The organism is Streptomyces sp. NBC_00425 (assembly GCF_036030735.1).
Classification (GTDB): Bacteria; Actinomycetota; Actinomycetes; order Streptomycetales; family Streptomycetaceae; genus Streptomyces.
This window is the reverse complement of the sequence record NZ_CP107928.1, coordinates 6745994-6801544: the sequence shown is the minus strand read 5'-3', so window position 1 is coordinate 6801544 and position 55551 is coordinate 6745994. Positions and strand designations below refer to the sequence as shown.

The 55551-nt window shown below is 70.6% G+C and carries 53 protein-coding genes and 1 tRNA gene (2 of these 54 only partly in view); 25 read left to right on the top strand and 29 right to left on the bottom strand.

All coding sequences use genetic code 11. From position 1 onward, the window contains the following. Nucleotides 1-716: the 3' portion of a serine hydrolase domain-containing protein gene (locus tag OHS82_RS29775; RefSeq protein ID WP_328434926.1), read on the top strand. The gene continues 172 nt to the left of window position 1, outside the view; 716 of the gene's 888 nt are visible here — the last part of the coding sequence; its start codon lies off the left edge, out of view; the stop codon is at nucleotides 714-716. A gap of 72 nt (nucleotides 717-788) precedes the next feature. Next, on the top strand, nucleotides 789-1142 hold the full coding sequence (locus OHS82_RS29770; protein ID WP_057583064.1) for a hypothetical protein: 354 nt from the start codon (nucleotides 789-791) through the stop codon (nucleotides 1140-1142). Nucleotides 1143-1216: 74 nt separating this feature from the next. On the opposite strand, the gene OHS82_RS29765 is transcribed toward OHS82_RS29770, so the two are convergent. Further along, nucleotides 1217-1291 (bottom strand) — tRNA-Val (locus tag OHS82_RS29765). Nucleotides 1292-1449: 158 nt separating this feature from the next. Here OHS82_RS29765 and OHS82_RS29760 point away from each other — a divergent pair. From OHS82_RS29760 to OHS82_RS29750, 3 genes are all read left to right on the top strand, one after another. Continuing rightward, a complete protein-coding gene (locus OHS82_RS29760) occupies nucleotides 1450-2223 on the top strand; it encodes a DUF4097 family beta strand repeat-containing protein (protein WP_057583061.1) in 774 nt (257 codons plus the stop codon). A gap of 74 nt (nucleotides 2224-2297) precedes the next feature. Further along, complete coding sequence (locus OHS82_RS29755) at nucleotides 2298-3680, top strand: hypothetical protein (RefSeq protein WP_328434925.1); 1383 nt, start codon at nucleotides 2298-2300, stop codon at nucleotides 3678-3680. Between the two features lie 109 nt (nucleotides 3681-3789). Next, entirely contained in the window at nucleotides 3790-4341 is a 552-nt protein-coding gene (locus OHS82_RS29750; RefSeq protein ID WP_057583057.1) for a DUF4383 domain-containing protein, read from the top strand. Here the strand turns inward: OHS82_RS29750 and OHS82_RS29745 are convergent. From OHS82_RS29745 to OHS82_RS29735, 3 genes are all read right to left on the bottom strand, one after another. Then, nucleotides 4329-5486, bottom strand: a complete 1158-nt coding sequence (locus tag OHS82_RS29745) for an amidase domain-containing protein (protein WP_328434924.1) — start codon at nucleotides 5484-5486, stop codon at nucleotides 4329-4331. The genes OHS82_RS29750 and OHS82_RS29745 overlap by 13 nt on opposite strands. Nucleotides 5487-5624: 138 nt before the next feature. Next, a complete protein-coding gene (locus tag OHS82_RS29740) occupies nucleotides 5625-6911 on the bottom strand; it encodes a hypothetical protein (protein ID WP_057583053.1) in 1287 nt (428 codons plus the stop codon). Between the two features lie 48 nt (nucleotides 6912-6959). Next, nucleotides 6960-9137, bottom strand: a complete 2178-nt coding sequence (locus tag OHS82_RS29735) for a transglycosylase domain-containing protein (protein WP_079041557.1) — start codon at nucleotides 9135-9137, stop codon at nucleotides 6960-6962. A 285-nt stretch (nucleotides 9138-9422) separates the two neighbouring features. Here OHS82_RS29735 and OHS82_RS29730 point away from each other — a divergent pair, with 285 nt between their 5' ends. Beyond that, nucleotides 9423-9641: an FmdB family zinc ribbon protein gene (locus OHS82_RS29730; RefSeq protein WP_079041556.1), complete on the top strand. Its 219-nt coding sequence runs from the start codon at nucleotides 9423-9425 to the stop codon at nucleotides 9639-9641. A gap of 51 nt (nucleotides 9642-9692) precedes the next feature. On the opposite strand, the gene OHS82_RS29725 is transcribed toward OHS82_RS29730, so the two are convergent. From OHS82_RS29725 to OHS82_RS29715, 3 genes are read right to left on the bottom strand one after another with little or no spacing between them, the layout of a single operon-like run. Next, a complete protein-coding gene (locus tag OHS82_RS29725; protein ID WP_057583051.1) occupies nucleotides 9693-10511 on the bottom strand; it encodes a hypothetical protein in 819 nt (272 codons plus the stop codon). Beyond that, nucleotides 10511-13030: a phosphoribosyltransferase gene (locus tag OHS82_RS29720; protein ID WP_328434923.1), complete on the bottom strand. Its 2520-nt coding sequence runs from the start codon at nucleotides 13028-13030 to the stop codon at nucleotides 10511-10513. The genes OHS82_RS29725 and OHS82_RS29720 overlap by 1 nt, the downstream gene beginning before the upstream one ends. A gap of 24 nt (nucleotides 13031-13054) precedes the next feature. Then, nucleotides 13055-14221, bottom strand: coding sequence for an HpcH/HpaI aldolase/citrate lyase family protein (locus tag OHS82_RS29715; protein WP_057583047.1), 1167 nt, complete (start codon nucleotides 14219-14221; stop codon nucleotides 13055-13057). Between the two features lie 175 nt (nucleotides 14222-14396). Between OHS82_RS29715 and OHS82_RS29710 the strand changes: the two genes are divergently transcribed. Beyond that, nucleotides 14397-15143 carry a TerD family protein gene (locus OHS82_RS29710; protein WP_328434922.1) on the top strand — a complete coding sequence of 249 codons (747 nt, stop codon included), beginning with the start codon at nucleotides 14397-14399 and terminating at the stop codon, nucleotides 15141-15143. 93 nt (nucleotides 15144-15236) lie between these two features. On the opposite strand, the gene OHS82_RS29705 is transcribed toward OHS82_RS29710, so the two are convergent. From OHS82_RS29705 to OHS82_RS29680, 6 genes are all read right to left on the bottom strand, one after another. Continuing rightward, the gene (locus tag OHS82_RS29705; RefSeq protein ID WP_057583043.1) at nucleotides 15237-15974 is read right to left on the bottom strand and encodes a TerD family protein; all 738 of its coding nucleotides are present in this window, start codon (nucleotides 15972-15974) and stop codon (nucleotides 15237-15239) included. Between the two features lie 101 nt (nucleotides 15975-16075). Then, complete coding sequence (locus tag OHS82_RS29700) at nucleotides 16076-17224, bottom strand: DUF475 domain-containing protein (RefSeq protein ID WP_057583041.1); 1149 nt, start codon at nucleotides 17222-17224, stop codon at nucleotides 16076-16078. 181 nt (nucleotides 17225-17405) lie between these two features. After that, nucleotides 17406-17981, bottom strand: coding sequence for a TerD family protein (locus OHS82_RS29695; protein WP_057583039.1), 576 nt, complete (start codon nucleotides 17979-17981; stop codon nucleotides 17406-17408). A gap of 143 nt (nucleotides 17982-18124) precedes the next feature. Beyond that, nucleotides 18125-18700, bottom strand: a complete 576-nt coding sequence (locus tag OHS82_RS29690) for a TerD family protein (RefSeq protein ID WP_057583419.1) — start codon at nucleotides 18698-18700, stop codon at nucleotides 18125-18127. 113 nt (nucleotides 18701-18813) lie between these two features. Continuing rightward, nucleotides 18814-19272 (bottom strand): peroxiredoxin, encoded by a 459-nt coding sequence (locus OHS82_RS29685; protein ID WP_057583037.1) that lies wholly within the window; start codon nucleotides 19270-19272, stop codon nucleotides 18814-18816. Between the two features lie 113 nt (nucleotides 19273-19385). Further along, nucleotides 19386-19823, bottom strand: coding sequence for a DUF3052 domain-containing protein (locus tag OHS82_RS29680; protein ID WP_057583034.1), 438 nt, complete (start codon nucleotides 19821-19823; stop codon nucleotides 19386-19388). Between the two features lie 450 nt (nucleotides 19824-20273). Between OHS82_RS29680 and aceE the strand changes: the two genes are divergently transcribed. Beyond that, nucleotides 20274-23021 (top strand): pyruvate dehydrogenase (acetyl-transferring), homodimeric type, encoded by a 2748-nt coding sequence (aceE, locus tag OHS82_RS29675; RefSeq protein WP_328434921.1) that lies wholly within the window; start codon nucleotides 20274-20276, stop codon nucleotides 23019-23021. A gap of 152 nt (nucleotides 23022-23173) precedes the next feature. Then, complete coding sequence (locus tag OHS82_RS29670; RefSeq protein WP_328434920.1) at nucleotides 23174-23959, top strand: potassium channel family protein; 786 nt, start codon at nucleotides 23174-23176, stop codon at nucleotides 23957-23959. Between the two features lie 150 nt (nucleotides 23960-24109). On the opposite strand, the gene OHS82_RS29665 is transcribed toward OHS82_RS29670, so the two are convergent. After that, nucleotides 24110-24451: a hypothetical protein gene (locus OHS82_RS29665; protein WP_057583029.1), complete on the bottom strand. Its 342-nt coding sequence runs from the start codon at nucleotides 24449-24451 to the stop codon at nucleotides 24110-24112. A 233-nt stretch (nucleotides 24452-24684) separates the two neighbouring features. Continuing rightward, nucleotides 24685-26304, bottom strand: a complete 1620-nt coding sequence (locus OHS82_RS29660; RefSeq protein ID WP_057583027.1) for an MFS transporter — start codon at nucleotides 26302-26304, stop codon at nucleotides 24685-24687. Nucleotides 26305-26370: 66 nt separating this feature from the next. Between OHS82_RS29660 and OHS82_RS29655 the strand changes: the two genes are divergently transcribed. From OHS82_RS29655 to OHS82_RS29645, 3 genes are all read left to right on the top strand, one after another. Beyond that, nucleotides 26371-27000 carry a TetR family transcriptional regulator gene (locus OHS82_RS29655; protein ID WP_057583025.1) on the top strand — a complete coding sequence of 210 codons (630 nt, stop codon included), beginning with the start codon at nucleotides 26371-26373 and terminating at the stop codon, nucleotides 26998-27000. Nucleotides 27001-27115: 115 nt separating this feature from the next. Further along, nucleotides 27116-28333 carry an alpha/beta hydrolase gene (locus OHS82_RS29650; protein WP_057583023.1) on the top strand — a complete coding sequence of 406 codons (1218 nt, stop codon included), beginning with the start codon at nucleotides 27116-27118 and terminating at the stop codon, nucleotides 28331-28333. Nucleotides 28334-28391: 58 nt separating this feature from the next. Beyond that, the gene (locus OHS82_RS29645; RefSeq protein ID WP_057583021.1) at nucleotides 28392-29243 is read left to right on the top strand and encodes a DUF4429 domain-containing protein; all 852 of its coding nucleotides are present in this window, start codon (nucleotides 28392-28394) and stop codon (nucleotides 29241-29243) included. On the opposite strand, the gene OHS82_RS29640 is transcribed toward OHS82_RS29645, so the two are convergent. Both OHS82_RS29640 and OHS82_RS29635 read right to left on the bottom strand, forming a co-directional pair. Next, nucleotides 29244-30260, bottom strand: coding sequence for an aldo/keto reductase (locus OHS82_RS29640; RefSeq protein ID WP_328434919.1), 1017 nt, complete (start codon nucleotides 30258-30260; stop codon nucleotides 29244-29246). Next, a complete protein-coding gene (locus tag OHS82_RS29635) occupies nucleotides 30257-30745 on the bottom strand; it encodes a MerR family transcriptional regulator (protein WP_057583016.1) in 489 nt (162 codons plus the stop codon). Before OHS82_RS29635 ends, OHS82_RS29640 begins: the two co-directional genes overlap by 4 nt. Before the next feature lie 96 nt (nucleotides 30746-30841). Between OHS82_RS29635 and OHS82_RS29630 the strand changes: the two genes are divergently transcribed. Together OHS82_RS29630 and OHS82_RS29625 are read left to right on the top strand one after the other, a co-directional pair. Beyond that, nucleotides 30842-31348, top strand: a complete 507-nt coding sequence (locus OHS82_RS29630; RefSeq protein ID WP_328434918.1) for a GNAT family N-acetyltransferase — start codon at nucleotides 30842-30844, stop codon at nucleotides 31346-31348. A 33-nt stretch (nucleotides 31349-31381) separates the two neighbouring features. Next, nucleotides 31382-32197, top strand: coding sequence for a serine hydrolase domain-containing protein (locus OHS82_RS29625; RefSeq protein ID WP_057583012.1), 816 nt, complete (start codon nucleotides 31382-31384; stop codon nucleotides 32195-32197). On the opposite strand, the gene OHS82_RS29620 is transcribed toward OHS82_RS29625, so the two are convergent. Further along, nucleotides 32169-32861: a pirin family protein gene (locus OHS82_RS29620; RefSeq protein WP_107105346.1), complete on the bottom strand. Its 693-nt coding sequence runs from the start codon at nucleotides 32859-32861 to the stop codon at nucleotides 32169-32171. The genes OHS82_RS29625 and OHS82_RS29620 overlap by 29 nt on opposite strands. 190 nt (nucleotides 32862-33051) lie before the next feature. Between OHS82_RS29620 and OHS82_RS29615 the strand changes: the two genes are divergently transcribed. From OHS82_RS29615 to OHS82_RS29595, 5 genes are all read left to right on the top strand, one after another. After that, a complete protein-coding gene (locus tag OHS82_RS29615; protein ID WP_057583007.1) occupies nucleotides 33052-34257 on the top strand; it encodes a PucR family transcriptional regulator in 1206 nt (401 codons plus the stop codon). Nucleotides 34258-34346: 89 nt separating this feature from the next. After that, entirely contained in the window at nucleotides 34347-35264 is a 918-nt protein-coding gene (locus OHS82_RS29610; protein WP_057583005.1) for an ACP S-malonyltransferase, read from the top strand. Between the two features lie 9 nt (nucleotides 35265-35273). Continuing rightward, complete coding sequence (locus OHS82_RS29605; RefSeq protein ID WP_057583003.1) at nucleotides 35274-36305, top strand: ketoacyl-ACP synthase III; 1032 nt, start codon at nucleotides 35274-35276, stop codon at nucleotides 36303-36305. Between the two features lie 81 nt (nucleotides 36306-36386). Further along, complete coding sequence (locus tag OHS82_RS29600) at nucleotides 36387-36635, top strand: acyl carrier protein (RefSeq protein ID WP_057583001.1); 249 nt, start codon at nucleotides 36387-36389, stop codon at nucleotides 36633-36635. Between the two features lie 102 nt (nucleotides 36636-36737). Then, nucleotides 36738-38018 (top strand): beta-ketoacyl-[acyl-carrier-protein] synthase family protein, encoded by a 1281-nt coding sequence (locus OHS82_RS29595; RefSeq protein WP_057582999.1) that lies wholly within the window; start codon nucleotides 36738-36740, stop codon nucleotides 38016-38018. Nucleotides 38019-38144: 126 nt separating this feature from the next. On the opposite strand, the gene OHS82_RS29590 is transcribed toward OHS82_RS29595, so the two are convergent. Then, nucleotides 38145-38639, bottom strand: a complete 495-nt coding sequence (locus tag OHS82_RS29590; protein WP_057582997.1) for a DUF3145 domain-containing protein — start codon at nucleotides 38637-38639, stop codon at nucleotides 38145-38147. Between the two features lie 280 nt (nucleotides 38640-38919). On the opposite strand from OHS82_RS29590, the gene OHS82_RS29585 reads away from it, so the two are divergent. After that, nucleotides 38920-39810, top strand: a complete 891-nt coding sequence (locus OHS82_RS29585; protein WP_328434917.1) for an SGNH/GDSL hydrolase family protein — start codon at nucleotides 38920-38922, stop codon at nucleotides 39808-39810. 104 nt (nucleotides 39811-39914) lie between these two features. Beyond that, nucleotides 39915-40892 carry an aldose epimerase family protein gene (locus OHS82_RS29580; RefSeq protein WP_057582992.1) on the top strand — a complete coding sequence of 326 codons (978 nt, stop codon included), beginning with the start codon at nucleotides 39915-39917 and terminating at the stop codon, nucleotides 40890-40892. Nucleotides 40893-41167: 275 nt separating this feature from the next. Here OHS82_RS29580 and OHS82_RS29575 read toward each other — a convergent pair whose 3' ends face one another. Next, entirely contained in the window at nucleotides 41168-42013 is an 846-nt protein-coding gene (locus OHS82_RS29575; RefSeq protein ID WP_057582990.1) for an EI24 domain-containing protein, read from the bottom strand. A 254-nt stretch (nucleotides 42014-42267) separates the two neighbouring features. Between OHS82_RS29575 and OHS82_RS29570 the strand changes: the two genes are divergently transcribed. Then, entirely contained in the window at nucleotides 42268-43443 is a 1176-nt protein-coding gene (locus tag OHS82_RS29570) for a serine hydrolase domain-containing protein (RefSeq protein WP_057582988.1), read from the top strand. Between the two features lie 175 nt (nucleotides 43444-43618). On the opposite strand, the gene OHS82_RS29565 is transcribed toward OHS82_RS29570, so the two are convergent. Next, the gene (locus OHS82_RS29565; protein ID WP_057582986.1) at nucleotides 43619-44638 is read right to left on the bottom strand and encodes an NADP-dependent oxidoreductase; all 1020 of its coding nucleotides are present in this window, start codon (nucleotides 44636-44638) and stop codon (nucleotides 43619-43621) included. A gap of 123 nt (nucleotides 44639-44761) precedes the next feature. On the opposite strand from OHS82_RS29565, the gene OHS82_RS29560 reads away from it, so the two are divergent. Further along, the gene (locus OHS82_RS29560; RefSeq protein ID WP_057582984.1) at nucleotides 44762-45235 is read left to right on the top strand and encodes a MarR family winged helix-turn-helix transcriptional regulator; all 474 of its coding nucleotides are present in this window, start codon (nucleotides 44762-44764) and stop codon (nucleotides 45233-45235) included. Here OHS82_RS29560 and OHS82_RS29555 read toward each other — a convergent pair. Both OHS82_RS29555 and OHS82_RS29550 read right to left on the bottom strand, forming a co-directional pair. Beyond that, nucleotides 45232-46053 carry a GntR family transcriptional regulator gene (locus OHS82_RS29555; RefSeq protein ID WP_057582982.1) on the bottom strand — a complete coding sequence of 274 codons (822 nt, stop codon included), beginning with the start codon at nucleotides 46051-46053 and terminating at the stop codon, nucleotides 45232-45234. The genes OHS82_RS29560 and OHS82_RS29555 overlap by 4 nt on opposite strands. Beyond that, a complete protein-coding gene (locus OHS82_RS29550) occupies nucleotides 46050-46592 on the bottom strand; it encodes a GntR family transcriptional regulator (protein WP_057582980.1) in 543 nt (180 codons plus the stop codon). The genes OHS82_RS29555 and OHS82_RS29550 overlap by 4 nt, the downstream gene beginning before the upstream one ends. 186 nt (nucleotides 46593-46778) lie before the next feature. On the opposite strand from OHS82_RS29550, the gene OHS82_RS29545 reads away from it, so the two are divergent. Continuing rightward, nucleotides 46779-47195 (top strand): ATP-binding protein, encoded by a 417-nt coding sequence (locus tag OHS82_RS29545; protein ID WP_370444210.1) that lies wholly within the window; start codon nucleotides 46779-46781, stop codon nucleotides 47193-47195. A 135-nt stretch (nucleotides 47196-47330) separates the two neighbouring features. Here OHS82_RS29545 and yjfF read toward each other — a convergent pair whose 3' ends face one another. The 6 genes from yjfF to OHS82_RS29515 all read right to left on the bottom strand — a co-directional run bounded on the left by yjfF (nucleotide 47331) and on the right by OHS82_RS29515 (nucleotide 54670). Continuing rightward, nucleotides 47331-48353 carry a galactofuranose ABC transporter, permease protein YjfF gene (gene yjfF, locus OHS82_RS29540; protein WP_057582976.1) on the bottom strand — a complete coding sequence of 341 codons (1023 nt, stop codon included), beginning with the start codon at nucleotides 48351-48353 and terminating at the stop codon, nucleotides 47331-47333. After that, the gene (locus tag OHS82_RS29535) at nucleotides 48353-49474 is read right to left on the bottom strand and encodes an ABC transporter permease (RefSeq protein ID WP_057582974.1); all 1122 of its coding nucleotides are present in this window, start codon (nucleotides 49472-49474) and stop codon (nucleotides 48353-48355) included. The genes yjfF and OHS82_RS29535 overlap by 1 nt, the downstream gene beginning before the upstream one ends. Next, a complete protein-coding gene (locus OHS82_RS29530; protein ID WP_057582972.1) occupies nucleotides 49471-51003 on the bottom strand; it encodes a sugar ABC transporter ATP-binding protein in 1533 nt (510 codons plus the stop codon). The genes OHS82_RS29535 and OHS82_RS29530 overlap by 4 nt, the downstream gene beginning before the upstream one ends. Before the next feature lie 94 nt (nucleotides 51004-51097). Next, nucleotides 51098-52102 (bottom strand): ABC transporter substrate-binding protein, encoded by a 1005-nt coding sequence (locus OHS82_RS29525; protein ID WP_057582970.1) that lies wholly within the window; start codon nucleotides 52100-52102, stop codon nucleotides 51098-51100. Nucleotides 52103-52235: 133 nt separating this feature from the next. Then, a complete protein-coding gene (locus OHS82_RS29520) occupies nucleotides 52236-53282 on the bottom strand; it encodes a LacI family DNA-binding transcriptional regulator (RefSeq protein ID WP_057582968.1) in 1047 nt (348 codons plus the stop codon). Nucleotides 53283-53791: 509 nt separating this feature from the next. Further along, nucleotides 53792-54670: an SCO2400 family protein gene (locus tag OHS82_RS29515; protein WP_328434916.1), complete on the bottom strand. Its 879-nt coding sequence runs from the start codon at nucleotides 54668-54670 to the stop codon at nucleotides 53792-53794. A 258-nt stretch (nucleotides 54671-54928) separates the two neighbouring features. Between OHS82_RS29515 and OHS82_RS29510 the strand changes: the two genes are divergently transcribed. Continuing rightward, nucleotides 54929-55551, top strand: partial view of a mandelate racemase/muconate lactonizing enzyme family protein gene (locus OHS82_RS29510; RefSeq protein ID WP_057582961.1) — the 5' portion only. 538 nt of this gene lie beyond the right edge of the window; 623 of the gene's 1161 nt are visible here — the first part of the coding sequence; its start codon is at nucleotides 54929-54931; the stop codon falls past the right edge of the window.

Below are 55551 nucleotides of genomic sequence, written 5' to 3'. Positions count from 1 at the left end.
CCCGGATGGCCGCGGCGGGCGTCCTCGCCCTCGACGATCCGCTGGAGCGGTGGCTGCCCGCGGCCCCCGCCACCGGGATCACGCTGCTCCACCTCGCCCGGCACACCTCCGGCCTCCCCCGGCTGCCGCCGGGCCCCCTGCCGGACCGGGATCCGTACGCCGCGTTCGACCTCCCGGCGCTGCACGCGCTCCTGCCCCGGCTGGACACACTCGCCGTGGGTCCGCCGGGGAGCGGCGAGGAGTACTCCAACTTCGGCTACGCGATCCTCGGCGCGGCCCTCAGCGCCGCGGCCGGGACGACCTACGAGGAACTTGCGACGGCGTACGTGCTGCGCCCGCTGGACATCGCGGAGATGACGGCACGCCCCGCCCCCGAGCGGTGTCTGCAGGCCCCGGGGCTGTTCGGCGGGTCCCGCCGGCCCTGGACGATGGACGGCGCGATCCTGCCGGCGGGAGGCCTGTGGGCGACTCCCCGCGCCGTGGCCGACCTGGTCGTCCGGCTTCTCGTGGAGCGCCGGCTGGGCGACCCGGCGCCGTCCTGGATACGGACGGGCTCGCTGGTCTGGCACAACGGGGCGACGCGTCTGGCGTCGCTGTTCGCCGGGGCCGAGGACGACGGGCGCTGGGTGGTCGTCCACCGTCTGAACGCGGAACCGGAGGAGACGGACGAGCTGGGCGTCGCGCTGCTCGGACAGGACGACCGTCGACAGGACTAATTCGAACACTCGTTCACGCAAACACCCTGAAGGAACTCGCTACTCAAAATCGAACAGGCGTACCATTGCCGCGTGGCTACGACCTATGACTTTCCCAGCGACCTGCGCGCCGGTCAGGAGGAGCTGCATCAGGTCCGGGCCGAGCTGTCGGCCCTGCTGAAGCGGCTTCCCTGGTCGGTGGAGCCCTTGGACGGCTACAGCGACACCGGCGGCTGGCGCAAGGCCGAGCGGCCCGCCTCGCCCGGCTGGACGGCGGACGAGCAGGAAGAGGTGGAGAAACTACGGCGGCGCGAGCACGAGCTCGCGGTGTTCGTGACCTGCCACCGCTTCTGGGCGGAGGTCGCCGCGGCGGACCGCGTCGAGGCCCGCATGACCCTCAAGCACACCCCCGACCCACCCCCCGACCCCGCCGCCGGACAGGCCTGAGCGGACACGACGAAGGCCCCCCGGGAAACGGAGGGCCTTCGGTGGCGACGCCCCGAGGAGCGGGGCCTCGTCCTTGGTGGGCGCGGACGGTTTCGAACCGCCGACATCCTGCTTGTAAGGCAGGCGCTCTACCCCTGAGCTACGCACCCAGGACGAGTCGACAGCCTACATGGCCGGGGCACGTGCCCCGCAAACCCGTATCGGGGGTTACCCCCACCCCTGATCCGGGAGTGTGCCGGATCGTCCGGGGGCCCGCGGCTGCCTACCGTCGTAAGCGCATCGTCAAGCAGCCCAGGGGGAGATCGCCATGGTCCGTACCACCCGTTTCGCCCGCTCGGTCCTCGTCGCCGGGGCCGTCGTGGCCCTCGCGGCAGGCGCGACCGCCTGCGGCGCCTCCGCCGCGGACGACGACCATCCCGACCACCGGACGTTCGGCATCTCGGGCGGCACCCTCACGATCGACTCCGACGACTCGGCGCTCGAGATCGTCGCGTCGCAGGACGCCGAGGCCGGCAAGGTCGACGTCACCCGCTGGTTCGAGGGCTCGGTCGTCGTCGGCGGGAAACCGAAGGTGACCTGGTCGATGAAGGACGACCGGCTGACGCTGCGGATGCACTGCTCCGGCGTGGTCGCCGACTGCGCGGCCAAGCACCGCATCGAGGTGCCCCGCGGGATCGCCGTGAAGGTCGAGGACGACGACGGCAGCGTCCGGGCGCACGGCTTCCGGGACGCGCTGAGCGTGCACGCCGAGGACGGCTCCGTGCACGTCACCGACTCCACGGGACCGCTGGACCTGCGCACGGACGACGGTTCGGTCCGCGCCGAGGTCGCCGCCCGCTCGGTGACCACGCACACCCAGGACGGCTCGGTGCGCCTCACCCTCAGCACCGTCCCGGACCGGGTGGAGTCCGTCAGCGACGACGGCTCGGTGACCATCGCGCTGCCCGCGGCCGCGTACCGGGTGACGACCGAGACGGACGACGGCGGGGTGGACGTGTCCGTGCCGCGCGACGAGTCCAGCGCCCATGTGGTGAGCGCACGCACCGCCGACGGCAAAGTCACCGTCCGGAACGCGAACTAACCGGCCCGTGTGTTCGTCCTTAACCGGTGGGAGAATGACACCGGGCAGGGCGGATCACAGCACGGGAGAGGGATGTGACGGCGACACCAGTACGGCCGTACTCGCCGTCGCCGTCGCGCGCGGAGCGTCCCGCGCTCGCCGCGCTCAGGGACTCCCTGATCCTCGTCGCCCTCCCCCTGGCAGCCGCGCTGGCGCTGCCCGCCGCGTTCGCCGGCGGCGGCACCCGGCGCTGGTTCGGCGGACGGTCGGAGGAGCAGCGCGCCGAGGCCCAGGCCGCGAAGGACGCGGCGGCCGCCGCGTTCTACGAACTGGACAGCGCCCAGCGGGATCTGCGGATCTCGATCGAGACCATCAAAGCGGTGGACGACTCGCCGGCCGCCCGACGCGCGGTCTCCGACTTCGAGGCCGTCGGCAGGCGCATCGACGAGGCCAGCCACCAGTACATCGAGGCGGTGGACGCCCACGATCTCGACCGGGACGACCTGGAGGCGTCGGCGGCCGCCCAGGCGTCCCGGCAGCTGACCCGCGCCAAGGAGGAACTGGGCCGCGTCAAGCAGGAGCTGGACCGGTTCGCCGCCGGACTGGGCCCGCTGCTCGGCAAGGCCGAGACGCAGCTGGCCCGGCTCGCGCCGGCCGTGGAGCGGGCCCGGCAGGCGCTGCTGGCCGCCTCCGGCGCGCTGGACGCGGCCCGCGGGAGCGGCCTGCGGGCGGACGATCTGGCGGCCCGCCTGGCGGCGCTCGCGCCGGAACTGACGATGCTGAACCAGGGTGCGGGCCGGCACGGGCTGCCGCAGACGCTGGAGCGCGCCGAACGGGTCGCACGGGAGGCGGAGGCGGTCCGCGCGGAGGCCGGCCGGCTGCCGGAGCGGGCCGCCGAGATCGACCACCGGCTGGTCTCGCTGCGCACCCGGGCGCAGGCGCTCACGACGCGCTCCGGACAGGTGGATCCAGTGCTCAGCGAGCTGCGCCGGCGGTTCACGGCGGCCTGCTGGCAGGACCTTCAGCACGTTCCCGACCAGGCCGGTGAGAACGTCCGGCAGGCCGAGGCGAAGCTGGCCGAGGCGCAGACCGCACGGGACGCGCAGCGCTGGCCGGACGCCACCGCGCTGCTGTCCACGGTGCGGGCGCTGCTGAACACCACGGACGAGGCGGTGTCGGCCGCCGGCGACCGGCTGAACAGGCTGAACGCGGTGCAGAAGGATCCGCAGACGGAGATCGACCGGACCCGGTTCGCGATCCGGGACGCCCAGCGGCTGGCCATGGCGGGGCGCAACACGCCCGACCCCCGGCACGCGCGTCCGCTGGACGAGTCGGTGGCCCGGCTGGAGCGGGCGATCGCCGCGCTCGAGGGCCGGCACCCCGACTACTGGCACTTCCTCACCGAGACGGAGGCCGTCCGGCGGGCGGTCGCCGGCACGGTGGCCCGGATCCGCGAGGAGCGCGGCACCGGGCACTGACATTGCCCCTGCCGCTCGACGGGCGGATATTGGATGACGAGGGCACGTGCGGACATTCCGGGCACGTGACGTCCTTCTGTCGGCATGTCTCACCTATCGGGAGGCGGAGATGGCGACGCACGCACTGCGTTCCGGCTCGAAACGGCGGATCAGGATCGACGACCATCTGCCCGTCGACCACCGGCTGAACCTGGTCTACCGGATCGGCGCCGGGCTGATGGGCCTGGGTCTGATCGTCTTCGGCGTCTTCGGGATCATCGACCGGATCGGCTTCTTGGACACCGGCGGGGACCAGGTGTGGAGCCTCAACACCAACGGCGCGCTGAGCTGGCTGTCGGTCGCGGTCGGGCTGCTGCTCGTCGCGGGCATGGTGATCGGCGGGAACGTCGCGTCCACGCTGAACATGGTCTTCGGGGTGCTGTTCATCCTCAGCGGGTTCCTGAACATGGCCCTGCTGGAGACGGACTACAACTTCCTGGCCTTCGAGATCCAGAACTGCATGCTCAGCTTTGTGATCGGCATCCTGCTGATGGTGTTCGGGATGTACGGCAGGGTGGGGTCCGCCCTGCCGCACGACAACCCGTACTGGCGGGCCCGCCACCCCGAGGGGAGTGACGGGCCGGCCGGATCAGGAGCGGTGAGCCCCGATCAGGTGCGGTAGGCGTAGTAGTACGAGTTCGGGTTCTGCATGATGATGCTCGCCAACGACTTACGCAGGGTGTTGTTCGAGTGGTACGTCAGGTACGGCATGCCGTTGCTCTTGGCCGTGACGATCATCGTGTGGTCCTTGGACCCGTCGCGGTCGAAGTCCATCTGGAGGACGTCGCCGACCTCGAGCTGGTAGACGTTGGCCAGCGGGGTGGTCCGCTTGGAGTTCTGGGCGAACCAGGACCACTCGTTGACGCCGACGAACGAGTCGGACTGGATGTCGGCGTTGCCGAACCACTTGGTGTAGTCGTACACGTAACCCGGGACGTGCTTCCAGCCGCCGGCCTTGAGGGACTGGCTGACGAAGTTGGTGCAGTCGCCGCCCGCGGTGTGGTTGTTGAAGTCCGGGTAGTCCTTGTTGTACGAGTACACGTACTTCTCGGCGTAGGCGGCCATCGCCTTGTAGTCGTACGCGGTGCCCGTCTTCGGCACGGCGGGCGGGTTCCACGTGGTCGCCGCGCGCTTGGCGTTCGGCATGGTGTCGTCCGCCGTCGTCACCTTCACCGTCGGCGTCGGCTTGGAGAGCGTGTTCACCGCGAGGCCACCCTGGTCGGTGTCCCGGATGGTGGTGAGCTGCCAGTTGCCCTGCTGGTCGGCCTTGAACGTCAGCTCGTGCCTGGCCTGGAACCCGGTGGTCTTCGGGGCGTTGCCGCGCGTCTGGGCGTAGGTCAGGGTCGTGGTCTCGGTGACCGCGGCCTTGGCCGTGCGGCCCGTCACGCGCGTGGCGTTCAGGGTGACGGTGGTGGCGGCCTTGCTGTACTTCTCGCCGGCCTTCGCCAGCGTGTCCTTGCGCCGGCCGAGCGTGGAGAGCGCGGCGTCCTCCGTGCGGGCCGTGCCGGAGCTCAGCTTGACGTCGCCCGAGAAACCGTTGGTCAGCGGCTTCGACCGGTCGCCCTGCGCGCCGGTGACCAGCGCGTCGGTACGGTCGGTGAAGACCGCGTCGGCCAGCTTCTGGAAAGTGGCCTTCGTCCTGGCGTCGACCGTGGGGTCGTCGACGACCGCGGCGCCCGCGGACCAGTTGGGCAGCAGCGCCACTCCGGCGACGACCGAGGTGGCGGCGGCCCCGAGTATCGCGACGCGGCGGCGTGTCGCCTTCAATTTCCTTGACTTCACTGATGTTTCCCCTCTTGCCCCGGCGATGGGATGCCGAGGAGGGCATCCTTGCACGGGGTGTGTGGCTGTTGTGAAGGGGGTTGCGGTTGAGGTTTGGTTACTTCACCCGCCGTCCCCCGGCGGTCACTTGACGACCGTGGACCAGTCCGGGCTCTGCGCGGGATCCAGCGTGCGCAGCCGCTCCAGCGTGGCGGGCGTCTGGACGTCCATCCAGTCGGCGAGCTCCTTGAAGGACACGCACTTGACGTCCTTCTTGGTGCACACGTTCTCGATGATCTGGTCGACGGCCTTCATGTAGATGCCGCCGTTCCACTCCTCGAAGTGGTTGCCGATGAAGAGCGGGGCCCTGCTGCCGTAGTACACGCGGTTGAAGCCCGCCATATAGGAGTCGGCGGTCTCCTGTTCCCACTGCGGGTACTCGGCCGGGTTGCCCTCGACCTCCCCCTTGGACTGGTTGTACAGGAAGTTGAAGTCCATGGACAGGCCCTGGTACTTACCGCCCTCGTACGGGAGCATCTGCAGCGGAAAGTCCCAGATGCCGTTCTTCTTCGTCGGCCAGATCTGGAAGTCGCCGGCGGAGGACGCGTCGTAACGCCAGCCGTAACTCTTCGCGGCCTTCAGCAGGTTCGCCTGACCCTCGAGACAGGGCGCCCGGCCGCCGACGACCGCCTTCTTGAAGTCGAAGGGCAGCGGGGCGATGTCCTTGTAGCCGGTGTTGGTCTTCCAGTTCTCGACGAACTCGTAGAACTGGTCGATCTCGCTCTTCCACTCCTCGACGCTCCAGTCCTTGCCGCCCTTGGCGCCGCAGAAGTGGCCGTTGAAGTGGGTGCCGATCTCGTTCCCCTCCTTCCACGCCTCGCCGAGCTGCTCCAGCGTGGTGCGGATGTGTTCGTCGGTGGGGAAGCTGATCGCCGCGGAGCCCTTGGGGTGCTGCGGCGGGGAGTACAGGTCCTTCTTGCTCTTGGGCAGCAGGTAGATGCCGGTGAGGAAGAAGGTCATGTGCGCGTTGTACTGCTCGGCCATCTTCCGGTAGTGCTCGAAGAGGCCGTCGTCGCCCATGAGCGCGCCGTCCCAGGAGAAGACCACGAACTGGGGCGGCTTCTCCCCCGGCTTGAGCGGGACCGCCTTCAGCTCACCCTTCTGCGGACCGGTGTACGAGGTGGATCCGTCCCCCAGGACATGCGTCTTGCCGTCCCACGCCGGCTCCTCGGTGGCCCCCGCCGACGCCTTCTTGCTGTCCCCCGACGACGCGGTCGGCTCGGTGTTCGCGGTGCGGTTGAGCACCAGGTAGCCGGCCACCAGGGACGCGACGACGAGCAGCGCCGCCAGCGTCAGGAACCCCGGGTGCGTGGCAGCGGGGCGGCGCGTTGTTGCCGGGGCCTTGCGGCGGCGGCCCGACGGTGACTTCATGTGCGGCTCATTCTCCGGATTCTGGGGACGCGGGCGCCTGCGCGGTGGTCAGCCGAGCGGGCTCATGGCACCTGACCAGATGCCGTACGGGACGCTCTTCTGGGTCGTGCCTGCGATGCCTTTCAGAGGAAGCGGTTCGAGGCTCTTGGTGAGGTCGATGCGGTAGACGACGACCGCCGTGGACACCGACTTGGCCGAGCCGACGAACCAGGCGGCGGTGTCGCCCTGGGTGGTGCCCGCCTTCCCGGCCACCCGGGAGGGCGTGGCGGGCGTGTCGCCGGGGTGGGCCGTGCGGAAGGAGTCGGCCAGCGCGGAGCTGACCTCCCTGGCCACGCGCGGGCTGATCGCCCGGTCGGCGGTCGGGGTGTCCAGGACGACCTTGGTGCCGTTCTTGGTGATCAGCCGCACCGAGTACGGCTCGGTGTGCTTGCCGTCCGCGGTGAAGGTGGCGTAACCGCTGGCCATACGGATCGCGCTGGGCGTGGCGCTGCCCATGGTCAGGGCCGGCACCTGCGCCCCGAAGCTGGAGGGCAGCAGCCCGGACTTCTCGGCGGTGGAGCGCACCAGGTCCAGGCCGGTGTCCATGCCGAGCTGCATGAACGGCGTGTTCACGGACAGCTCCAGCGCCCGGCGCAGGGAGATCTGCCCGTAGGACCTGCCCCCGTCGTTCCTCGCGGCCACCTGTTTGCCGCTGCGGTCCCAGTAGGGGCCTTCGGGCGTCTTCACCGGCACCTTGTCGTTGCCGTCGTACAGCGAGTCCCCGGTGACGGGCGTGGTGGCCCCGTCGCGGGTCTTGTGGACGCCGTGCTCGAGCCCGGCCGCGTAGACGAACGGCAGGAAGGCACTGCCGGCCGGGACGGTGGTGGCGTTGGACTCGTTGTAGCCCTGCGTACGGTGGTCGGGGCCGCCGTACACGGCGAGGATCCGTCCGTCGGTGGCCACCGAGGAGGCCCCGTAGTGGGCGGCCTTCGCGTTCTTCGGGTCGTCCTTGAGGGCCTTGCCGCGGGCCTTGGTGACGGCCTCGGTGAGCTGCGCCTCGCGCTTCTTGTCGAAGGTCGTGTAGATCTGGTAGCCGCCGAGGTCGAAGTCCTTGTCGGAGATGTTCCCGGCCTTCTTGGCGTACTGGGAGGCGAGTTCCACCAGGTAGTCGCTCTGCTCGCCGGTGTCGTACAGCGGGTTGGCCTTGAGCGGCTCGGGGAACTTCGTGTAGGTGGCGCGCTCGGCCTTCGACAGCTTGCCGATCTCGACCATCCGGTCCAGGGTCCACGACCAGCGATCGACGGCCCGGGCGCGGTTGGCGGGGTTGAGGGTCGGGTCGTACAGGCCGGCGCCCCTGAGGAGCGAGGCGAGGAACGCGCCCTCGCTGGCGTTGAGCTCGCTGGCGTCCTTGCCGTAGTAGGCCTGGGCGGCGCGCTGGACGCCGTAGGTGCCGCGGCCGAACCAGCTGGTGTTGAGGTAGCCCTCGAGGATGTCGTCCTTGCTCATCTGGTTGTCGAGCTTGAGGGAGATCATCGCCTCGGTGAACTTGCGGCTGATCGTCTGGTTCTGGTTCAGGTAGACGTTCTTCACGTACTGCTGGGTGATCGTGGAGCCACCCTGCGTGTCGCCCTGACCGATGGTGCGGAACAGGGCCCGGCTGAGGCCCTTGAAGGAGATGCCGGGGTCGCTGTAGAAGCTCGCGTTCTCGGCGGAGAGCACGGCCCAGCGGACGTCCTCGGGGATGTCCTTCAGCGGCATCGCCTGCCGCTGCACCCAGCCGGTGCGGGCCATCGGCGTCCCGTCGGCCCAGAAGTACACGTTGTCCTGCTGTGTGGCATAGGTGTTGAGGTTGTCCGGGATGTCGGTGGCGGCGTAGGCGACGACCAGGAACATGGTGCTCAGGCCTATGGAGGTGAGGACCCCGCCGAGCCACTGCCGCCAGGAGGGTATCCAGCGCCGCCAGTCGTCACGGCCGGGCCTCGGGTACTGCGGGCGCAGTTTGCGGACGTACGGAGTGACACGAGACACATACGGCGCCAGCACGGCGAGGAGCGGGGCGAGCCGAGGGCCCAGAGCGGCAGATATGCGGACATGCACGGGAGGCCGGGGGGCTTTGCGCCGATTCTTCGACGAACGCGTCTCGCCGTCGGCATCCCCCTGGGATATTTCCGGCTCAACCGGTATGTCCGACACGCGCAGCTGCATGGTCTCGTCCGCCTGGAAAGCGGGCGGCACCTTCAACTGCATGGTGGCATCCGGCTCTTGGGGCTCCTCCCCCTGCCCCGCCTGGGTCACGACCCGTCTCCCTCCCGCACTCCGTATTGCTCGCAGGCAGACGTACAGACTTACGAGGGCCTGACATGGTTGCCGTTGACGCGGCCGCAAACAGTGAACCCTTCGACCTCGGGGTTCAGCGCGGCGCTCTCAAATTACCAGCGCTCTTCGCAAGTTCTCCACATAAGAAAGTGACAGAAGTGAACAGAGCGAAAACTGCTGACACCTTCTCCGAGCATAGGGGCTTAGTCTGACCGCATGCCTCGCTACGAATACCGCTGCCGGACCTGCGGCGACACCTTCGAACTGAGCCGCCCGATGGCACAGTCCGCCGACCCCGCGGACTGCCCCGCCGGGCACGACGATACGGTCAAACTTCTGTCCACGGTGGCCGTCGGCGGAACGAAGTCCGCCCCCGCGCCACAAGCGGGCGGCGGGGGCGGGGGCGGTTGCTGCGGCGGGGGCTGCTGCTCCTGAACGCTGTTACCGAGGGAAACCCTTTCCGCGGGCTTCCTTCGCGGCAGTCCTTTACGCGGGCCGGGTTCCGCGGCAGTCCCTGAGGAACTCCCGCAGAATGCGCTCCCCGGCCAGCACACCACGCTCCGGCAGGGCGGTGATCTGCGGGGCCGCCCAGGCCGCGTCGGCCAGCTCGCCGTGGCCCGGACGCCAGCCGCGGTCCGCGGCCAGCAGCAGGTCGGCGTCGAGCAGCGAGTCGCCCGCCGCGAGCGTCAGCTCGGCGCCGGTACGGCGGGCCACCTCACGTACGGCCGCGCTCTTGGTGAGCGGCTTCGGCACGGCGTAGATCTTCCGGCCCTGGAGCGACACGGTCCAGCCGCGGTTCTCCGCCCAGGCCGCCAGCTCCTTCACCCACTCCTCGGGCAGCAGCTCGCGCTCCACGACGAGGTAGGCGAACAGGTCCTCGGCGACCCGCTGCTTGCGCAGCCAGAGCGGGTCCGCCGTCTTCGCCAGGTACTCCTGCACCTCCGCGAGCGGCGCGCACTCGTCGGCCAGCCGCGCGAGCACGCGTGCGTGCCAGTCGTGGTCGGTCGCCCCGTCGACGAGGAGATGGCCGCCGTTGGCGCAGACCGCGTACTTCGGCGGAGGCCCGGGGAGGTTGATGCGCTGGTACTGCTTGCGCGTCCGGGTGGTCGTCGGCATGAACAGCGCCGCGTCCCCGAGGTCGGTGAGCAGCTGCGCCGCCGTCTCGGTCATGAACGACAGCGGTCTCGCCTCGTGCACCTCCACGCACAGCAGCCGCGGCGCCCGCGCGTCCGGCATGGTCAGCGCCAGGGCGGCCGCCGAGTAGATGAGCGTACGGTCGAGGTCGCTCGCCACCAGAACCGGCATCAGACCGTCACCGCCTTGCCGTCGGCGCCGGTCGCGCCGCGGGTGAACTGCGGGTGGATCAGCCCCACGCAGGTGTAGGGCAGGTCGCCGACCTCCTCGACGGGCACCCCTCGCTGTCCGGCGAGCAGCCGTACGTGGTCCAGGTCGGCGCCCGCCCCGGCCCGCGCAAGGATCTTCCACGGCACCCGGCGCAGCAGCACCCGGGTGGTCTCGCCGACGCCCGGCTTGACCAGGTTCACGTCGTGGATGCCGTACTCCTCGCTGATCCGCTCGACCGCCGCCCAGCCTTCCCAGCTCGGCGTGCGGTCACCGGCGAGCAGCTCCTTCACCGCGCCGCCGACGGCGTCCGCGACCTCGGGGAAACGGGCGGCCACGGCGTCCAGGAAGTCCGTCGAGACGTCCACGCCGGCGAGTTCGCGGTAGAACTTCGCGCCGTGGAAGTCGTCCGGCCCGACCAGGTCGGCGCGCAGGACGGTCCGTGAGATCAGCCCCGAGACGGTCGAGTTGAGGCAGGCGGACGGGATGAGGAAGTCCTCCCGGGTGCCGTACGTCCGCACGCAGGAGCCCGGGTCGGCCAGCACCGCGATCTCCGGGTCGAAGCCGGCCGCACCGCCGCCCGCCTCGAACTCCTCGATCGCCGCGGCCAGTTCCCGGGTGATCGCGCCCTTTCCGGTCCAGCCGTCGACGAACACGACGTCCCGCGGGTCGTGGTGGGCCGCGAGCCAGCGCAGCGCGTTGGCGTCGATGCCCCGGCCGCGCACGATCGACACCGCGTAGTGCGGCAGGTCGAGACCGTGCCGGAACTGCGCCCAGCGGCGCATCAGCACGCCGACCGGGGTACCGGCGCGGGCCAGCGAGACGAGGACGGGCCGCGGGGACCGTTCGGCGATCACGGTCTCCGTGACCACGCCCACGGCCTGTGCGATCCGCGCCGCCGAGGTCTCCAGCGCCGCGTGGAAGAGCTCCTGGTAGTGCTCGCTGGGCTGGTACTCGACGGGCAGCGACTCGGCGTAGTGCGCGCCGCCGCTCTGGATGGCCTCCTCCCGCTCCTCGGTCGGCGCCTCCAGCGTCACGTCCGAGAGGTCCTGGAGCAGCCAGCCGACCTCCTCGGGCGCGTACGACGAGAAGGCGGGGCCGCGAAGGGGCTCGGGCAGCATCAAGGGTCTCTTTTCGGGCAGTGCGGCTGCGTACAGCGGCTCGGGGACGTACGAGGGGACGACCGCGAGGACGACGTGCGGGGTGTGCGCGGCGAGGCGGGACAGTAGACCGTCCGGGGCGTGCAGCGGCGGGGTGTCCGCCACCGAGTCCACGACGGCGACGACGGCGTCGAAGCCGCCGCCTGCGACGTTATAGGCATAGCGCTCGCCGGGGCCGTCGGCGGGCTCGTCGTGGGCGGGGAAAACGATCCGGCTGCGTATCGCGTAGCCGGGGTCGTCGACCGCGAGGACCGGCGAGCGGGTGGTGGTCGAGTAGCGCACCTCTGCGGGCACGGCCTCGGCCAGCTCCCGCGCCAGCCGCAGCGGGGTGTACATCAGCTCCTCGAAGCCGAGGACGAGGACGCTCCGGGCGTCGCCGGGTATCGCCTCGGCCAGGCGGGCCGTCATGGCGGGGAGGGCGGCCTCCAGCCGTTCCCGGTGTGCCGGGGTGAACCCGTGCCGGCCGCCGTCCGGCAGGCCGCGCGGCCAGTGCAGGTCCACGCGGGCGAGGTGGCCGCGGGCGCGCGTCTGCCCGGTGCGGTCGTCTGCCGGGTGCGCCTCCGAGACGGCCGACCGCTCACCGTTCGCGGCGGTCCCAGTCCCGGTCTCGTGCCGGGCGACCAGGGCCTGTCCCTTCTCCAGCACCCCCTCCGGGAGTCGGACCGTGCCCGAGGCGGTGGCGACCAGGTCCACCCGGGCGCCGATCTCGCGGGCGAAGTCGTCGAGGCGGCCCGCGTCGGCCGCCGAGCGCATGTCGACGAGGGCGACGACGACGTACCGGTCCCGCGGATAGCGCCCGTGCAGGTCCCGGATCGTGTTCAGCACCGTGTTGCCGGTGGAGAACTCATCGTCCACCAGCACCAGCGGACCGTCGCCGACCAGCAGCGTCGGGTCCTCCGGCAGGAGCAGGTGGGAGGTGGCGTGGGAGTGGGACTCCTCGAAGCCGCCCGCCGTCGCGACGCCCGGGACCGGACGCCGGGTGGAGTGCAGGTACGCGGCGACGCCGACGCCGTCGGCGACGCAGTGGCCGAGTCCGGTGGCCGTCTCCGCGTAGCCGAGGACGACCGCCTTCGCCGCCTCCTCGGGGCCGAGCAGCTCCCGCACGCGGCGGCCGAGAGCGAGGCCGTGTCCGTGGACGACCGCCGGGGACTGCGGGACGTGCTTGCCGAGGACGTGGGAGACGAGCAGATGCGCCCGCTTGGGGTTGCGGCGCAGGGCCAGCCCCAGCATCTGCGGCAGCGCGTCGTCGCCCACCAGTTCCAGTCCGAGCCGCTCGGCGACCCAGGTCCCGGACCAGACCCCGTTGTTCACTGCGTTTCTCATGCGTCCCTAGATCGTGAGGTGTGTTCAGCCGGGGATGCCGGCTGCGAGCAGGTCGACGAAGCTGACGTCCTCGTGCGCGACGCCGAAGACCTCCGCGCGCAGCATGGTGCGCTCGGCCCAGGCGCGGTGCGGCTTCACCTCGTTCATCTTGTTCGTGTACTGCGACCGCAGTACACCCCCACCGCCGCGTTCCGGCCGCAGGATGTCCGCCGCGTCGCTGTACTCCTCGTGACTGACCACGGACAGCGCGTGCACGGCCGGCACGTGCGAGGGGTGGATGCAGGTCTTGCCCAGCAGGCCGTTGGCCTGGTCGAGGGAGATCTCGCGCAGCAGACCGTCCATCGCGTGCTCGATCAGTCTCTCGCGCAGCTCCACGGCCTGCCCCTCCAGGAAGGGGCTGTGCCGCAGCATCGGCTTGAACATGCGCTCGGGGACCCTGAAGTACTCCCACACCGGCCCGGTCACCGTGAACCCGCTGCCGTCGGCCCGCCCCAGCATGTTCACCACGTCGGCGATCACGGAGGCGACGATCTGGACGTCGTAGGCCGTCATGTCGGGCGCCCGGCGCAGTCCGTACGCGGAGCAGAAGTCGGTCACGCCGAGGCGCAGAGCGAGGACCCGGCTGCGGTACTTGTCGACGGCGCGGGCGATGCCCTCCAGGGCGTCCACCCGCGACTCGCGGTACATCAGCTCCGGCGTCTCCAGCACGGGCATGCCGAACAGGCGTCGCCCGCTCGCCGCCTCCGCACCGGCCAGCGCCTCGAGGAAGGGGATGCCCCGCTCCTCGGTGAACTTCGGGAACACGAATCCGCTGAGCAGCCGCGCGGTGCCGCCGAGACGCCGGACCAGGTCGGGGATCTGCTCGGGCGTGCGCACCCGGATGAAGAGCAGGGGGAGCTCCACGCCCGACCGGTCCGCGAGGTCGGCGAACTGCCGGACGAGGTTCTCCTCGCCGGCCGCGACGTCCTCGTCGCCGATGGAGTCCTCCAGGCACAGCACCATCGACACCACGCCGCGCCCGGTCTGCTTGACGACGTCGTCCGCCAGCCGGGGCCGGGTGGCCGGGCTGTAGAGCGTGGCGCCCAGGGCCGCGGAGAGCAGCCTGGCCGGCGAGTCCGGGTCGAAGACGCACGGCTCCCGGTGGAACAGGCGCTGTCGCACCTCAGGGGCGAGGTGCCCGAAATGACGCATGAATCTCCCCCGTGGTGCAAGGTATGGCATGGATTCGGCAAGAGGTGGCCGGTAATAGTACGTAGGTATCCATGTCCCAGGTTCCCCCAGGGCATGAATTTCAGGTAACTCGGCCATGTAGGTCGCCGAGTACCCCGCGTTGTCGTGAGCAGGCCCGAGAAGGCAGGATGACCGCATGACGCACGCGATGCTGAAGGGGTCGAACGTCCCGCTGAAAGCCACCACGGTGCGCGCCGTGCTGCGCTGGACCCCCGGGCAGGGGGTCCCGGACGTCGATGCCTCCGCGCTGCTCCTCGGTCTCGACGGCCGTGTGCGCTCCGACGAGGACTTCGTCTTCTACAACCAGCCCCGGCACCCCTCCGGGAAGGTGTGGCGGCTCGGCAAGAAGCGGGTCGCCGAGGGCCTCACCGACACGATCCAGACCGATCTGTCCGGTGTCGAGTCCGGCGTCGGCCGTATTCTCCTGACCGCTTCGGCGGACGGCGTCACGTTCGACCACGTACGTTCCCTCACCATCGCGCTGTACGACGCGACGACCGACGGCGAGCCGCTGGCCACCTTCGACATCCGCCCCGAGACGGGCCAGGAGACGGCCCTGATCTGCGGCGAGCTGTACCGGCGCGGCGACGGCTGGAAGTTCCGCGCGCTGGGCGAGGGCTACTCCAACGGCCTCAAGGGGCTGGCCACCGACTTCGGCATCTCGGTCGACGAGTCCGAGGAGGCCGACGCCCCGGAGGCCGCCACGCCGGCTCCGCAGACGGCCGGCCTGTCGCAGCCGCTGCCGCCGGAGCGGCCCACGTCGGCCGTTTCCCCGCAGCCGCCCGCCTACGGCTACCCGGCCAGCCTGCCGACCTACGGCTACGGCTACCCGGACGGCTCGTTCCGGCTGCCGCCGCAGGGACCGCAGTTCGTCGGACGCTGAGGACGCCGAGGACGCCGAGGACGCCGAGGGCGCCCAGGTCGCCGAGGAGGCCGAGCGGCCGAAGGCTCCGGGTGGTCCCCCGGGGGCCGTCCCCTACCGCTCGGCCTTGGTCTTGTAGCCGCGCCCCCACTGCAGCCCCCACCCGTACAGCCGGTCCAGCTCCGCCTGGAAGCCGTAGACGAACCGCACCTCGCGTCGCACCATCAGCTCGCCCTTGACGTTCTCGATCATCACCACCGCGCAGGAGCGGGCCTGGGGGTGCCGCTCGTCGAGGCCGATCTCGATCCGCGGCCCGTTGCTCGGGTACAGCGTGACGATCGCGTGGGTGCGGTCGAAGGCCGGCGTCTGGTCGTAGATGTACACGAAGACGAGCAGCCGCTTGATCTCGTCGCGGTGGTCGAGGTTGACGTACATCGTCTCGCCGGACGCCGACCCGAACCGGTCGTCGCCGCTGAGCTTGACGTACGGCGCCGCGTTCACGTCCCCGAGCAGTCCGCCGAGCGGCTGCACGACGCCCTTCGTCCCGTCGGCCAGCTCGTACAGACAGCCGAGGTCGAGGTCGACGTTGACCATGCTCTGGCTGTGCCCGACGACCTCCGGCGGCCGCAGCGCCTTGAAGGGGTGGCGCAGCAGGCTCTCCCGCTGGGGGCCGCCGATGTCGGACGTCCGCATCCGCCAGGCCAGGTTGACGCGCAGGTTGCCGGTGGCGGCCCCCTGCTTGGTGAGGGAGACCTGGCTGTGCCGTTTGGTCAGCTCTATCGCGTTCGTGGCCGCGTTGCCCGAGTCGAAGTCGGTCGCGCGGCTGCCCAGGAGCCCGTCGAAGATGCCCATTCCCCGCCCCCACGTCCCATGATGAAAACCGGCGGGGCGGCCGTGGAGGACAGTTTCCTCACCGGCCGCCCCGCTCAGAGCGTTCCTCCCGCAGAAGGTGATCACACCCCGGACGAGACCTCAGTCTTCTCGTCCGAGCCCTGGGCTTTTCCCTCTGCCGCTGCCAGCGCCTTGTTGCGGCGCACGGAGGACCAGAACGACCAGGCGATCAGGACCACGCCGACGAGGCCGGTGATGACCTCGTTGATCTGGTACTGGATGGTGACCATGAGGATCACGGCGAGAGCGCCGATCGCGTAGTGGGCGCCGTGCTCCAGGTAGACGTAGTCGTCGAGGGTGCCCTGGCGGACCAGGTACACGGTGAGGGACCGGACGTACATGGCGCCGACGCCGAGGCCGAGGGCCATCAGGACGATGTCGTTGGTGATGGCGAAGGCGCCGATCACGCCGTCGAAGGAGAAGGACGCGTCCAGGACCTCGAGGTAGAGGAACATGAAGAACGCTGCCTGGCCGGCGAGGACGACCGGCGAACGCTTCTTGCCGGTGCGCGCGGCCTCTTCCTCCTCCTCGTGCTCCCGCTCCTCCTCTTCCTCGAGCTTGTCCTCGAAGTAGCCGGAGAGACCGCCGACGACCATGTACGTGATCAGGCCGGCGATGCCGGAGATCAGGACCGTCTCCGCCTTGTCGACGTGCGCCCCGCCGTGCTGGTGGGCGTGGGTGGCGAAGGTGAAGGACGTGATCAGCAGGACGATCAGCGCGATGCAGACCGACAGCATGTCGACCTTGCCGAGCTTGGCGAGCGGGCGCTCGATCCAGCGCAGCCACTGGATGTCCCGGTCCTCGAAGATGAAGTCCAGGAAGATCATCAGCAGGAACATGCCACCGAACGCGGCGATCGACGGGTGGGCGTCGGTGACGAGCTGCTGGTACTGGTCCTTGTCGTTGAGCGCGAGGTCGACCGCGTCGATCGGACCGATCTTGGCGCTGATGGCGACGATGACGACGGGGAAGACCAGCCGCATGCCGAAGACCGCGATCAGCACGCCGACGGTGAGGAAGATCTTCTGCCAGAAGGCACTCATCTTCTTCAGGATCCCGGCGTTGACCACCGCGTTGTCGAACGACAGCGAGATCTCCAGGATGCAGAGGATCGCCACGATGCCGAGCGCCTCCCACCCCCCGTAGAAGGCCGCTGCGACGAGGCCGAGCGCGGTGATCGCGAACGACCAGCCGAAAGTTTTCAGAAGCACTGGCTACCCAATCCTGTGTTGGGGGTCCCCCCAGACGGATCTGAGGGCGGGTTTCCCCCGCGCCGTACTCGGCTTTACGAAACGTTGACTTCCAGCTGCGAAGTCTAAGGGTCGACTGCTCCGTATGGGGCGGGCGGGCCCCGTACCGATCGGTAGCCGGCCTCCGTGCGGCATACGGGACCTAGGAGACGTTCACCCCGAAGTCGAGCGCGATGCCCCGCAGACCCGACGCGTACCCCTGTCCCACGGCCCTGAACTTCCATTCGCCCTGGTACCGGTACAGCTCGCCGAAGATCATCGCGGTCTCCGTGCCGGCGTCCTCGCTGAGGTCGTATCGGGCGAGCTCCTGGCCGTCGGCCTGGTTGACGACGCGGATGAACGCGTTGGAGACCTGACCGAAGGTCTGGCCCCGCTCATCGGCCATGTGGATGGAGACCGGGAAGACGATCTTGTCGCACTGCGGCGGCACCTTGAGGAGGTTCACGATCAGCGACTCGTCGTCGCCCTCGCCCTCGCCGGTCAGGTTGTCGCCGGTGTGCTCCACCGAGCCGTCCGGGCTCTGGAGCTGGTTGTAGAAGACGAACCACTCGTCCCCCATGACCCGCCCGCCGGTGCACAGCAGGGCGCTGGCGTCCAGGTCGAAGGCGGCTCCGGTGGTGGAGCGCGCGTCCCAGCCGAGTCCGACCATCACCTGAGTGAGGTTCGGCGCGGCCTTGGACAGGGAGACGTTGCCCCCCTTGGCGAGCGTGACGCCCATATTGCTGGTCCTCCCCTAGGTCGTGCTCAGGCAGTCTCTTCGGTTGTCCTGCACTCCCCCCAAAGGGGGACCCCCAGGCGCCGCCCGCGAACGGTGCGGCGCCTGGGGTCGGACGATCGGGTGACTCGGGTTGTGCGGGTGTCTCAGACGTTGACGCCGAAGTCCTGCGCGATGCCGCGCAGACCCGAGGCGTACCCCTGGCCGATGGCACGGAACTTCCACTCCGCGCCGTGCCGGTACAGCTCGCCGAAGACCATCGCGGTCTCCGTGCTCGCGTCCTCGCTGAGGTCGTAGCGGGCGATCTCGGCGCCGCCGGCCTGGTTCACGACGCGGATGAACGCGTTGCGGACCTGGCCGAAGGACTGCTGGCGGTTCTCCGCGTCGTAGATCGACACCGGGAAGACGATCTTGTCGACGTCGGCCGGGACCGTGGCGAGGTTGACCTTGATCGCCTCGTCGTCGCCCTCGCCCTCACCGGTGGTGTTGTCACCGGTGTGCTCGACCGAGCCGTCGGGGCTCTTCAGGTTGTTGAAGAAGACGAAGTTGGCGTCGCTGGCGACCTTGCCGGCGTTGTTCACCAGCAGCGCACTGGCGTCCAGGTCGAAGTCGGTGCCGGTCGTGGTGCGGACGTCCCACCCCAGACCGACGATGACCGCGGTCAGGCCCGGGGCCTCCTTGGTCAGCGATACGTTGCCGCCCTTGCTGAGGCTGACTCCCACGAACTCCTCCATTGGTTTCTGGGGCGGGGAGCCCCGTGATGCGTCGGATATCGGATCAACGTGTCGATCCTAGTGACGGGTTCCCGAAGCACGCAGGCCCTGGGGCCGAAGAATCACAGGGTGTCGAGCGCCTTGACGTACTCGCCGAGGTCGCGGGCGTCCGGCAGGGCGTTGACGACCGTCCAGCGCACGACGCCCTCCTTGTCGATGACGAAGGTGCCGCGCACCGCGCAGCCCTTGTCCTCGGCGAAGACGCCGTAGGCACGGGACACCTCGCCGTGCGGCCAGAAGTCGCTCAGCAGCGGGTACTCCAGGCCCTCCTGCTCGGCGAAGACGCGCAGGGTGTGGATCGAGTCGTTGGACACGGCGAGCACCTGGGTGTCGCGGTCGGCGAACTGCGGCAGGTGGTCGCGCACCTCGCACAGTTCCCCGGTGCACACACCGGTGAAGGCGAAGGGGTAGAAGAGCAGGACGACGTTCTTGTCGCCCCGGAAGTCGGAGAGCCTCACGGCCCGGCCGTGGTTGTCCTTGAGCTCGAAGTCGGGGGCCTTGTCGCCGACCTGGATCGCCATCGCCTGGATGTCCCTTCGGGTGGGGCTGTCTGGGTGAGACCCACCCTACGCAGCGGCCGCCGAAAGCCGACGGACGGGCCGAAGGCGTGAGCCCGGCCCGTCCGCACGTCACATCACTTCTTGGACTTGGCCGCCTTGGGCGTCACCAGCCGGCTGCCGCTCCAGTCCTTGCCGACGCTGACGCTCTTGCTGGCCGACAGACCCGCAGTCGTCGCGGCTTCGGAGATGTCGCTCGGCTCCACGTATCCCGTACGGCCGGTCTTCGGCGTCAGGAGGAGGATCGACCCGCCTTCCTCGATGTACGTGGTGGCGTCCACCAGCGCATCCGTCAGGTCTCCGTCATCGTCGCGGAACCAGAGCACCACGGCGTCGGCGACGTCGTCGTAGTCCTCGTCCACCAGATCGCTGCCGATGACTTCCTCGATGGACTCGCGGAGCTCCTGGTCGACGTCGTCGTCGTAGCCGATCTCCTGGACCACCTGCTCGGGCTGGAAACCCAGCCTGACGGCAGGGCTGGTCCGCTCCTCCGCGTGGTCCGCGGTCGCGCTCACGGGTTGCCTCCTGATCTTGATTCGGATGGGGTTCCCCCGGACCCGTCCAGGGCTGGGGGGAATCTCAGCCACGCGCGTGCGCGAGGCATTGGCCGTAGTCCACACGGACGGGACGGATCGCGCAAGTACCCGGCGGTTCGGACCGCCGAAACGGTGACGATCCTGGCCGTCTCGACGCAACCCCAGGCACACGATGCGGACGAATGGTGACGTACACCACACCTATCTGCCCTGTTTGCGCATTTGAGAACCATCCAAGGGTACGAGATGCGAACGGGCTGCTGTTACCTAGGGGTAGAGATGACGTTTGCGGCGCCTAGGTAGACGATGGGGCGGTGCAGGCGCCCGGGAGCCAGGCGGAGCCATCCGCGTGACGCCCGGGAGACCCCGAGCGAGACCCATAAAACCCCACCCAGCCCCACACAGCCCCTCTGACAGGTAAGGAACAGCGTGGCTTCCGGATCCGATCGCAACCCGATCATCATTGGCGGCCTTCCGAGTCAGGTTCCTGACTTCGATCCCGAGGAAACCCAGGAGTGGCTCGACTCCCTCGACGCCGCGATCGACGAGCGCGGCCGGGAGCGGGCCCGCTATCTCATGCTGCGCCTGATCGAGCGAGCGCGCGAGAAGCGCGTGGCCGTGCCCGAGATGCGCAGCACGGACTACGTCAACACCATCCCCACCAGGGCCGAGCCGTTCTTCCCGGGCAACGAGGAGATCGAGCGCAAGATCCTCAACGCGACCCGCTGGAACGCGGCCGTGATGGTGTCCAGAGCCCAGCGGCCGGGCATCGGCGTGGGCGGCCACATCGCCACCTTCGCCTCCTCGGCGTCCCTCTACGACGTCGGCTTCAACCACTTCTTCCGCGGCAAGGACGAGGGCGACGGCGGCGACCAGGTCTTCTTCCAGGGCCACGCCTCGCCGGGCATCTACGCGCGCGCGTTCCTGCTCGACCGGCTCAGCGAGGACAACCTCGACGGTTTCCGCCAGGAGAAGTCGAAGGCGCCGCACGGGCTGTCCTCGTATCCGCACCCGCGTCTGATGCCAGACTTCTGGGAGTTCCCGACGGTGTCGATGGGCCTCGGCCCGATCGGCGCGATCTACCAGGCGCGGATGAACCGCTACATGCACGCGCGCGGGATCGCCGACACGTCGAAGTCGCGCGTGTGGGCGTTCCTCGGGGACGGCGAGATGGACGAGCCGGAGTCGCTCGGCCAGCTGACGATCGCCGCACGTGAGGGCCTGGACAACCTGACCTTCGTGGTCAACTGCAACCTCCAGCGGCTCGACGGGCCGGTGCGCGGCAACGGCAAGGTCATCCAGGAGCTGGAGTCGGTCTTCCGGGGCGCCGGCTGGAACGTGATCAAGCTGATCTGGGACCGGTCGTGGGACCCGCTGCTCGCCCAGGACCGCGACGGCACCCTCGTCAACCGGATGAACACCACGCCGGACGGTCAGTTCCAGACGTACGCCACCGAGTCCGGCTCCTACATCCGGGACCACTTCTTCGGCGACGACCACCGGCTGCGCGCGATGGTCGAGGGCATGACCGACGACCAGATCCTGCACCTGGGCCGCGGCGGTCACGACCACCGGAAGATCTACGCGGCGTTCAAGGCGGCCGTGGAGCACACCGGTCAGCCGACGGTCATCCTCGCCAAGACGGTCAAGGGCTGGACGCTGGGCCCGAACTTCGAGGGCCGCAACGCCACGCACCAGATGAAGAAGCTGACGGTCGCCGACCTGAAGGGCTTCCGCGACCGGCTGCACCTGCCGATCTCCGACAAGGAGCTGGAAGGCGGCGTGCCGCCGTACTTCCACCCCGGCCGGAACTCGGAGGAGATCCAGTACATGCACGACCGCCGCAAGAGCTGCGGCGGCTACGTCCCGACCCGCGTGGTGCGCTCGAAGCCGCTCGCGCTGCCGGACGACAAGACGTACGCGAGCGTGAAGAAGGGCTCGGGTCAGCAGTCCATCGCGACGACCATGGCCTTTGTGCGGCTCCTCAAGGACCTCATGCGGGACAAGGAGCTCGGCAAGCGGTTCGTGCTGATCGCGCCGGACGAGTACCGCACCTTCGGCATGGACTCGTTCTTCCCGAGTGCGAAGATCTACAACCCGCTCGGCCAGCAGTACGAGTCGGTCGACCGCGAGCTGCTGCTGGCGTACAAGGAGTCGCCGACGGGTCAGATGCTGCACGACGGCATCTCCGAGGCGGGCTGCACGGCCTCCCTGATCGCGGCGGGATCGGCCTACGCCACACACGGCGAGCCGCTCATCCCGGTCTACGTCTTCTACTCGATGTTCGGTTTCCAGCGCACCGGCGACCAGTTCTGGCAGATGGCGGACCAGTTGGCGCGCGGTTTCGTCCTGGGGGCGACCGCCGGGCGTACGACCCTGACCGGTGAGGGACTCCAGCACGCGGACGGCCACTCGCAGCTGCTCGCCTCGACCAACCCGGGCTGCGTCGCCTACGACCCGGCCTACGGTTTCGAGATCGCGCACATCGTGCAGGACGGGCTCCGCCGGATGTACGGCAGCTCGGCCGAGCACCCGCACGGCGAGGACGTCTTCTACTACCTCACCGTCTACAACGAGCCCATCCAGCACCCCGCCGAGCCGGCGAACGTGGACGCCGAGGGCATCCTCAAGGGCATCCACCGCTTCAGCGAGGGCACCTCGGGGTCGATCCCGGCGCAGATCATCGCGTCCGGGGTGGCCGTCCCGTGGGCGGTCCAGGCGCAGAAGATCCTCGCCGAGGACTGGAACGTCAAGGCCGACGTCTGGTCCGCGACCTCATGGAACGAGCTGCGGCGCGAAGCCGTCGAGGTCGAGCGGCACAACCTGCTGCACCCCGAGGAGGAGCAGCAGGTGCCGTACGTGACGCGCAAGCTCTCCGGGGCCGAAGGGCCGTTCGTGGCCGTCTCGGACTGGATGCGGTCGGTGCCGGACCAGATCGCCCGCTGGGTGCCGGGCACCTACCAGTCGCTGGGCGCGGACGGCTTCGGCTTCGCCGACACCCGCGGGGCGGCGCGCCGCTTCTTCCACATCGACGCCGAGTCGGTGGTGGTGGCGGTGCTGACCGAGCTGGCACGGGAGGGCAAGGTCGACCGGTCGCTGCTGAAGCAGGCCATCGACCGGTACCAGCTGCTGGACGTCTCCGCGGCGGATCCGGGGGCCGCCGGGGGCGACGCGTAGCCCCCGCACGACCCGAGCACGACGTCGAGCACGACCCGAGCACGACGTGAGCACGACCTGAGCACGACGTGAGCGGACGAAGGGCGGTGGAGTCTTCGGGCTCCACCGCCCTTCGGGCTTCACCGCCCTTACCCGTTCTTTACGATGCGACCATGCACGAAGGAACGGCGCAGCCCCGGTGGGACCGGCAGGACCGGTGGGAGCAGTGGACGCAACGGCCCTTGCTGGCCCTCGCCGTGATGTACGCCGTCGCCTACGCGGTGCCGATCGTGGACACCTCGGCCGGCCGCTCGACGACGGTGGTGTGCACCGCGGTGGAGTGGACGGTGTGGGGGACGTTCGCCGCGGACTATCTGATCCGGCTGGCGCTGACGACCGGGCGACGGCGGTTCGTCCGCACGCACTGGCTGGACCTGTGCGCGGTCGTGCTGCCGCTGCTCCAGCCGTTGCGGCTGCTGCGGCTGGTCTCGACGCTGCTGCTGGTGGGCCGGCGGGCCCGGATGGCCTCGCAGATCCGGATGACGACCTATGTCGTGGGCGCGGTCGTCGGACTGCTGATGTTCGGATCGCTCGCGGTGCTGTCGGTCGAGCGCGAGTCGCCGGGCGGGAACATCCGGACACTGGGTGACGCGCTGTGGTGGTCGTTCACCACGATGACGACCGTGGGATACGGCGACCACTCGCCGACCACCGGCCTGGGGCGGATCATCGCCGTCGGACTGATGCTCTCCGGGATCGCTCTGCTGGGTGTGGTCACCGCGAACATCGCCGCGTGGTTCATCGAGCGCTTCGAGAAGGACGACGTCGAGGAACGCGCGCAGACGGAGGCTATCCTGGCGTTGACGGAGGAGGTGAGGGCGCTGCGGAGCGAGGTCGCGGCACTGCGGGACGGCGCCCGGAAGGCCCCGCCCCTGACCGCCGGCCACCCGCCCCACTAGCCCGGAGCCGAAAGCCGCCCCGTCGGCCGGGAGCCGCCCCGGAGACGGTCGCCACGGCGACCGCTCGACGGTCGCAGGGCAGGGACCGCAGGCCGGGGCGGGCCGGAGATCGGCGCGGGGCCGGGAATCGGGCCGGGCCGCAGGCCGGGGTCAGAGCAGCCCGTTGCCCGTGCCCGCAGCTCCCGCCAGCCAGACGAGGGCCAGCAGGGTGTCGATCGCGCCGAGGACGACCGCGACCAGGGCCGGTACCGGGCGGGGGCCCGCCCAGCTGCGGCCCATGGCCAGCCAGCCGCAGACGATCGCCGCGGGGCCGAGGACGATCCCCAGCGCGAAGAATCCGGCGACCGCGCAGACGAGGCCGATGATGCCGAGCGTCGCACTGTCCGGCCCTCCCCCAGTCTCGGCTTCGCTCGACCGGGGGGACCCCCATCCTGACCTGGTGCGGCCAGGCGAGCGGGGGTACCTGCGGGCGCCGTTTCCGAATCCGGCCATCGTCAACTCCCTGGATTCCGGGGATGTTTCGATGAATCGGGTAACCCGTGAAACGCGGTCCATGCCCTGCGGCCGCCGGGCGGTCGGCGCGCTGTCCCCCTCCGACAGCGCGCCACAGCCCTGGCAGGCCCTGCCATCCGGAGGGCTTGACCCACTGTGACCTGTGACGCGTGCCGAAGGCGAGAAGCCTTTAGCGCTGTCACCCTGATAGGGGAAAAGTCGCCGAAATCCCGTCAGATGTGACCGACGCCCGCGCCCGCCTCCGCGTTCTCGCCGCGCTTGGTGAGCAGCGCGACGAAGACGGCGACGACCGCCACCCCGGCCGCGACCAGCGAGGCCAGGCTCATACCGGAGATGAACGTGTCGTGGGCGACGTCCGCGATCTTCGCGGCGACCGCCTCGGGGGTGCCCTTGGCCACCGGCGCCACGCCGACCTGGACCGCCTCCGAGGCCTGCTCCAGCTGCGCGGGGGTGAGCTCGGGCAGGCCCGCGTCCTTCCAGTTGGCCGGCAGGTCGCCGTCCACCTTGGAGGCCATCACGGCGCCCAGCACGGCCGTGCCGAGGCTGCCGCCGATCTGCATGGCGGCCTGCTGGAGACCGCCCGCCACGCCCGACAGCTCCATCGGGGCGTTGCCGACGATGACCTCGGTCGCGCCGACCATGACGGGGGCCAGGCCGAAGCCCAGCAGCGCGAACCACACGGACATGACACCGCTGCCGGTGTCCGTCTCCAGCGTGGACATGCCGTACATGGCGATCGCGGTGGCCGCCATGCCGCCGGCCAGCGGGATGCGCGGGCCGAGCTTGGTGATCAGCACGCCCGCGACCGGGGAGCCGACGATCATCATGCCGGTCAGCGGAAGCAGGTGCAGGCCCGCGTCGATGGGGCTCATGCCGTGCACGTTCTGGAGGTAGAACGTCACGAAGAACAGACCGCCCATGAAGGCGATCGCCATCAGCACCATGAGGACCACGCCCGCCGACAGCGGGACCGACCGGAACAGCGCCAGCGGGATCAGCGGCTCCCGCACCTTCGACTCCCACACGGCGAAGGCCGCGAAGAGCACGGCGGAACCGAGCACGAACGCCCATGTCCTCCCGTCGCCCCAGCCCCAGGCCGGAGCCTTGATCAGGGCCCAGACGAGGCAGAACATCGCGCCGGAGAGCAGGGCGATGCCGGGGACGTCGAAGGATCGCGGGGCGTTCTCCGCGCGGTGGTCGAGCAGGATCAGCACGCCCAGCACCAGGGCGAGGGCGCCGACCGGCACGTTGATGAAGAACACCGACTGCCAGTTGACGTGCTCGACGAGGACGCCGCCGAGGATCGGACCGCCGGCGGTGGAGGCGCCGATGACCATGCCCCACAGGCCGATGGCCATGTTGAGCTTCTCGGCCGGGAAGGTCGCGCGCAGCAGGCCGAGCGCGGCCGGCATGAGCAGGGCGCCGAACACGCCTTGGAGCGCCCGGAAGGCGACGACCGCGCCGATGCTGCCGGACAGGCCGATCGCGCCGGAGGCGGCGGCGAAGCCGACCACGCCTATCAGGAACGTCTGGCGGTGGCCGAAGCGGTCGCCGAGCTTGCCCGCGGTGATCAGGGAGACCGCGAGGGCGAGGAAGTAGGCGTTGGTGATCCACTGCACCTCGGCGAACGTGGCGCCCAGGTCACTGGCGATGGCCGGGTTGGCGATGGCCACGATGGTGCCGTCGAGGGCCACCATCATGACGCCGACGGCGACGGTGACGAGGGTGAGCCACGGGTGGCCGCGCAGCCCCTTGGCGGGCGGTCCGTCCGACCGGTCCGTCGGCGCCTTGCCTCCCGGACCCGTCGAGTCGATGGTGGTCTGACTGGTCATGCGTTCGAGGCTAGTGACAGCCACTGACAATTGACAAACGAGTTCACAAGTCGGTAACTGACACTTATGGCGACGACACTGCGCGAACGCAAGAAACAGCGCACCCGGGACGCGCTGCTGCGGACCGCCGTAGAGCTGTTCACCTCCCAGGGGTACGACGAGACGACCGTCGACCAGATCGCCGAGGCGGTCGACGTCTCGCAGCGCACCTTCTTCCGGTACTTCGCCGGCAAGGAGGAGGCCGCGCTCGCCCTGGTGGAGATGACGGTGGACCGGTTCGTGGAGGCGGTGCGCGAACGCCCGCCGCACGAACCGCCGTTGGAGGCGCTGCGGCAGGCCGTGCTGGACGGCTGGCACTCGATCAACGAGGTCGTGGAGTCGGTCGCGCCGGTGGAGCAGTACCTGCGCATGTACCGGGTGATCGAGTCGACGCCGGTGCTGCTCGCCGCGCATCTACGGCGGTCCACGGAGGTCGAGGAGGACCTCGCCGGGGTGATCGCCGAACGCGAGGGGCTCGACGTGGACGCCGATCCCCGGCCCCGGCTGGCGGTCGCCGTGTTCAGCGGCGTGATGCGGGTGACGGAGCGACAGTGGTCCACCGGCGACGACTTCAGCCTGGAGGGGATCCGCGCACTGACGGCGGAGTACCTCGACGGGGTGGGACCCGCACTGCTGGGGGACTGGCGCACGGCCTGAACGCCCCCGGGCGCAAGGCCTGAGGGTCTATATGACCATTCCCACGCCCAACGAAACGTGATCCCGGTCACTTGGGTCACTCGAGACCGTCTCGTTCTCCTAGTGTGTCCTTTCAGTGACTTCCTTCGACACCTCCCCGCAACTCGGCGTCTGGCGCACCCTCGCCACTCTGGCCGTGGTGTTCGTGATGCTGGCGACCACCGGTTGGACCGCCGTCCGCCAGCAACGGGACGCCAGCGCCCTGCACACCTCGCGTTCCGCATGGGAGCACGGCCGGCTCGCCGGCCGTGCGCTGCCGGACCTCGACTCCGGCCCCGCGCGGCTCGCCCGCTTCTTCTCCTCGCTCACCGCGGCGCAGCGCACCGCGCTCACGCAGGAGTACGCGCTCACCGTCGGCAACATGAACGGCGCCCCCACCCGGCTGCGCTATCGCGCCAACCGCCTCGCGCTGCTGCGGCAGGCGGCGATCGAGCGGACCCGGACGCACGACAGCCGACTCTCGCCCGCCGGGCAGCAGTTGGCCGAACGCCGGATGCACCGCTACGAGGCGCTGAGCGCCCCCGGCCGGCAGATCCTCGCCTTCGACCCGGAGGGCTCGGGCCGGGCCGCCGAGGTGTTCGGCGGCCTCGACGAGGCGGACCGGATCTCGATCGTCGTCCCCGGCGTCGACACCGACCTGCTCACCTTCCAGCGCACCAACCGCAAGTACTCGGCGCCGGTCGGCATGGCCCAGGCGCTGTACGCGCAAGAGCGCGAGGCGAGCCCCTCGACGCGCACGGCCGTGATCGCCTGGGCCGACTACACCTCCCCCGACGGACTGGGCATCGACTCGGCCACCGCGATGCGCGCCGTGAACGGCGCCGTCCGGCTCAACGCCCTCGTCGACGCGCTGCCGGGCAGCGCGCCCGTGGCGATGTTCTGCCACAGCTACGGCTCCGTGGTCTGCGGGGTCGCCGCACACACGATGCCCGAGCGGGTGACCGACATCGCGGTGGCGGGCAGCCCCGGGATGCGCGTGGAGAACGCCGCCGAACTGGGCACCGACGCCCGGGTGTGGGCGATGCGGGACGCCGACGACTGGATCCAGGACGTGCCGCACCTGGAGGTCGGCGGCCTCGGGCACGGCGAGGACCCTATGGCGCGGGAGTTCGGCGCGCGGGTGCTGTCGGCACGGGAGGCCAAGGGTCACGGCGGCTACTTCGAACCGGGGACCGACAGCCTGCGCAATTTCGCCGAGATCGGCACCGGCGCGTACGGCTCGGTGGAGTGCGCCCACGACGATGACGACTGCACGACGGATTTGTCCGACACGCCGAAGGCCGGACGCGCGTAGAGACGCAGGAATTGCGGTGCGCGCGGGGAGGGGACGAAGAATGGGTGTCCCGCATACGATGAGCCGCATGGGTGACGTACTGGCCGGATTTCATGCCGCCTGGGAGTTCGATTCCGACTCCGTCCTCATCCGTCACGAACGAGGGCTGCGCACGCCCAAGCTGCTGTCGGCGCTGGGAGAGCGCCGGATTCCGACGGCGGCCATCGCCCGGGTGACGCTGACCCCGGGACGACGGGGGACGGTCGTGCTGCGTGCGGAGCCGCGGCCCGGCGCCGATCCGCTGATGGAGGCGGCCGCGGGGCAGCTGAAGGAAGGGTGCGATCCGTACCGGCTGGTGCTGCCCGCCGAACGGGAGACGCTCGCCGAGTACTACGCAGACGAACTGCGGGCGAGGCTGACCGGGTCCGGTCCCGCGGACCGCTTCCTGGTGGACGCCCCCGAGGGGCCGCTGTCGTTCAAGGCGTACGACGGCAAGGCCTCGTTCGACGGGCGCACGGTGCGCTTCCGATGGTTCTGGACGGGCGCGTCGTCGGCGAAGTGGAAGGCCGGCGACCAGAGTTTCGCCCTGTCCGAGCTGACCGGGGTGGAGTGGCGCTCGCCGGAGCTGTTCGAAGGGCATCTGCGGCTGCTGCGCGGCGAGCCCACCACGGAGCCGGCCGACCAGGACCCGGCGACGGTCGTCTTCGGACTCGGCTACGGGCCGGTCCACGAGTCGCTGCCGTTCGCGGCAGCGGTCCTGGCGGCCGTGCGCAACCGGGGGCCCGCGGCCATGGTGCCGGCCACGGTCCCCCGTCGCGATCCCTCCGACATCGCCGAACGCATCCGTCACCTCGGGGAGCTGCACCGCGCCGGACTGGTCACCGACGAGGAGTTCTCCGTGAAGAAGGCGGAGCTGCTGTCGGAGCTGTGATCACTCGCGGCCGGCGGACGCGAACGACATGTCCGCGTAGCGGTCGCCGGCCACCTTGCCCGCGATCGGCTCCAGCAGCTCCAGTTCCCGCCCCGTCAGCTCGACGGCGGTCGCCGCCGTGTTCTCCTCGACCCGGCCCGGCCTGCAGGTGCCCGGGATGGGGACGACCGGCAGGCCGTGCACCCGGGACCGCTGCTGGACCCAGGCCAGGGCGATCTGCGCCGGTGTCACGAAGTGGGCCTCGGCCACCTCGCGGATCGGCTCCAGGAGCGCGGCGTTGGCGGCCGCGTTCGCACCTTGGTAGCGGGGCTGGCGGCGGCGGAAGTCGCCGTCGGTCAGGTCCTTCGCGGCGTCGGCGAAGGAGCCCGTGAGGAACCCCCGGCCGAGCGGCGAGTACGGCACCAGCGTCACGCCGAGCTCGCGGGCCGCCGGCACGACCTGCGCCTCGATGTCGCGGCTGAACAGCGACCACTCCGACTGGACGGCGGCGATGGGGTGCACGCCGTGCGCGGTCCGCAGCTCGGCGGCGGTCACCTCGCTCAGACCGAGCTGCTTCACCTTGCCCTCGCGCACCAGCTCGGCCATCACGCCGACGGTGTCCTCGATCGGCACGCTCACATCGCGTCGGTGCATGTAGTAGAGGTCGATGACGTCGACGTCCAGGCGCCGCAGGCTCGCTTCGACGGCCTCGCGGATGTAGGGGGCGTCGTTGCGGATGACGCGCCGGGTCGGGTCGTCCGGCGGGATCGACAGGGCGAACTTCGTCGCGATCACGACCTCGTCGCGGTGCGCCTTGAAGAACGGGGAGAGGAACCGCTCGTTCTCGCCCGCGCCGTACGCGTCCGCCGTGTCGTAGAGCGTGACGCCGAGTTCGAGGGCGCGCTCCAGGGTGGCCCGGGACGCGTCGGCGTCCCGGGGGCCGTACGCGAAGCTCATCCCCATGCAACCGAGCCCCTGGACGCCGACCTCGGGGCCGTGCTCGCCGAGTGGTGCCGTCGGTATCCTGCGGTCGGTCATCGGGCGGTCCTTTCGCCTTCGGGGACGCGGGTGGCGTCCGCGTAGAACATGATCTTCCGGTCGAGCACGGCCAGCGTGTCCTGGAGTTCGGCGATCCGGGCCCGGACGTCCCGCCGGGTCGCCTCGAGAAGCTCGTGCCGCTCGCCGAACGTGCTCTCGCCCTCGCGCACCAGCTCGGCGTACCGCACCATGTCGGCGACCGGCATGCCGGTCAGCCGCAGCTTGCCGACGAGGTCCAGCCAGTCCAGGTCGCGGTTGCTGTAGCGACGCTGGCCGGTGTGCGAGCGGTCGATGTGGGACATCAGCCCGATCCGCTCGTACCAGCGCAGGGTGTGGGCCGTGAGCCCGGTGAAGGCCACGACCTCGCTGATCGTGTAGCTGTCCTGTCCGTCGGGGCGCGGGTGCCGCGGGGGTGGCGCGGAGCAGACGTCTGCGGGGCTCGGGGTTTGCTCGATGGTCACGGGCGTGGTCTGCAACACCGTCATGGCCACCACGCTATGGCCTTGGAGTGCGCTCCAAGCAAGCGAAACCGGTAAGAAATCCGGGCGACGCGGTGAGATCGCGCCGGTTAGCGTGCGGGCATGAGTCTCGTACGCCGTGCCCTGCCCGAGGACGCCGCGGAAGTGCTGCGGCTGCGCCAGGTGATGATCGACTCGGTGTCCCCGGGCGACGTGTCCCCCGGGGGCCCGGCGGGCGGGTCGGCCGGCGGGTCCGTGGACTGGCACGCCGAGTCGCTGCCCACGCTGCGGGCGCGACTGGCCGATCCGGACGGGGACTTCGCGGCCTTCGTCGTGGAGCACCCGGAGCGGCCCGGGGCGCTGGCCGCGCTGGTCGTGGGGACCATCGAGTACCGGATCGGCCGGTCCCTGAACCCGCACGGGACCATCGGCTTCGTCTTCTCCGTCGCCACCGATCCGGACGCCCGCCGACGCGGGTACGCACGCGCGTGCATGGACGAGCTGCTGGCGTGGTTCCGGGCGCGGGGAGCCGCACAGGTCCACCTCACCGCGTCCGCCGACGCCGCGCCGCTGTACGCGTCGCTCGGCTTCCGCCCCAAGCCGGACCCCTTGATGGAGCTGCTGCTGTGAGCCGCGCGGAGCGGACGGCATAGGCTCGTCGGCATGTCGCTGAAGAGTCTCGCGTTGATCGACAACTGGCCGGTTCCCTCCGCCTCGGCAGGCGTCGTCCGGGCCGACGGCACGGTCCTCGGGACCCACGGCCCGGTCGGCCGGCGCTTCCCGCTGGCCTCGGTCACCAAGCCGCTCACCGCGTACGCCGCCCTCGTCGCGTACGAGGAGGGCGCGGTGGAGCTGGACGAGCCCGCGGGACCGGCCGGTTCCACGGTGCGTCATCTGCTCGCGCACACCTCCGGGCTGGCCTTCGACGAGCACCGCACGACCGCGGCCCCGGGTGAGCGGCGGCTGTACTCCAACGCCGGTTTCGAGCAGCTCGGCGACCACATCGCGAAGGCGGCGGACATCCCGTTCGCGGAGTACCTGCGGCAGGCGGTGCTGGAGCCGCTGGGGATGACGCAGACCTCCCTGGAGGGCTCGCCGGCCAAGGACGGCGTGTCGACCGTCACGGACCTGCTGCGGTTCGCGGCCGAGCTGCAGTCGCCGCGGCTGCTGGATCCGCGGACGGTGGCGGCGGCGATGACCGTGCAGTACCCGGGGACGAAGGGCGTCCTGCCGGGGTACGGGCACCAGAACCCCAACGACTGGGGGCTCGGCTTCGAGATCCGCGACTCCAAGTCGCCGCACTGGACGGGTGGTTCGTCGTCGCCGCGCACGTTCGGGCACTTCGGCCAGTCCGGCACGTTCCTGTGGGTGGACCCCGAGGCGGGCGTCGCGGCCGTCGCGCTCACCGACCGCGCCTTCGGACCGTGGGCCGTCGAGGCCTGGCCGCCGTTCACGGACGCGGTGCTGGCCGAGGTGTAGTCGCCGCGGGCGGGCGGGCCATCTCCCAGACCAGCAGCTCGGCGCTGCTCAGCCCCACGGCCTCGAGGTCCTCGGCGTCCGTGACGCGGGCCGCGTCGCCCGGTCCCAGCTTCTCGCCGTCCAGCCGCACCTCGCCGCGCACGACGTGCACGTAGACGTGCTCCGCGTCCGGGACGGCCGTCCGCTCCCCCGCGCCGAGGCGCCGCACGTGCAGCATCGCGCCGGACTCGGGGACGGCGTACGGGGTGGCGTCGGCGATGCCGCGGACGATGTCGTAGGACGGGTCGCCGCCGGCCACCAGCGGGGCCAGCCACATCTGCACGAAGGCCAGCGGGACGTCGGCGTCGTTGCGTTCCACGTGGCGTACGCCGGCCGCGGAGCTGAGCCGCTGCACGTCTCCGGCGCGGACCCGCGTCTCGTGGCCGGCCGAGTCGCGGTGGGTCAGCTCCCCCTCGATCACCCAGGTCACGATCTCGGTGTGGCTGTGGGGATGCTCGTCGAAGCCGGCGCCGGGCGCGAGGCGTTCCTCGTTGCAGGCGATCAGCGCGCCGAAGCGGAGGTTGTCGGGGTCGTAGTGGGGGCCGAAGGAGAAGGCGTGCCGGGTGTCGATCCCGGCCGACCGGTCCCCGCCCCGAAAGCGCTCGTCGGCGCGCCGTACGTCCATCACGCGACCACGGTAGACCCGTCGGCGGGCCGTAGGGGCCGGGCCGCGACGGGCGCGCGGGGGAAAGGTCCGGGAGCCGATCGGAAGCGGGCCGGAAGCGGGTCGGGGGCGGACCGTCCGGCCGCGACAGGACGTCCCCACCTGCGACCCGGCGGCACACGCCGCCGCCCCGATGAGGCAGTCTTGTCCCGTGCCCGAACCCGAAACCAGTCATCCCGAACCCGCGGCGCACGCCGTCCACTCCCACCCCGCGACGCTGAAGCGGCTGGTGAAGTCCTCCGGGAGCCTCGCCGCCCAGGCCATCGCGAGGATGGACGAGACACTGCCGTGGTACCGGGCGATGCCACCGGAGAACCGTTCCTGGATCGGGCTGGTCGCCCAGGCGGGCATCGCCGCCTTCACCGAGTGGTTCCGGCATCCGGACGCCCCGCAGGCCATCTCCACGGATGTCTTCGGCACGGCGCCGCGCGAGCTGACCCGGGCCATCACGCTGCGCCAGACGGTGGAGATGGTGCGCACCACCATCGAGGTCATGGAGTCCGCGATCGACGAGGTCGCGGCCCCCGGTGACGAGAACGTGCTGCGCGAGGCGCTGCTGGTGTACGCCCGGGAGATCGCGTTCGCCACCGCACAGGTCTACGCCCAGGCCGCCGAGGCCCGCGGCGCCTGGGACGCCCGGCTCGAGTCGCTCGTCGTGAACGCCGTCCTCAGCGGCGAGGCCGACGAGGGGGCCGTGAGCCGGGCCGCCGCGCTCGGCTGGAACTCGCCGGAGCACGTGTGCGTCGTCCTCGGCACCGCCCCGGACGGCGACTCGGAACTGACCGTGGAGGCCATCCGGCGGGCCTCGCGGCACTCCAAGCTCCAGGTGCTCACCGGGGTCCTCGGCTCCCGGCTGGTGGTGATCGCCGGCGGCAGCGACAACCCGCTGGCCGTCGCCAAGTCCCTCATCGGGCCGTTCGCCGCCGGCCCGGTGGTGGCCGGGCCCGTCGTGCCCGACCTGCTCGCCGCGACCCGGTCCGCACAGGCCGCCGCGGCCGGGCTCAAGGCGTGTTCCGCCTGGCAGGACGCACCCCGGCCGGTCCTGGCGGACGATCTCCTCCCGGAGCGCGCGATCGCCGGCGATCCCGGCGCGCGCGAGCAGTTGGTGGAGGAGATCTACAGACCGCTGGAGGAGGCGGGGTCGGCGCTCCTGGAGACGCTCTCCGTCTATCTCGAACAGGCGTCCAGTCTCGAAGGGGCCGCCCGGATGCTCTTCGTGCATCCGAACACCGTGCGCTACCGGCTTCGACGTGTGACTGACGTCACCGGGTGGTCGCCTTCGGATGTACGCTCCGCGTTCACGCTCCGGATCGCGCTGATCCTGGGGCGTCTGGTCGATGGAGATCCTCAGAGCTAGCTTTTTGTCGGGGGTCCACAAAACCCCCTGCCGTTCTTCGTCCCTGTCCCCACGGGCGGCTTCGGCCGTCCCCAAGAGAGAGTGTGAGAGTGCTCGTACTCGTCGCTCCCGGCCAGGGCGCCCAGACGCCCGGCTTCCTGACTCCCTGGCTCGACCTTCCCGGTGTCGAGGACCGTCTGCGTGCCCTGTCGACGGCCATCGATCTCGACCTGGTGCACTACGGCACGAACGCCGACGCGGACGAGATCCGCGACACCGCGATCGCCCAGCCGCTGCTCGTGGCGGCCGGGCTCGTCTCCGCCGCGGCGCTCGGCGACATCACGCCCGGCGCCGTCGCGGGCCACAGCGTCGGCGAGATCACCGCGGCCGTCTTCGCGGGCGTCCTCGACGACACCGCCGCGCTGGGCCTGGTCCGCAGGCGCGGCCTGGCCATGGCCGACGCCGCCGCGATCACCGAGACCGGCATGTCCGCGCTGCTCGGCGGCGACCCCGAGGTCTCCGTCGCGCACCTGGAGAAGCTGGGGCTGACCCCGGCGAACATCAACGGCGCGGGCCAGATCGTCGCCGCGGGCACGCTGGAGCAGCTCGCCGCGCTGAACGAGGACAAGCCGGAGGGCGTCCGCAAGGTCGTTCCGCTGAAGGTCGCCGGCGCGTTCCACACCCGCCACATGGCGCCGGCCGTCGAGTCCCTGGCCAAGGCTGCCGCGGAGCTCGCCCCGGCCGACCCGACGGTCCGTTACGTCTCCAACAAGGACGGGCGGTCCGTGTCCACCGGCGCCGAGATCCTGGACCGGCTGGTCGGCCAGGTCGCCAACCCGGTCCGCTGGGACCTGTGCATGGAGACCTTCAAGGAGCTCGGCGCGACCGCGCTCATCGAGGTCTCCCCCGGCGGCACCCTGGTCGGCCTCGCCAAGCGCGCCCTGCCGGGCGTGAAGACGCTGGCGCTGAAGACCCCCGACGATCTCGACGCCGCTCGCGAGCTCATCGCCGAGCACGGCGTCGCCTGAGGAGCCCTGATGGCGAAGATCAAGCCCAGTAAGGGCTCCCCGTACGCGCGCATCCTCGGCGTCGGCGGCTACCGGCCGACCCGGGTCGTGCCCAACGAGGTGATCCTGGAGACGATCGACTCGTCCGACGAATGGATCCGTTCGCGCTCCGGCATCGAGACCCGGCACTGGGCGAACGACGAGGAGACCGTCGCCGCCATGTCGGTCGAGGCGTCCGGCAAGGCGATCGCCGACGCCGGCATCACCGCCGAGCAGATCGGCGCGGTGGTCGTCTCGACCGTCTCGCACTTCAAGCAGACCCCGGCCGTGGCAACCGAGATCGCCGACAAGCTCGGCACCAACAAGGCCGCCGCGTTCGACATCTCGGCCGGCTGTGCGGGCTTCGGCTACGGCCTGACCCTCGCCAAGGGCATGGTGGTGGAGGGTTCCGCCGAGTACGTGCTCGTCATCGGCGTGGAACGGCTGTCCGACCTCACCGACCTGGAGGACCGTGCGACGGCCTTCCTGTTCGGCGACGGCGCGGGCGCGGTCGTCGTCGGTCCGTCCGACGAACCGCACATCGGCCCGACCGTGTGGGGCTCGGAGGGCGACAAGTCCGAGACCATCAAGCAGACCGTGCCGTGGAACGAGTTCCACGTCGGGGACGTCACCAAGCTCCCGCTCGACAGCAAGGGCAACGTCAAGTTCCCGGCGATCACGCAGGAGGGCCAGGCGGTCTTCCGCTGGGCCGTGTTCGAGATGGCGAAGGTCGCCAAGGAGGCGCTGGACGCCGCCGGCATCACCGCCGACGAACTGGACGTCTTCATCCCGCACCAGGCCAACGAGCGGATCATCGACTCGATGGTGAAGACTCTCAAGCTGCCGGAGACCGTCACGGTCGCCCGTGACGTGCGCACCACCGGCAACACCTCGGCCGCCTCGATCCCGCTCGCGATGGAGCGGCTTCTGGCGACCGGTCAGGCGAAGAGCGGCGACACCGCGCTCGTCATCGGATTCGGGGCGGGTCTCGTCTACGCAGCCACTGTCGTTACCCTCCCCTAGGCACTCCGTGCCGGATCATCCGGTCCGGGACGGGAAACACCCCCAGCCACACCCTCTGGAAAAGCAAAGAAGGAGCGCCACATGGCCGCCACTCAGGAAGAGATCGTCGCCGGTCTCGCCGACATCGTGAACGAGATCGCCGGCATCCCGGTTGAGGACGTCCAGCTGGACAAGTCCTTCACCGACGACCTGGACGTCGACTCGCTGTCCATGGTCGAGGTCGTCGTCGCCGCCGAAGAGCGCTTCGACGTCAAGATCCCGGACGAGGACGTCAAGAACCTCAAGACCGTCGGCGACGCGACGAGCTACATCCTCAAGCACCAGGCCTGATCTACCGATCACCTGGGCTGAACTGCCCCGCCACCCGGCGGTGGCGCCGTTCTCCCCGCTGAGGCGGGGGCAGTCCTCCTCGCAACGTTGGAGAAAGAATCCGTGAGCCCGACCAATCGCACCGTGGTCGTCACCGGTATCGGCGCAACCACACCGCTGGGTGGCGACGCAGCCTCTACCTGGGAGGGCCTCGTCGCCGGCAAGTCCGGCGTCAGGGCACTGTCCCAGGAGTGGGCGGCCGATCAGGCCGTCAAGATCGCGGCCCCGGTCGCGGTGGAGCCCCTCGAGGTCATTCCGCGGCCGCAGGCCCGCAAGCTGGACCGCTCGGCGCAGTTCGCGCTGATCGCGGCCCAGGAAGCCTGGAAGGACGCCGGGTTCTCCGGCAAGGCCGGTGAGGACGGCAGTGACGGCAAGGTCGACCCCGACCGGCTCGGCGCGGTCATCGCCTCCGGCATCGGCGGCGTGACCACCCTGCTCGACCAGTACGACGTGCTGAAGGAGAAGGGCGTCCGCCGCGTCTCCCCGCACACCGTGCCCATGCTGATGCCGAACAGCCCGTCCGCCAACGTGGGTCTGCTCGTGGGCGCCCGCGCGGGCGTGCACACGCCGGTCTCGGCGTGCGCGTCGGGCGCGGAGGCCATCGGCTACGCCATCGAGATGATCCGCACGGGCCGCGCCGACGTCGTCGTGGCCGGCGGCACCGAGGCGGCGATCCACCCGCTGCCCATCGCCGCGTTCGGCAACATGATGGCGATGTCCAAGAACAACGAGAACCCGCAGGCCGCCTCGCGTCCCTACGACGTCGCCCGCGACGGCTTCGTCATGGGCGAGGGCGCCGGTGTGATCGTCCTGGAGTCCGCGGAGCACGCCGCCGCGCGCGGCGCCCGGGTGTACGCCGAGGCCGTAGGCCAGGGCATCTCGGCCGACAGCCACGACATCGTGCAGCCGGAGCCCGAGGGCCGCGGCATCGCGCACGCCCTGCAGAACCTGCTGGACAACACCGACCTGAACCCGGCGGAGATCGTGCACGTCAACGCGCACGCCACCTCCACGCCGGCCGGTGACGTGGCCGAACTGAAGGCGCTGCGCAAGGTCTTCGGCGACGACGCGGACCACTTCGCGGTCTCCGCGACCAAGTCCATGACCGGTCACCTGCTGGGCGGCGCGGGCGGCGTCGAGTCCGTCGCCACGGTCCTCGCGCTGTACAACCGGATCGCCCCGCCCACCATCAACGTCGAGAACCTCGACCCCGAGGCCGAGGCGAACGCGGACATCGTGCGCGGCGAGGCGCGCAAGCTGCCCGTCGAGGGCCGTATCGCCGCCCTGAACGACTCGTTCGGGTTCGGCGGGCACAACGTCGTCCTGGCGTTCCGGACGGTCTGATCCGCGCCGTCCACGCGAAGTGGCCCGGACCCCTACGGGGTTCGGGCCACTCGGCGTCGGAGGGCCGGCCGCGCTCCGGCGGGGCTGATCGCACGGTTTCACGCGGCCCCCGGGAGAGGGGGCGGGTCACACCACCTGGTGCAGCCAGCGCACCGGGGCTCCCTCACCCGCGTGCCGGAACGACTCCAGCTCGTCGTCCCACGGTTTGCCGAGGAGCTTGGAGAGTTCGGCCTCGAGGTCCGTCTCGCCGCGCCGGCTGCGCAGCAGGGCGGCGCGCAGCCGGTCCTCGGGGATCAGGATGTCGCCGTGGATGCCGGTGACGGCGTGAAAGATGCCCAGGTCGGGGGTACAGCTGTAGCGCTCGCCCTCGGCCGTGGCACAGGGCTCGGCGGTGACTTCGAAGCGCAGCATCTGCCAGCCGCGCAGCGCGGAGGCCAGCTTGGAGGCCGTGCCGGCCTCGCCCTTCCAGGAGAACTCCGAGCGCCAGGTGCCGGGCGCGGCGGGCTGCCGGATCCAGTCGAGGCTGACGCGTGTGCCGAGCACCCCGGCGACGGCCCATTCGACGTGCGGGCACAGCGCGCGCGGCGCGGAGTGCACGTACAGAACTCCACGTGTCGTCACCGGGACCTCCGGGCAGAGCGGGACAGTCTTGCAGGCTGACAGGGCGGCGGTGGCAGGCAGCCGCGCTGATGGCGAGGCTACCGTGCGGCGGCGCAAGGAGTGTGACGTACCGTCGGTCCCAGTGCCGTGAAACGTCCGCCTTTCACTCGGCAGGACGCCTGTGCGGGCATGGAGCGTTCCCTCTTGTGGGTGTCATTCGCCGGGAACTCCCGTGCGTTGTCATGAGGAGAGCGTGTTCGGAGATCGGACAGAGTCGGCGAAGTCGAGGGGACACCAGCGGATGCGGATGCGGAACCGGCACGCGCGGGCCCTGCTCGCGGGCACGACGGCGGCCGTCCTGGGGCTGGCCGGCTGCGACGCGCAGGGGGGCGACGCGGGGGCGTCGGGCACCCGGTCCCGGCAGGCGAAGCCGTCGCCGACGTCGCTGTGGGACTCCAGCCCCGACTCGGTGGCGGCGGTGGGCGACTCGATCACGCGCGGCTTCGACGCCTGCGGCGTCCTCGCGGACTGCCCCGAGGTGTCCTGGGCGACCGGCAGCAGCGCCGAGGTGAACAGTCTCGCCGTCCGCCTGCTGGGCGCGGCGAAGGCGGCCACGCACAGCTGGAACCATGCCGAGACCGGGGCGCGGATGGCGGACCTGCCGGCCCAGATGGTGCGGGCGGCGGCGGAGAAGCCGCAGCTGGTGGCGGTGATGGCGGGCGCGAACGACGCGTGCCGGCAGTCGACGGCGGCGATGACCTCGGTGGCGGACTTCCGCGCCCAGTTCGAGGAGGCGCTCGGCACGCTGCGGCGCGCGCTGCCCAAGGCGCAGGTGTACGTGGCGAGCGTGCCGAACCTCAAGCGGCTGTGGTCGCAGGGGCGGACGAACGCGCTGGGCAAGCAGGTGTGGAAGCTGGGCCTCTGCCCGTCGATGCTGGGCGACGCGGACGCGCTGGACTCGGCGGCGACGCTGCGGCGGGCGACGGTCCAGAAGCGGGTGGAGGCGTACAACACGGTGCTGAAGGAGGTCTGCGCGAAGGACGCGCGGTGCCGGTTCGACGGCGGAGCGGTGTACGACTTCCGGTTCGGCACGGACCAGCTGAGTCACTGGGACTGGTTCCATCCGAGCAAGGACGGGCAGGCGCGGCTCGCGGAGATGGCGTATCGCAAGGTCACCGCGAAGACCTCATGACCCAGGGCCGGCCGTTGGGATCACCCCGCAGACGCGGGGGGCATCGTCAAGCCCCGCCGATGCCCTGCGAGCTGATCCGAACGACAGGCCCTAAAGTTCCGCCCATGAGCGAACACTTCGGAACACTTTCCGACGGCACCGCGGTGCACCGCTGGACCCTGGAGCGGGCGGGCACCCGGGTGCGGGTCCTGTCCTACGGCGGGATCGTGCAGTCCGTCGAGGTCCCCGACCGTGACGGCCTCCCGGCGGACGTGGTCCTGGGGTTCGCGGATCTGGACGGCTATCTCACCCACCCCGAGCCCTACCTCGGCGCGCTGGTCGGGCGGTACGCCAACCGGATCGCGCACGCCCGCTTCCGGCTGGACGGCCTGACGTACGCCCTGGAGCCCAACAACGCGCCGAACTCCCTGCACGGCGGCGCCCGCGGCTTCGACAAGCGGGTGTGGGAGGTGGAGCCGGTCGAGCACGGGCTGCGGCTGAGCCGGGTCAGCGCGCACGGCGAGGAGGGCTTCCCGGGCCGACTGGAGGTGTCGGCGACGTACACGCTCGACGCGTCGGGGGCGCTGCGCCTCGTGTACGAGGCGGTCACGGACGCGCCGACGACGGTGAACCTGACCAACCACAGCTACTTCAACCTCGGCGGTCCCGGCAGCGGCGGCGCCGGCGGGCACGAGCTGCGGCTGGCCGCCTCCCGCTACACGCCGGTGGACGGTGACCTGATCCCGACCGGGGAGCTCGCGCCGGTCGCGGACACCCGCTTCGACTTCCGCGCGTCGCGCAAGGTCGACGCCGGCTACGACCACAACTTCGTGCTCGACAAGGGCGTCACGGAGGCGCCGGCGGAGGTGGCCGAGCTGCACGACCCGGCGTCCGGACGGGTGCTGACGGTGGCGACGACCGAGCCGGGGCTCCAGCTGTACACCGCCGACCACCTCGGCGAGCCGTTCATGCCCGGCCAGGGCGTCGCGCTGGAGACCCAGCACTTCCCCGACTCGCCGAACCGCCCGGAGTTCCCGAGCACGGTCCTGCGGCCGGGCGAGGTCTACCGGTCGCAGACGGTGTACGGCTTCTCGGCCCGGTAGGCCCGCGGAAGCCGAGGGGTCGGCCGGGCCCGGAGAAAAGCATTGCCCCGGTCCAGGGGTCAGGTCCCGGACCGGGGCTGTTCAAGGGGGCGGTGATCGCCTGATCACACGTTAATCGGCGCGGTGTTCCTCCGGTCGGGGTTCGAGCGGCCCGCCTGGATTTCGTACGAACCCTTCACAAAGAACCACCGGTCGTCCGCCTCGTCCCCCCACGCCGACGGGACGACCGTCTCCGCCGGGGCGCCGTTCCCTCGTCGCCGTTCGGAGCGGCGGTGTCACCGGCTCGTGGCGCCGGGCCGCCCGGACGCGTGGGACGCGCCGGCGCCGTCTCCGTCGTCCGCCGCGTCCGTGTCGTCCGCCCCGTCTCCCTCGGCGATCTCCTCGCCGAGCAGTTCGCGGGCGAGCAGGGTGGCCCCGGCGACCGCGCCCGGCATCAGGAACACGGCGACGAACGGGACCAGGAAGGCCAGCCCCAGGGGGGTGCCGAAGCCCCAGATCAGCGTCTTGCGGGTGCGGAACAGGGCGAGGCGGGCGCGCAGGTCGACGTCGCGGCGCTGGAGGGCGACGGCGGCGAGCTCCTCGGTGAGGAAGAAGCCGGTGACGAAGAACCCGAGCACCGGCACGACCGTCTGGCCGACGACCGGCACGAACCCGAGGGCGAACAGCAGCACCGCCCACACCAGCGCGCGGGCCAGGACGCGCAGGCTGTCCCGGGCGGAGATCCACAGTTCCCGCCAGAGCGGCAGCCCGGACTCGGGGGCCGTGCCGTCGGGCGAGACGTCCCGGTCGACCCGCTCGGAGAGGCTCTCGTAGAAGGGCTGCCCGATGAGCAGGGTCACGGCGGTGAAGGTCAGGACGGCGAGGAGAAGGCCGAGAGCGAACAGCACGGCGGTGAGGAGGCCGCGGAAAAGGCCGATCCAGGGGCTGGACCAGTCGTCGGCGAACGGCGTCGCCCACCCCACGAAGTCCTCGCCCCACACCGCGAGCGCCACCAGGGCCGCGAGGTAGAGGACGAGCGTGATCAGGCCGGGGACCAGCCCGAACCCGTACTGCCTGCCGTGCCGGGCCACCCACCGCTGGCCCTTCAGCAGGTACCGGAAACCCACCCCGAGATCGCGCATGACCGAACTCTATCGGCCATGCTCACCTCATAACCGGGCGCCCGAGGGGGCCCCGATGGGCCATCCGGGGCATCGGTGACACCAACGCCCCCCTGCCGCAGTTGAGTCGAACAGGCACACCCCGCCGTACCGATCTCCGGAAGCAACGATCCCGGAACCCCATGTCCGGAATCGTCCGAAGGGCAGTTCCCGCAGGTCGCACAGGCGTCGATCACCAGGACACAGGCAAGCAGCGGGCTGGTTGAGGAGAACGGATGACTCGATTGACTCGGACGACGAAGGAGATCCACGGCAGCGTCGCCGAAGGATTCGAAGCGGTGCGGGAGGAGTTCGCCGCGTTCGTGGCGGAGGAACAGCCTGACTACGAAGGCCAGTTGTGTGCGTATGTGCACGGCCGGCGGGTCGTCGACCTGTGGGCGTCCGCGGACGGCGCCGGACCCGACTCCCTCTACGGGGTCTACTCGTCCACCAAGGGCGCCGCCCATCTGGTGGTCGCTCTGCTGGTCCAGGAGGGCACCCTGGAGCTGGACCGCAAAGTCACCTACTACTGGCCGGAGTTCGCCGCCGAGGGCAAGGGGGCGCTGACCCTGCGGGAGCTGCTCGCGCACCGGGCGGGGGTGGTCGGCACGGACGGCGGGTTCTCTCCGCAGGAGCTGGCCGACGACCGGCAGCTCGCCGAACGCCTGGCCGACCAGCGGCCGTTCTGGCGGCCGGGCACCGCCTTCGGCTACCACGCGCTGGTCATCGGCGCGCTCACCGGCGAGGTCGTCCGGCGGGCCACCGGACGCACCCTGCAGGAGGTGTACGCGGAGCGGGTACGCGTCCCGTACGGGCTGGACTTCTTCCTGGGACTGCCGGCCGCGCACGAACCGCGGTTCCGCACCGCGCAGCCGATGGCGCCGACCGCCGAGCAGCGGGCGCTGCTGGACGCCCTGCCCGGCGGGCCGCACACCCTGGCCGCCGTCGCCTTCAACCGGCACGGCGCCCAGCCGACCGACCTCGAACTGCTGCCCAACGACCCGCTGATCCGGTCCCGGGGGCCGGCCTCCGTGGGCGGGGTGGCGTCGGCACGCGGACTGGCCGGCATGTACGCGGCGGCGATCAGCGAGACCGACGGGAAGGCGCCGCTGCTGAAGGAGGACACGGCGGCGGAGTTCGGGCAGCTGCACTCGGTGGGCTACGACGTCGTGGCACGCTCGCACAAGGCGTACGGGCTGGGCTTCCAGGCGACCGCCGACAACTGGTACCCCTTCCTCGGCGTCGGCGCGTTCGGGCACAGCGGGGCGGGCGGCTGCCAGGCCTTCGCGGACCCGCGCAGCGGGCTCGCCTACGGCTACACACGCCGCCGGTTCGCCTTCCCGGGCGGTGCGGCGCCGGAGAACGACCGGCTGGCGCGGGCGGTGCACACCGCGGCCCTGGCACGGTCCTGACGGCGGGCGGCCGGTGGAGGCGGCCGGTGGGGGCGGCGGGACGGGCGGTGCGCACCACGGCGAGCGCTCCCGGCCTGCGCTCCCGGCATACGGCGGAGCGCGGGCCGCACCCCACGTCCAGAGGTGCGGCCCGCGCGGCGCGTGACGGCCGGGCCGGGGGTCCGGGCGGTCGGGGTCAGAGCTTGACGATCATCTTTCCGGTGTTGTCGCCGCGCAGGACGCCGAGGAACGCCTCGAGGTTGTTCTCGATGCCCTCGACGACCGTCTCGCGGTACTTCAGCTCACCGGAGCGGACCCAGGCGCCGACCTCCTGGACGAACTGCGGCTGCAGGTCGTAGTGGTCGCCGACGAGGAGACCCTCGATGCGGCCGCGGGTCTGGATGAGGCGCGCGAGGTTCTTCGGGCCGGGGGCCGGCTCGGTGTTGTTGTAGACGGAGATCATGCCGCAGATCGCGATGCGGCCCTTCTCGTTGAGGGAGCCGATGGCCGCCTCGAGATGGTCGCCGCCGACGTTGTCGAAGTAGACGTCGATCCCGTCGGGGGCGGCGTCGCGCAGCTGCTCGGCCACGGGGCCGTTCTTGTAGTTGAAGGCGGCGTCGAAGCCGTACTCCTCGACCAGGAGCTTGACCTTGTCGTCGGAGCCGGCCGAGCCGATGACCCGGGAGGCGCCCTTGAGCCGGGCGATCTGGCCGACCTGACTGCCGACGGCGCCGGCCGCGCCCGACACGAAGACGGAGTCGCCCTCCTTGAAGGAGGCGGTGCGCAGCAGTCCGGCGTAGGCGGTGAGGCCGGTCATGCCGAGGACGCCGAGGTAGGCGGACAGGGGCGCGGCGTCCGGGTCGACCTTGACGGCCTGCTTGGCGTCGAAGACCGCGTACTCGCGCCAGCCGCCGAAGTGCAGGACGTGGTCGCCGGGCGCGATGCCCTCGGCCTCGGAGGCGACGACCTCGCCGACCGCCCCGCCCTGCATGGGCTTGCCCAGCTCGAAGGGGGCGACATAGGACTTGGCGCTGCTCATGCGGCCGCGCATGTAGGGGTCGACGGAGACGTACGCGTTGCGCACCAGCACCTCACCCGGACCGGGCCGGCGGATCTCCGTCTCGGCCAGCTCGAAGTCCTCGGGCTTCGGCCAGCCGACGGGACGGCTGAGCAGACGCCATTCGCGGCCGGTGGAGGGGAGGGCCGAGTCAGTCATGGGGGGCTGCCTTTCACGTGCGGGAGAATCCTGCGAATCATGCGGTACGAAAATGCTTCACTACCTGAAACAACCATGCTCCTGAATATTTCAGGATGTCAAGTAAACGGGTACCCTGGATCCATGGCCGCCTCACATCCGACCTCTCGCCCAGCTGGTCCCACCTCCCTGCCCGACGCCCTGACCATGGAGGTCGTCGAGCTGATCGGCGAGGTCGTGGCGCGTTTCTACGAGGACTACGAGGAGGCCGCCGCCGACCACTCCCTCACCGGGGCGCAGGCCCGGCTGCTGAGCCTGCTCTCGCTGGAGCCGCTGCCGATGCGCAAGCTGGCGCAGAAGCTGAAGTGCGAGCCGTCCAACGTGACCGGCATCGTCGACCGCCTGGAGTCCCGCGGCCTGGTCGAACGCCGCCCCGACCCGGCCGACCGCCGGGTGAAGCTGGCGGCGGCGACGGACGAGGGCCGCGACATCGCCAAGGGGCTGCGCGAGTCGCTGCGGTTCGCCCGGGAGCCGCTGGCGGGACTGGCGGAGCAGGAGCGGGTGGTGCTGCGAGCGCTGCTGCAGCGGATGCTGGCGACGGAGGGCGGCAACCCCTAAGGTCCGTCCGGCTCCTGCGGCTCCTGCGGTTCCTGCGGTTCCTGCGAGGTGAACTCGTACTGCAGCTCGTAGAGATGGCCCGCTTTCACCATGACGGTCACCTCGACGGGACGGCCGTCGTCGCCGCGGACGACGCGCAGGGTGCGCAGCACCGGCATGCCGCCGGTGAGCCGGAGTGCCTGGTACTGGTTCTGGGTGGGGACGCGGGCCGAGACGCGGTCCGTGCTCCGCCGGGGCGGGTGACCGAGCTCGGTCAGCAGGGCGGGGGCGCCGCCCCTGATCCGGCGGCGCTCGGCCAGGGGCGTGCCTCGGGCGATGTCCAGTGGGTAGTAGGACTCGACCAGCTCGGCCGGCTCGTCGTCGACCAGGAGGATCTGGCTCCGCAGCAGGGCGGCGCCGTCCGCCGGAAGGTCCAGGGCGGCGCGGACGTCGGCGGGCGGGCGGCGCTCCGCGACCTCGAGGAGCTCGGTGCGGGCGTGGGTGCCGTGCTTGGCGGCCTCGGTGAGCCAGCGGTAGGGCGTCCCGGGCTCTGCGGGCCGCGCGAGGTCGGCGGGCCTGACCGTGCGCCGGCGGTGCGCTCGGACGGTGACGGCGGCGCCCGCGCGCCCGACCACCAGGAGCTCCTCCTTGAGGAGTCGCAGAGCTTTCTGGACCGTGGCGCTGGACGCCCCGAACCGTTCCTTCAGCTGCGCGGTGGTGGGCAGGTTGGCGCCGGGAGCGAGCTCTCCGCTCATGATGTCGTCGCGCAGATCGGCCGCGATGCGCTCGTGGAGGGAGCGGCGGTCGACGGCTTCCGGTTCTGCCTTGGGCACGGTCATCCGATCCTGATCTGGTAGCGCAGCCTCTGCCGGAGGGCAGGCATCACCATACGGTCGACCTGGATCGGCCGGTCGTCGCGGTCGAGCGTGAGCCGGACCAGCCGCAGGACCGGTTCCTCGGCGGCGGTTCGAAGGGCGCGGCGCTCCTCCTCGTCGGGCATCCCGGCCGTCACGTCCTCCCGGACGAGGACGCCGACGTGCCCGAGCTCGGCGAGCAGCGTGAGCGCACCGCCGGGGATCTTGGCCATGCCGGCGAGACGGGTGCCGGCGGCTATGGCGACCGGGTAGTACGTGTCGGTGAGCTCGCTGGGCTCGTCGTCGAGGAGGATCAGCCGCCGGCGCACCACGACCGGGTCGCCCTCCGGGACGCCGAGCAGCGCCGCGACCTCGGCGGGCGCGGGCGTCTCGCCGGCGTGCACGATGCGCTGACCGCCGCGCCGGCCCTGCGCCGCCGCCTCGGCCGCCCAGGCGTCGCCCCGTCCGGGGTCCCATGGCGTCAGATACGGCAACGACGTGCTGACCCAACCGCTCCCACCCACGACGTCCTCCTGTACGGCCGACCGTTCCTGCGACCCTGCCGCCCTACACGGTAGGCGACTTGCCTCATCCGCCAACCGCCACCCTCAGCCACCCTCAGCCACCCCTGGCGACCTTGTTACCTTTCGCGAACAACAGTAAGGTCTCGCCGCAGGACGCCCCTGAACCATGGAGGTGCCCCCGTGCCCCTGTCCCGGCACCAGTCACGGCAACGTCGATTCCCCCGCACGCGCACCTCCGTGGGGGCCGCACGCGCGTTCGTCGCGCAGGCCCTCACGGAGTGGGGCTGCGTCGACCGGCTAGACGACGTCAAGCTGTGCGCGTCGGAGCTCGCCACGAACGCCCTGCTGCACGGCGCGCCCCCGGGCCGGCAGTACTGCGTGACGCTGACTCTCGACGGCCATCTGCTGCGGCTCGCGGTGCGCGACACCGGCGACCGGCCCGCGCCGGCGGCCCCGCCGACCGAGGACGCGTGCTCGGGCCGGGGCCTGTACCTGGCCCGGGAGCTCTCGGACGACCTGGGCGTCACCGAGCACGCCGTCGGCAAGACGGTGTGGGTCACCTTCAAGACGGGCGTCTCCGCCCTCCTGTCGCCGGACGGGTGACGGCGAAAGCGGCCCCGAGCGGCCGGCACAGCACGCTCGGGGCCGCTCAGGACCGCTCAGGACCGCTCAGGACCGCTCAGGACCGCTCAGGACCGCTTCAGTGATTGCGGGACCGCTCGGGGACCGCTCTTCGGCTCAGGTCTTCTTCCGGGTCGTCATGAAGCGCTGGACCAGGATGAACGCGCACAGCAGCACACCGGTGGCGATCTTCGTCCACCAGGAGCTCAGCGTGCCCTCGAACTGGATGATGCTCTTGATGAGACCGAGCACCAGCACGCCGAACAGGGTTCCCAGCACATAGCCGGAGCCGCCGGTCAGCAGCGTGCCGCCGATGACGACCGCGGCGATCGCGTCGAGCTCCATGCCGGTGGCGTGCAGCGGGTCGCCGGACTGGATGTAGAGGGTGAACAGGAGACCGGCGAGCGCCGAGCAGAACCCGCTCACCGTGTACACGGCGATCTTCGTGCCGCCCTGCGGAAGGCCCATCAGCATGGCCGACTGCTCGTTGCCGCCGATCGCGTACACCCGGCGCCCGAAGCGCGTGTAGTGCAGGACGTAGAACGCCACGGCGAGGACCACCAGCGAGACGATCGCGCCGATCGACACGAAGCCCATCCCCAGCGACACCTGCGCCTGGGCCATGCTGCTCACCGAGGCGTCGCCGATCGAGATCGACTCCTTGCTGATGACCAGGCACAGACCGCGGAAGAGGAAGAGACCGGCGAGGGTCACGATGAAGGGCTGGATCTCGAAGTTGTGGATCACATAGCCCATCAGGAAGCCGCCGAAGGCCCCCACCGCCAGCGCCATGGGGATCACGACGACGATCGGCAGCCCCTGGCGCTCCACCAGCCAGGCCGTGAACATCGTCGTGAAGCCGATCATCGACCCTACGGAGAGGTCGATGCCGCCGGACAGGATGACGAAGGTGACGCCGACCGCGGCGACCAGCAGATAGCCGTTGTCGATGAACAGGTTCAGGAAGACCTGCGGTTCGGCGAACCCGTAGAACTGGTAGCGGCCGAGGCCCACCCCGTACATCACGAGGAACAGCAGGGCCGTCACGCCGACGGGCAGCCGCCGGTCGCCGAGCAGACGCGCGGCCTTGGACGGGGTACGGCTGTCGGAGGCCGTGGGGCTCTGGGTGGTCGCGCTCATCACGACACCTCCATCTTGGGAGCGGCCTCGGTCGCCGCGGCGGGGTCCGCCGGGGTCGCGGCCGGCTTGGCGCCGCTCTTCGCGCCGAACCGGGCGGCGAACTTCGCGCCGAAGACCTTGTCGCGGAACTTCGGGGACTGCAGCAGGCAGACGACGATGACGACGGCGGCCTTGAAGACCAGGTTGGTCTGGGTCGGCACGCCGATGGTGTAGATCGTGGTGGTCAGCGTCTGGATGACGAGGGCGCCGACCACCGTGCCGCCGATGGAGAACCGGCCGCCCAGCAGCGAGGTGCCGCCGATCACCACGGCGAGGATCGCGTCGAGTTCGATCCACAGGCCAGCGTTGTTGCCGTCGGCGGCCGAGGTGTTGGAGCTGATCATCAGGCCGGCGATGCCCGCGCAGAGCGCGCAGAACATGTAGACCAGGATCTTGATGCGACGGGACCTGATGCCGACCAGGCGGCTCGCCTCGGCGTTGCCGCCGACGGCCTCCACCAGCAGGCCGAGCGCCGTGCGGCGGGTCAGCGCCCCGGTGACGGCCACGACCGCGGCCACCACGAAGATGGAGAACGGCAGCGTCAGCCAGTAGCCGCCGCCGATCAGCTTGTACGGCTCACTGTTGATGGTGATGATCTGGCCGTCGGTGATCAGCTGGGCGACACCGCGGCCGGCGACCATGATGATCAGGGTGGCGATGATCGGCTGGATGCCCATCCGGGCGACGAGGAAGCCGTTCCACAGACCGCAGACGACCGCGGCGAGCAGGCCGAGGCCCATGGCGAGCAGCACTCCGGACAGCGCGCCCTGGTCCTTCTGGTCGCTGATGTAGGAGCAGGCCAGTGCTCCGGTGATGGCGACCACGGCGCCGACCGAGAGGTCGATGCCGCCGGTGGCGATGACCAGGGTCATGCCGACCGCCACCAGGATGAGCGGCGACCCGAACAGCACGATCGACACGAGGCTGCCGTAGAGGTGGCCGTCCGCCATCTTGATCGAGAAGAAGTCCGGCGTGAAGGGGACGTTGACGAGCAGCAGGAGCACGAGCACCGCCACCGGCCAGAACAGATGGTGCCGGGTCAGCGCCCGCCACCGGGAAGAGGTGGTCGAAGACGTGGTCACTGGTGCTCTCCGCTCGCGATGGTCTCCAGGATCCGGCTCGTGGTGATCTCGGGCCCGTTGGCGATCTGCGCCACCAGCCGGCGGTCGCGCAGCACCCCGATGGTGTGACTGAGCCGGAGTACCTCCTCCAGCTCGGCCGCGATGTACAGCACGGACATCCCGTCCTCGGAGAGGGACACGACGAGCTTCTGGATCTCCGCCTTCGCGCCGATGTCGATGCCGCGCGTCGGCTCGTCCAGGATCAGCAGCTTCGGCTGGGTGATCAGCCAGCGGGCGAGCAGCACCTTCTGCTGGTTGCCGCCGCTGAGCTGGCCCACCCTGGCCTCGGGGTTGGCGGGGCGGATGTCCAGGGCCTTGATGTACTTGGCGACCAGTTCGTCGCGCTGGGCGGCCGGGATGGGCCGCGTCCAGCCGCGTGAGGCCTGCAGGGCCAGGATGATGTTCTCCCGCACCGTGAGGTCGGGCACCAGGCCCTCGCTCTTGCGGTTCTCGGAGCAGAAGGCGACGCCCGCGCCGATCGCGTCGTTCGGGGCGCTCATCGAGACCTGCTTGCCGTCGATGGACACCGTGCCGGTGTCCGGCTGGTCGGCGCCGAAGAGCAGCCGGGCGAGTTCGGTGCGTCCCGAACCGAGCAGACCGGCGAGCCCGATCACCTCGCCCTTCTTGATCTCCAGGTCGAACGGCGCGATCCGGCCGGTCTTGCCGAGGCCGTCCGCGTGCAGCAGGGCCTCGCCCGCCTCGGCGCGCTGCTGCTGCTCCTGGAGCTCGTCGAGCTGGCCCATGGCCTTGCCGAGCATGAGCTGGACGAGGCCGACCTGGTCGAGGTCGCTCACCATGTGCTCGCCGACCAGGGTGCCGTTGCGCAGCACGGTCATCCGGTCGCAGATCTCGTAGATCTGGTCGAGGAAGTGCGACACGAACAGGATGGCCACGCCCTCGTCCTTCAACCGCCGCATCAGCGCGAACAGTTGCAGGACCTCGTCGCGGTCGAGGCTGGACGTCGGCTCGTCGAGGATCAGCACCTTGGTGCCCGGTCCGTCGCCGCCGCCGGTGTTCAACGACCTGACGATCGCGACCAGTTGCTGCACGGCCAGTGGGTACGACGACAGCGGGGCGGAGACGTCGATGTCGAGTCCGAGCCGGTCCACCAGCTCCGCGGCCTCCCGGCGCAGCCGCTTCCACTGGATGCGGCCCATACGGGTGGGCTCACGGCCGATGAAGATGTTCTCCGCCACCGACAGGTTGGGGCAGAGGTTGACCTCCTGGTAGACCGTGCTGATGCCGGCCTGCTGGGCCTGCAGCGGGCTCGCGATACGCACGGACGCGCCGTCCAGCGTGATCGTGCCGCCGTCCAGGGAGTACACCCCGGTCAGCACCTTGATGAGGGTGGACTTGCCCGCCCCGTTCTCGCCCATCAGGGCGTGGATCTCGCCGGGGAAGAGCCGGAAGTCGACGCCCGACAGAGCCCGTACCCCCGGGAACTCCTTGACTATGCCCGCCATTTCCAGGACGGGCCGCGGCTCTGCCATGGCAGCGCTCCTCTTGATTGGTTCAGGCCCGCAGGGAGCCCCGGGACCGATGGCGCTCGGTCGGCCGGAGGCTCCCTGCCGGTGGGTGCGTCGGTCAGTACTTGCGGCTCGGGAGCGCGGCCTTGGCCTGGTCCTGCATGAAGTCGCCCTCCTTGGTCTTGATCCAGCGCTCGACCTTCTCGCCGTTCTTGACCTTCTTCACGACGTCCATCAGCTGGGGGCCGAGGAGCGGGTTGCACTCGACGATGGCGTTGATCTTGCCCTCGGACATGGCCACGAAGCCGTCCTTCACGCCGTCGATCGAGACGATCAGGATGTCCTTGCCGGGCTTCTTGCCCGCCGCCTCGATGGACTGGATGGCGCCGATGGCCATGTCGTCGTTGTGCGCGAACAGGACGTTGATGTCCGGGTTGGACTGCAGGAAGGCCGCCATGACCTGCTTGCCGCCGGCGCGGGTGAAGTCACCGGTCTGGCTGACGACGACCTTCCAGTCGTCCTTGTGCTCGGCGTCCATGACCTCCTTGAAGCCCTTGGCGCGCTCGATGGCCGGGGCGGCGCCGGTGGTGCCCTCCAGCTGGGCGATCTTCACCGGGGCCTTGAGGCCGGCCTTCGCGATGACCTTCTCGAGGATCTTGGCGGCGCGGCGGCCCTCGTCGGTGAAGTCGGAGCCGACGAGCGTGACGTAGAGGGAGTCGTCGGAGGTCTCCACGGAGCGGTCGGTGAGGACCACCGGGATCTTCGCGGCCTTGGCCTCCTTGAGAACCGCGTCCCAGCCGGTGACGACCACCGGCGAGAAGGCGATGACGTCGACCTTCTGGGTGATGTAGCTGCGGATGGCGGAGATCTGGTTCTCCTGCTTCTGCTGCGCGTCGGAGAACTGCAGCTTGTAGCCGGCCTCCTTGGCGGCCGACTTCACGGAGTCGGTGTTGGCGCTGCGCCAGCCGCTCTCCGAGCCGACCTGGGAGAAGCCCAGCGTGATCGTCTTGCTGCCGCCGGAGGAGGAGTCGGAGGAGCTGTCGTCCTTCTTGGCACAGGCGGTCAGGCCGCCCGCCGCCGCCACGCCGACCGCAACGGTGAGGAAGTTCCTTCTGCTGAGCATGTTCTTCTCCTTTGAAGAGCCGGCCCGGGGACGGACCTGCTGGTACTTGAGGGGACCGGCTGCAGTGCGTCCAGCCTGTCGATCATTGTTCGGAATTTCGGCCACACGGCTGCGCATATCGGCCGACGGTAGGTCAGCGGGGCACGCCCTCCGGTTGAGCGGTCTGAGGGAACGTACTCGCGCGGACGACGAGTTGGGGTTCGATCGCGATCCGGGGCGTGGTGGCGGGCGGACGGCCCTCGATCAGCTCCAGGAGCAGTGCGATGCCGCGCCTGCCCACCGCCGCGAAGTCCTGCCGGACAGTGGTCAGGGGAGGTGCGAAGTACTCCGACTCCGGGATGTCGTCGAAGCCGACCACCGCCACGTCCTGCGGTGTGCGGACCCCCGCTTCCCGCAGGGCCCGCAACACCCCCAGCGCCATCTGGTCGTTGGCGGCGAAGACCGCGGTCAGCCCCCGGCCCACCCAGCCGGCCAGTTCCTGGCCCGCACGGTAGCCCGACAGCGGACTCCAGTCGCCGCACAGCGTCATGGGCGGCTCCACGCCCGCCTCCTCGAGGGTCGCCCGCCAGCCGGCGGCCCGGTCGGCCGCCTCCTGCCAGTCCTCGGGCCCGGCGAGATGCCAGACGCTGCGGTGGCCGGCGGCCAGCAGATGACCCGTCGCCAGCCGCGCCCCCAGGTGCTGGTCGACGCTGACGCTCGGGATGTCCACCCCCGAACCGCTGCCCACGACCACCACGGGGAACGGGTGGCGCAGTTCGGCCAGCGCGTCCACCGCGGACCGCTGCGGGGCGATGGCGACGACACCTTCGACCCCGCCCTCGCTGAGGTGGTCCAGAGCCTCGGAGAGCGTCTCCATGGTCAGTTTGCGCAGGCTGACCGTCGAGACGAGATACCCCTCGGAGCGTGCCGCCTCCTCGAGCGCGAACAGCGTGCTGGCCGGCCCGTGGAGGGTGGTGTCGGAAGCGACCACACCGAGCGTGCGGGTGCGCCGGGTCGCCAGGGCCCGTGCGGAGAAGTTACGGCGATAGCCCATCTCCTCGATCGCGCGGAGCACCCTGGCCCGTGTCTCCTCCCGCACGTTGGGGTGGTCCCCCAGCACACGGGACACGGTCTGGTGGGACACGCCGGCCTGGCGTGCCACGTCGGCCATGGTGGGCGGCCGAAGCCTGGTGTGTGCCACGTGCGCCCCTCCTTGGCTCTCGTTCGTGGATACGACCTGCGATGCGGGCGGAGTGTTCCGCGCCGCGGATGTCACTCCGGGGTCCCGGAGGGCCCAACGGAAGCGACGGAAACGACGAGTCGGGACGCTGTGCGCACGACGCTCGACCTCCCTTGCCACGTTGGGCGTTGACTGGTGAACGCGGAGGTCATTGTGAGCGCTAACAATTCATGGCGGTCAAGAGGATTGCGGGCAATGGTCGTCACGGTTCCATAACGCGATTTACACCGTTGACACATACGGCCAGGTCAGAGGCCGATTTACGGTTTCGGCAGCCATGTCGGCCGGAGGCCCGACGGCGGGCCCCCACGGCCGGCGCGGACGCCGGACGGCCCTCGCCGGCCGACTTTTACCACCCGGGGGACATCCCGCACGCAGCCCTGGACAGGATGTCCAAACACGTTGGCCAACCGCACAACTGCGCACAGAATCAACCATCGACGGGGCCTCCGGACTGCTCGGCGGCAGCCTCAGGAGCACCACCACAGGAACCGGGTGCAGGTCTGCGAGGGCGAGGGTTTCGGGGACGAGGGCGGCGTCGACGCGCCGGGGGCCGGGGTGGAGCCCGAGTCGTCGTCCGACGGGGCCTTCGACCCGGAGGAGCCGGGGCGGGCGCCCGACTGGGCCTCCCGGTCCGGGCCCGGCGTGGCGGTCCCGGCCGTCGGGGACGGCGAGGCCGACGCGGAGACGGAGGCGGAGGCGGAGGCCGAGGCCGAGGGGTCCGGGGAGGACGAGGCCCCGCCGGTGTCCGACCGGTCCTCCAGGGGCCGCCCGGACGCACTCGACTCCGCCGCGGACCCGTCGACCTCGGCCGACTCCCCGCCGGCCACCGCCGGGTCGGCCGGCGAGGAGAAGCCCGGCGCGTCCACGCCCAGCTCGGCCAGGCTCAGGCCGCCCGCCGCCAGGACGAAGCCGACGCCGATCAGCACCACGCGCCTGCGGCGCCGGCGGTGCGCGGAGGCCTTGCGGTCGCGACGACTCGCGTCCGGTGCGCCGGGCGCGCCGCCGGGCCTCTGTCGGCCGCCCCTGCCCTGCTCCCGGCGGCGCGCGGCCCGCCCCTGCGGCTCGTCTCCTCCGTCGCGCCCGACGCTTTCGGCCCCGGAATCGTCGCGCTCACCGGAAGCTTCGCGATCGTCATGAGCGGCACGGTCGTCCCACGCGTCACCGGGCGTCTCGTACGCCGACGCGTCACCGTGGGGTTCCGGCTCGTAGCGGGCCGGTTCCGGCTCGTACCGCTCCGGCCCGTCCGCGTCCTGCGGATACGCGCGTAGCTGTTCGGCAGGTGCGCCGCACCCCGGGCAGGCGAGGGCGCCGTTGAGGTGCCGTCGGCACGGGTGGCAGTAGTCCATGACGCGGAGAGACTAAGTTCCCGCAAGCGCGCGTTCCCGGTTGCGCCTGTGAAAGTTGTGTGGGAAACCGGCCATACGGCGCGTCAACTAGAGTGACCTACCCCACAACGTCTCGACCCAAAGTCCGAAAGCGTCATCGAAACTGTCGAAAGCGATACCTGTTCGCCCCATTGACACCCCGCTCACGCGGTCTTTACTGTCTGGTCAGCATTTCGAACGCGTGACGAAATCTCGAACAGCTCCGAAGGGTTTACTTCCGTGCGCATCACCGGAATCAGCACGCATGTGGTCGGGACGCCGTGGCGCAACCTGACCTACGTCCTGGTGCACACCGACGAGGGCCTGACGGGCGTCGGGGAGACCCGCATGCTGGGTCACACCGACGCGCTGATCGGCTACCTGAAGGAGGCCGAGGCCAATCACATTCTCGGCTCCGACCCGTTCGCTGTCGAGGACCTCACGCGCCGCATGAAGTACGGCGACTACGGACGGGCCGGCGAGATCGTGATGTCGGGCATCGCCGTCGTCGAGATGGCCTGCTGGGACATCAAGGGCAAGGCACTCGGCGTGCCGGTCTGGCAGCTGCTCGGCGGGAAGGTCACCGACAAGGTCAAGGCCTACGCCAACGGCTGGTACACCACCGAGCGGACCCCGGAGGCCTACCACAAGGCCGCCAGGGACGTCGTGGAGCGCGGCTACCGGGCACTCAAGATCGACCCCTTCGGCACCGGCCACTTCGAGCTGGACCACCAGGAGAGCCTGTACGCCGTCTCCCTGATCGAGGCCGTGCGCGACGCCATCGGGCCGGAGGCCGAGCTGATGCTGGAGATGCACGGCCGCTTCTCCCCCGCCACCGCCGTACGGCTGGCCAAGGAGCTCGC

Bases quoted from the DNA above. Each gene is read 5' to 3' on its own strand.
- OHS82_RS29760 (WP_057583061.1), top strand. From the start codon at position 1,450: ATGGTCCGTACCACCCGTTTCGCCCGCTCGGTCCTCGTCGCCGGGGCC.
- OHS82_RS29750 (WP_057583057.1), top strand. From the start codon at position 3,790: ATGGCGACGCACGCACTGCGTTCCGGCTCGAAACGGCGGATCAGGATC.
- OHS82_RS29740 (WP_057583053.1), bottom strand. From the start codon at position 6,911: ATGAAGTCACCGTCGGGCCGCCGCCGCAAGGCCCCGGCAACAACGCGC.
- OHS82_RS29735 (WP_079041557.1), bottom strand. From the start codon at position 9,137: ATGCAGTTGAAGGTGCCGCCCGCTTTCCAGGCGGACGAGACCATGCAG.
- OHS82_RS29730 (WP_079041556.1), top strand. From the start codon at position 9,423: ATGCCTCGCTACGAATACCGCTGCCGGACCTGCGGCGACACCTTCGAA.
- OHS82_RS29725 (WP_057583051.1), bottom strand. From the start codon at position 10,511: ATGCCGGTTCTGGTGGCGAGCGACCTCGACCGTACGCTCATCTACTCG.
- OHS82_RS29720 (WP_328434923.1), bottom strand. From the start codon at position 13,030: ATGAGAAACGCAGTGAACAACGGGGTCTGGTCCGGGACCTGGGTCGCC.
- OHS82_RS29715 (WP_057583047.1), bottom strand. From the start codon at position 14,221: ATGCGTCATTTCGGGCACCTCGCCCCTGAGGTGCGACAGCGCCTGTTC.
- OHS82_RS29710 (WP_328434922.1), top strand. From the start codon at position 14,397: ATGACGCACGCGATGCTGAAGGGGTCGAACGTCCCGCTGAAAGCCACC.
- OHS82_RS29705 (WP_057583043.1), bottom strand. From the start codon at position 15,974: ATGGGCATCTTCGACGGGCTCCTGGGCAGCCGCGCGACCGACTTCGAC.
- OHS82_RS29695 (WP_057583039.1), bottom strand. From the start codon at position 17,981: ATGGGCGTCACGCTCGCCAAGGGGGGCAACGTCTCCCTGTCCAAGGCC.
- OHS82_RS29685 (WP_057583037.1), bottom strand. From the start codon at position 19,272: ATGGCGATCCAGGTCGGCGACAAGGCCCCCGACTTCGAGCTCAAGGAC.
- OHS82_RS29670 (WP_328434920.1), top strand. From the start codon at position 23,174: ATGCACGAAGGAACGGCGCAGCCCCGGTGGGACCGGCAGGACCGGTGG.
- OHS82_RS29665 (WP_057583029.1), bottom strand. From the start codon at position 24,451: ATGGCCGGATTCGGAAACGGCGCCCGCAGGTACCCCCGCTCGCCTGGC.
- OHS82_RS29660 (WP_057583027.1), bottom strand. From the start codon at position 26,304: ATGACCAGTCAGACCACCATCGACTCGACGGGTCCGGGAGGCAAGGCG.
- OHS82_RS29655 (WP_057583025.1), top strand. From the start codon at position 26,371: ATGGCGACGACACTGCGCGAACGCAAGAAACAGCGCACCCGGGACGCG.
- OHS82_RS29645 (WP_057583021.1), top strand. From the start codon at position 28,392: ATGAGCCGCATGGGTGACGTACTGGCCGGATTTCATGCCGCCTGGGAG.
- OHS82_RS29640 (WP_328434919.1), bottom strand. From the start codon at position 30,260: ATGACCGACCGCAGGATACCGACGGCACCACTCGGCGAGCACGGCCCC.
- OHS82_RS29635 (WP_057583016.1), bottom strand. From the start codon at position 30,745: ATGACGGTGTTGCAGACCACGCCCGTGACCATCGAGCAAACCCCGAGC.
- OHS82_RS29630 (WP_328434918.1), top strand. From the start codon at position 30,842: ATGAGTCTCGTACGCCGTGCCCTGCCCGAGGACGCCGCGGAAGTGCTG.
- OHS82_RS29625 (WP_057583012.1), top strand. From the start codon at position 31,382: ATGTCGCTGAAGAGTCTCGCGTTGATCGACAACTGGCCGGTTCCCTCC.
- OHS82_RS29620 (WP_107105346.1), bottom strand. From the start codon at position 32,861: ATGGACGTACGGCGCGCCGACGAGCGCTTTCGGGGCGGGGACCGGTCG.
- OHS82_RS29605 (WP_057583003.1), top strand. From the start codon at position 35,274: ATGGCGAAGATCAAGCCCAGTAAGGGCTCCCCGTACGCGCGCATCCTC.
- OHS82_RS29600 (WP_057583001.1), top strand. From the start codon at position 36,387: ATGGCCGCCACTCAGGAAGAGATCGTCGCCGGTCTCGCCGACATCGTG.
- OHS82_RS29585 (WP_328434917.1), top strand. From the start codon at position 38,920: ATGCGGATGCGGAACCGGCACGCGCGGGCCCTGCTCGCGGGCACGACG.
- OHS82_RS29580 (WP_057582992.1), top strand. From the start codon at position 39,915: ATGAGCGAACACTTCGGAACACTTTCCGACGGCACCGCGGTGCACCGC.
- OHS82_RS29575 (WP_057582990.1), bottom strand. From the start codon at position 42,013: ATGCGCGATCTCGGGGTGGGTTTCCGGTACCTGCTGAAGGGCCAGCGG.
- OHS82_RS29570 (WP_057582988.1), top strand. From the start codon at position 42,268: ATGACTCGATTGACTCGGACGACGAAGGAGATCCACGGCAGCGTCGCC.
- OHS82_RS29565 (WP_057582986.1), bottom strand. From the start codon at position 44,638: ATGACTGACTCGGCCCTCCCCTCCACCGGCCGCGAATGGCGTCTGCTC.
- OHS82_RS29560 (WP_057582984.1), top strand. From the start codon at position 44,762: ATGGCCGCCTCACATCCGACCTCTCGCCCAGCTGGTCCCACCTCCCTG.
- OHS82_RS29555 (WP_057582982.1), bottom strand. From the start codon at position 46,053: ATGACCGTGCCCAAGGCAGAACCGGAAGCCGTCGACCGCCGCTCCCTC.
- yjfF (WP_057582976.1), bottom strand. From the start codon at position 48,353: ATGAGCGCGACCACCCAGAGCCCCACGGCCTCCGACAGCCGTACCCCG.
- OHS82_RS29530 (WP_057582972.1), bottom strand. From the start codon at position 51,003: ATGGCAGAGCCGCGGCCCGTCCTGGAAATGGCGGGCATAGTCAAGGAG.
- OHS82_RS29525 (WP_057582970.1), bottom strand. From the start codon at position 52,102: ATGCTCAGCAGAAGGAACTTCCTCACCGTTGCGGTCGGCGTGGCGGCG.
- OHS82_RS29515 (WP_328434916.1), bottom strand. From the start codon at position 54,670: ATGGACTACTGCCACCCGTGCCGACGGCACCTCAACGGCGCCCTCGCC.